This is a genomic window from Paracoccus albus, assembly GCF_027913035.1.
In the GTDB taxonomy this organism is placed as follows: Bacteria; Pseudomonadota; Alphaproteobacteria; order Rhodobacterales; family Rhodobacteraceae; genus Paracoccus; species Paracoccus albus.
Map to the genome: position 1 here is coordinate 2,417,412 of NZ_CP115775.1, position 55,760 is coordinate 2,473,171.

Consider the following 55,760-nt stretch of genomic DNA (forward strand, 5'->3'; position numbering starts at 1 on the left):
CCCTGAGGGCCGGTCAGCAGGCTGTGATGCGCGAAATTCGGCACCTTCCCGCCAAGCGCCTGAATAATCTGGATCTGCGTCGCCGTATTCGTCACATGGTCCGAACCGCGCACGATATCGGTGACACCCATATCGCTGTCGTCCACCGATGATGCGAAGGTATACAGCACCGTCCCATCCGTGCGGATCAGAACCGGATCGCTGACCGAAGCCGCGTCGATGGAAATATCGCCCAGAATGCCGTCATTCCACTCGATCCGCTCATGGTCCAGCTTGAAACGCCAATAGGCCTCGCGCCCTTCGGCCCGCAGCCTGGCCTTGTCATCATCCGACAGCGACAGCCCGGCGCGGTCATAGACCGGGGGCTTGCCCATGTTCAGTTGCTTCTTGCGCTTCAGGTCCAGTTCGGTCGGGGTCTCGAAGACCTCATACAGCTTGCCATCGGCGCGAAGCTGTTCCTTCGCTTCTTCATAGCGGTCCAGCCGTTTCGACTGCTGTTCGATCCGCGACCATTCGATGCCGAGCCATTCCAGATCGCGCTTGATGCCATCCATATATTCCTGCTTTGAGCGTTCCACATCGGTATCGTCAAAGCGCAGGATAAACGTGCCGCCAGCCTTGCGGGCGATCAGATAGTTGAACAGCGCCGCGCGCAGGTTGCCGACATGGATATGCCCCGTGGGCGAGGGCGCAAAACGGGTGGTGGTCATGGCTATCTTCCTCTGGACCCGGATGCTCTTTCATATAAGGCCGATATTGTCCATATCAGGGGCAAAGGGGACATGAGAATGACCGACTGGACAGACGCAACCGCGCCCACCAGAGCAGAGATCGAGGCGATTGCCCGCAACGTGATCGACACCCTGCCCCCGGCCTTTGCCCCTCACGCCAGGGACATCGTTCTGCGGGTCGAGGATTTCGCCGACGATGCCATGATGGACGAACTGGAAATAGATGACCCGCTGGAGCTGACCGGCATCTATGACGGCGTGCCCATCACCGAGAAATCGCCCAGCCACCCCCAGCATTTCCCCGATACGATCTGGCTGTTCCGCCGCGCGATGATCGACGAATGGGCCGAACGCGGCGATGTCGCCTTTGGCGAATTGGTCACGCATGTCACCGTTCATGAACTCGCCCATCATTTCGGTTGGTCGGACGATGACATCGCCAGGATCGACAGGTGGTGGGAATGACACAGGCACCCATTCTGACGGTCACGCTGAACCCGGCTCTGGATCTGTCCACCGGCGCGGATCATGTCGAGCCCGACCGCAAGCTGCGCTGCGATGCGCCCGTTACCGATCCCGGCGGCGGCGGCATCAATGTCAGCCGTGCGATCAAGATCATGGGCGGCGACACCACCGCCTTTGTGGCGCTTGGCGGCACGGTCGGCACGCGTATGGCACAGATGCTGACCGATGCCGGTATCAGCTGGAGAGAGATGCGCAGTCCGGGTGAGACGCGCCAATCGCTTGCCGTCACGGATCGCGGCAGCGGGCTGCAATACCGCTTTGTCATGCCCGGCCCGGAATGGGGCCGGCATGATGTGGAAACATCGCTTCGCCAGATCGCCGAGGCCGCGCAGCCCGGCGGTCTGGTGGTTCTGTCCGGCTCCAACCCGCCAGGCGTTCCCGATGACTATGCCGCGCAGCTTGCCGGTGGGCTTTACGATATTGACGCGGGTCTGATCGTTGACACATCGGGCAAGGCCCTGCGCGCCGTCGCCGATGGCGGTCACAATTTCGCGCTTCTGCGCATGGACCGCGAAGAGGCAGAGGGGCTTGCAGGCCATCCCCTGCCCGAACGCGCGGATACTGCGCGCTTCGCCACCTCACTGGTGCAGGTGGGCGCGGCAAAAGCCGTCATCGTCGCTCGCGGCAGCGACGGCAACATCATCGCGGACGCGACCGGCGCATGGCACGCCGAGGCTGCGAAGGTAGAGATCATCAGCAAGGTCGGCGCGGGCGACAGCTTCCTTGCCGGCTTTACCCTTGGTCACGCCCGCGGCCTGCCCATCCATGACGCGCTTGGCCTTGGCGCTGCGATGGCATCGGCCACCTGCATGACGCCAGCGACGGAACTCTGCCGGCGGGTGGATGTTGACCGCCTGTTCGACGCCCGCATCCTGACAAGGCTATGACCGCCCGGCACCAGCCCCGCTCGACCCGCGCATTCCTCGCCGATACCACGGCGCTGATCCTGTTCTTTACGACCACCGGCATCATCAACGAACGCTTCATCGCCGGGATGAGCTGGCCCGAGGTCGCGCAAGCCCGCCTGCTGGGCGCCGCGCTGATGCTGCCCGTCGCGCGCCCCTATGGCATCTGGCGCGACTGGCTGATGCAGCGCGCCGGACCGGGGCGCATATCTCGACTTTTCTGGGACAGCCTCGCCCTCGTCAGCTTTCAGGTCCCGATCTACGCCACCATCATCTGGATCAGCGGCGCATCAGGTGCAGGCTTCTGGCGCGGCGTTCTGGGTGCCGCCGTCATGATGCTGGCGCTTGGGCGGCCCTATGGCGCATTCCTGAACTGGATACGCGGCCTGTTCGGCCTGCCTCCCGGCGGCGAAAAGCCGATGAGCCTGAACAGCTAACCCGTCGCGCGCCTGTGATCCTCCGTGCCGGAACCCGCGCCCTTAACCAGCGTTCGCCCTGATATTCCAGCGAGCAAAGGCGAGCTATTCATGACATTTGACAAAGACGATCACCACGACGACCACGGCCTTGGTTTCAGCCACGACCTGCCACGCATGATAGGCCGCAGACGCCTGCTGGGCGTCATGGGCGGGCTCGGCGTTGCCGCCGCCGCAAGCCCCGCCTCTGCGCTCGAATGCGTTGCCCTTTCATGGGAAACGCAGGGGCCATTCCCCGCCGATGGCAGCAATTCGCGCGAGGGACAGGTGCTCAACGTGCTGACGCAGGAAGGCGTCATCCGGCAGGACCTGCGCACATCCTTCGGTGACTATTCCGGCACAGCCGACGGCCCCCAGCTTGACCTGGAACTGACGCTGGTCGGTGCCGACGGCTGCACCCCATTGGCCGGTCACGCGATATATCTGTGGCATTGCGACGTGGCGGGGGAATATTCGCTCTACAATGTCACCGATCAGAACTTCCTGCGCGGGGTCGGCGTCTCGGATGAGAGCGGTCTCGTGAAATTCACCACAGTCTTCCCCGGCTGTTACTCCGGTCGCTGGCCGCACCTGCATTTCGAAATCTTCGAAAATGCCGAGGCTGCCGTCGCAGGCGAAGCCTCTGTCCTGACGTCACAAATCGCGCTTCCGCTGGAAGTCTGCCAGCCGCTATACGCCAATGACGCGCGTTTCACCGGCAGCACGGAAAACCTCAGCCGCCTGACGCTGCAAAGCGACAATATCTTCGGCGACAACAGCGAGGCAGAGGTTGCCCAGCAAACCCTGGCGATGTCCGGGGATGCAGATGCGGGCTTTCATGGCACCCTGACCATCCCGGTCGATTTCAACGCCGATCGCAGCGTCAGCATGGGCCCCGGCGGCCCCGGTGGCCCGCCGCCGGAAGGGATGCCGCCGGGCGGTGCGCCGCCGCCGTCGAACTGAAGACAGCCCCCGGCCCGACCATCCGTCAGGCCGGGGCCTGGTGCCCACGGGCTCAGCCCGCTTCCTTCAGCAATGCCTCTGCCGCCAGCTTGCCAAGCGCATTCCCGGCCAAAGGGCTGTCGCCGGTCAGCAGCTTCCGGTCCTGATGAACCTGGCCCGAGATGTCGTCATTCACGATCTCGAATCCCATCCCCTTCAACTGCTCACCAAATTTCCAGGTCAGGTGACCGGGCATATAGCCCATATCGGGTGTCTGCGCGTCCAGCGAGTCCGGGAAGGCACAGATCTTGTAGCCGTCATACAGACCACTGCCTTTCGCTGCCAGAAATGCCGCCGGGCCGTGACACAGCGAAATGACATGCTTGTCGTTGCCTGCAGCCCACTCAAGCACGGCCTTCACATCCTCGCTTTCCGGCAGTCCGATCAGCGCCCCATGTCCGCCCGGAATGAAAACGCCGATATAATCGGAATCCGGCCCAAGCGCGTCCGCGACGACGTCGGACAACTTCAGCGGCTGTTTGAACTGATCGGCATATCTGCGGAAGAAGCCCTTGACCTCTTCATCCTCTGACGGCATCGCCCAGTGCTCGAACTTCACCGGGTTTCCCGACACGGTTGCGATGTCGAAGCCAAAGCCCGCCTTGTCCATGTGATACATCGGCAGCAGGGTTTCCACCGGGTGGTTGCCGGTCGAGAACATCGTGCCATTATCCGTCAGCAGATACCGTTCATCCGCCCCGATCACGAGGATTTTCCAGCGCCCCCCGCCATACGGGTTATCGTAATTGGCACCGTCGAGATCCGATTTGGGTGCGGTAAACTCACCTAACGAATACGCCGATGGGAAGAATGCGTTGTCCTCTGCCGGGTCCGGCTGTGGTTTCTTGCTGGCTTGTTCGGAACTGGCCATAACAGCCTCCTTGATTGGGGATGTTCCGAAAAACTTTGGAAGTCGCGGGACAGTTCCCGCCCGATTGCCACGCGGGCTGGTTTCGTGGCATCCCTTTGCGATCTGAAAACAACAGGCAGGCATCGCCATGCGCGCCCTCATCCAACGCGTTATCGACGCTTCGGTCACCGTCGATGACTGCATCACGGGTCAAATCGGCCCCGGGCTTCTGATCCTCGTCTGCGCCATGCAGGGCGATGAAGAGGCATCGGCCGAAAAACTGGCGGCGAGGATAGGCAAGCTGCGCATCTTCCGCGACGATGCCGGCAAGATGAACCGCTCGCTTCTGGACACCGGGGGGAAGGCACTTGTCGTCAGCCAGTTCACCCTTGCCGCCGACACGCGCTCCGGCAACCGCCCCGGCTTTTCCGCCGCCGCCCCGCCCGATCAGGGTCGGGCGCTTTATGAGCATTTCGCGCATTCGCTCCGCGATCTTGGCATCACCGTCGCGACAGGAGAGTTCGGCGCCGATATGCAGGTCGCCCTGACAAATAGCGGCCCGGTGACGATCTGGATGGATACGGCAGACCGGGGGTAAGGCCGGCCGGAAATTGTATATACAGGTTATATACGGGATATAGACGCGAAGTTTACGCATTATATACGCCCGGTTCCGGGCTTCACCCGGCTTGACTTTCCGCGCCGGCTCCCCCATCTGACTGCCAACCCCGGGCCCGCGTGCTGCCGCGTGTGCAGCCAGTCGCGGTCGGGCATTCGCTGGTTCCCACCTACACGCAGGGGCACCGTCGGGCCGCCGTATCATGGCCCGCACCCCTATGCGGCAGATGCCGCCATGCCGTGCCCGATACGGGTGCGCGGCTTATATAAGTGAACGATATGAATAACGAGAAACGTCGCCCGCGTCGCGGGCAGAAGCCGCGCCCCAATCCGCAGCGCGCTCCGCGCGAGGCGCAGGTGAATGCACGCCGCGCCCCGGCAAGAGATCCAGTCCCTACTGGCCCGTTCGCCGATATGGGCATTGATGCACGCATCAATGCGAACCTCGCCCCGATGGGTCTGAGCCAGCCGACGCCGGTCCAAGCGCAGGCTATACCGCACATCGTCAAAGGCACCGATCTTCTGGGTCTTGCCCAGACAGGAACGGGCAAGACGGCGGCATTCTCGCTGCCGATGCTGACCCGTATCCTTGCACATGGCCGCAGGCCCGACCCCCGTTCGTGCCGCGCCCTTATCCTTGCGCCAACGCGCGAATTGGCAACCCAAATCGCCACCTCTGTTGAAGGGTTTGCCGAAGGCACCCCGATCCGCGCCTTTCGCGTCGTAGGAGGAGCATCGATAAACGTGCAAATTCAAAGGCTTGAACGCGGCGTTGACGTCCTGATCGCGACGCCGGGTCGCCTTATCGACCTGCTGGACCGGCAGGCCGTAGACCTATCCAAAACCGAATATCTGGTCCTGGACGAGGCCGACCAGATGCTGGATATCGGCTTTATCCACGCCCTGCGCCGCATCGCCCGAGCTTTGCCGAAAACCCGGCAAACGCTGCTGTTTTCGGCCACCATGCCGAAGCTGATGGAAGAACTGGCCGACACCTATCTGACCGACGCAGTCCGCGTTCAGGTCAACCCGCCCGGACAGGCCGCTGAGAAGATTGATCAGGGTGTTCATTTCGTCAATCAAGGCGATAAGGCTGCGCTATTGGCCGAATATATGTCCAAACATCCGGGTGAGCTGGCAATCGTCTTTGGCCGCACCAAATACGGCTCGGAAAAGCTGGCTAAGCTGCTGGACAAATGGGGCTTCTCGGTCGCTGCGATCCACGGCAACAAGTCGCAGGGCCAGCGTGAGCGGGCCTTGGCGGCGTTCCGCGAAGGCAAGACGCAGGTGCTGGTTGCAACCGATGTCGCAGCCCGTGGGCTGGATATTCCGCAGGTCGCGCATGTCTATAACTTCGACCTGCCAAACGTGCCGGAAAACTATGTCCACCGCATCGGCCGGACCGCACGCGCAGGTCGCGATGGTCGTGCAGTCGCCTTCTGTGCGCCCGGTGAGATCGGCGAGCTTCGCGATATCGAAAAGACGATGAAGGCGAAGATCCCGGTCATTGGCGGCGAAGCCCCGCCAGAACAGAAACCGGCCCCCCGCAATCGCGGTCGTGGGCGCGGTCAGGGCGCGCCTCGTTCGGGCGGGGAAGCCGCGCCGAAACGCAGACCGGCGCGGCGTCCATCGCGCCGCCCGAAATCTCAGCAGAACGGCTGAACAAGGAACCCCGCGAAGCGCCAGCCTCGCGGGGTTTTTCGCGTCTATAGCCGACTTCCGAACGTCAACTTGCCCAGATCCGCAACCTGGGCAGGGTCGCCGCCGCGACCGACCACGCCAACACCCCGCAAAGCGCAATCGCCGGCACCATCGTGGCGCTCGTATTGTCCATGAAGGGCGCCACAATCGCGATCATCGCGCCGCCCGTCAGCATTTGCAGCGTGCCACCGATTGACGAGGCCAGACCGGCGATATCCGGATGTGGATCCAGCGACATCACCATCGTCGTCGGCATGACCAGGCCGAGGCAGGCATTGGCCATGAACAGCCCGGCAATCACCACAGGCAACGCGTCAAAACCGGCCCAGATTATCATTGTCAGCAGCAACGCCATTGCGGTGAACCCAGTGATGGCGAGCGAGATCACCCGCTCCATCCCATATGACGCGGCCAGACGTCCGGCGAATTGCGATGCCGTGAAAAACCCGATCGCGTTGACCGCGAAGGCAAGCGAAAACCCGGTTTCGGTCAAACCATATTGGCTGGTATAGACAAAGCTGGCCGTCGACAGGAATACAAAGAAGCTGGACATGCCGAAGCCGCCGATCATGGTCAGCCCCATGAACCTGCGGTCGGTCAGCAATCGCTTCGCGCCGCTTAACATCTGTTCGATACGCACCTTACGGCGTCTGGCCGGATCCAGCGTTTCGGGCAGCACAAAAACGATCAGGGACAGGCTGATCACCGCGGCGACGGCGAGCACGGCAAAGATTTCCCGCCAGCCGCCCCATTGCATCACCAGCGAGCCAGTAAGCGGCGCCAGCATGGGTGAGATCGAGATCACAATCATGATCGCGGCCATCATCTTTGCAGCTTCCGGCCCGGTCGCCATGTCGCGGATCACGGCGCGAGGCACCACCATCAGCGTTGCGGCACCAAGGCCCTGCAAGCCACGGGCCGCGATAAGCCAGCCCATGCTGGGTGCGCGCGACGCCAAAACGGTGGCGACGATGAAGATGACAACCCCGATGATCATGGGCCGCTTGCGCCCGATTGCGTCCGCCATCGGGCCGTAAATCATCTGGGCAATGCCAAAGACGATGAAATAGGATGTCAGCGTATTCGCGGCGGCAGCCTCGGACGTGCCAAGATCACGCGCGACCTCTGGCAGGGCGGGCAGATACATGTCAATCGCGAAAGGACCAACGGCGGAAAGAAGGCCCAGCACAAGAGCCATGCGGAACAAAGGATCACGCATCGGATAACCTGAATTTTTGCAATGAGAGAGGTGGCGCAGAATCACGCCAAGGGGAAAACCGCCGCCACCGTGCCTGTTCTTTGCCAGCAAACGGCTCATTTCGCAATCGAAAATCTCGCGCAGAATGACGTTTCGCTCTCTTGATCGACGGAATACTCGGGGCTAATGGGCGGCATGGCAAAGCTTTACTTCCACTATTCGACCATGAACGCGGGCAAAAGCACATTGCTGCTTCAGGCCTCGTATAACTATCGCGAACGCGGGATGGAGACGCTGCTTTTGATTGCTTCGCTCGATGACCGGGCAGGCAATGGCGTGATCGGATCGCGCATCGGGATAGAGGCGGAGGCGACCTGTTTCGGACCCTCCGAAGATCTGTTCGCCCTGGTCCAGTCCGATCGGCGCGTGTTGTCCTGCGTATTCGTGGATGAGGCACAATTCCTGTCAGCCGATCAGGTCTGGCAGCTTGCCCGCGTCGCCGATGACCTTGGCATTCCCGTTATGGCCTACGGTCTGCGCGTCGATTTCAGGGGAGAGCTTTTCCCCGGTTCAGCCGCACTGCTGGCACTGGCAGATGATCTGCGAGAGGTCCGGACGATCTGTCATTGCGGCCGCAAGGCCACGATGGTGATCCGGCGCGGACCGGACGGCAGGGCCCTGACAGATGGCGATCAGGTGCTGGTCGGGGGCAACGAAACCTATGTTTCGCTGTGCCGCCGCCATTGGCGGGAAGCAGTTGGCGCTACTTGAACATGCCGGGACGGCTTGAAATGCCGTGATCCAGCCAGATCCGCATCGTTGCGAGCATGTAGCTCCAGCCCATCACGTTGCCATAGGCGAACTTCAGCCCTTCCGGCGTGGCCGTCCACCCCGTTTCGCTGACCTCCACCCGCGTCCGACCGGGCTCGATTTCGGCAAAGGTGAAGGTCACACGGTTTGTTCCTTCGCCCGATGGGTGCCCCCAGTCGATCACGATTCGCTCTGCCTCCACCGCTTCGGCGACCTGAACATCGAAGGGACCGGGGAAATCGGCAAACTCCCATGTCGCTGTCGTGCCGGTTGTCAGCCTGCCTTTTGCGCCAGCCGTCGTGAAATGCTGCGATAGCTTGGTCGGATCTGCCACCGCCTCATACACACGCGCGGGGGGATGATCGAAAATGCAGAAAATGGTAAAATCCATATCATCAGCAGAAATGGACATCTGACGCTCCTTCATGCTCACAACCTCACGATAGCTTGGTGCCGCGCGTTGCGACAAGCGGCGTCATGCGGTAATCCTGTTGTCAAAACAGGCTTTCGGCCAAACAACAGGCAACATCATGCGTGCAGCAATTACCGCCCTTTTCGCCCTACTGCTTCCCTTGCAGGCGTCAGCGTTCGACACCTCGGCCCGGTCCGCATGGGTCTATGATGTCGGCACCGGGACCGTACTGCTGGAAAAGAATGCCGATCAGCAGGTTCCGCCGGCCTCGATGTCAAAGCTGATGACAATCTACATGCTTTTCGAGGCCGTGCGCGACGGGCGTCTGCAGATGGACACGCGACTGCCGGTTTCGACCAAGGCGCGGCAGATGGAAGGCTCGACCATGTTCCTGAACGAGCGTGATCGTCCCACCGTCGAGGAATTGATCAAGGGCATCATCGTGCTGTCGGGCAACGATGCCTGTGTCGTCGTGGCGGAAGGTCTGGCCGGAACGGAAGAAGCATTTGCCCGTCAGATGAACGATAAGGCAAAGTCGCTTGGCATGACGCAATCGAACTTTGTCAATTCGTCAGGCTGGCCCGCCCCTGACCACCTTATGACGGCCCATGATCTGGGTCTTCTGGCAGAGCGACTGGTCGAGGATTTCCCCGAGCTTTACAAATATTTCGCCATTACCGAATTCCCTTATGACGACCGCGCACCCGCCAATCGCTTCAACCGCAACCCTTTGCTGAAACTTGGCATCGGGGCTGACGGGCTCAAGACCGGCCATACAGAGGAAGCGGGCTACGGCCTTGTCGGATCGGCCGTGCAGGGTGAGCGCCGCGTGATCTTTGTCGTCACCGGCATGGAAACCGAACAGTCCCGCGCCGAGGAGGCAGAGCGGATCGCCGCTTGGGCCTTTCGCGACTTCACCATGAAAGAAGTCGTACCCGGCGGTGAAACGGTCGCCTCCCTGCCGGTCTGGCTCGGCTCGCGCTCGCAGGTCGCGCTGACGACCGAAAACGGGCTGAATGTCCTGATGCCGGTTGGTGCCGAATCCGGTGTGACCGCCGAGGCCGTCTTTACTGGCCCGATTGAGGCGCCGATCAACAAGGGCGACAGGCTGGGAACGCTGGAAATCCAGATTCCGGGCGTGGGTCCGGCCAATGTCCCGCTGGTTGCCGCCGAAGATATTGCAGCGGCGGGCTTCTTCGGTCGCCTGAAGGGCGCGGCGTTTCGCCTTGGCGGTGAAGCCTGGCAAATGGCCCGGCAGTAGCGCAGATGTTCATCAGCTTTGAAGGGATCGACGGCAGCGGCAAGTCCACGCAGGCGCGGCTTTTGGCCGATGCACTGCGGGCCGAGGGGCATGATGTCGTCCTGACGCGCGAACCCGGCGGCTCTGACGGGGCAGAGGCGATCCGGCGCTTGCTTGTCGAAGGCGGAACGGATCGCTGGTCGGCTGAAACCGAAATTCTGTTGTTCAACGCCGCCCGACGCGATCATTTGGAACGCACGATCATGCCGGCCCTGAAAGCCGGTAAAACCGTTGTCTCCGACCGTTTTGCAGATTCGACCCGTGTCTATCAGGGCGCGACGCGGGGTGATCTGACGGAGACGGTTGAGGCATTGCATCAGCTCATGATCGGGATAGAGCCAGACCGGACATTCGTGATCGACATCGAACCGAGAATAGGTCTGGGCCGAGGCGTTGCCCGTGGCGGGGCGGAGGATCGGTTCGAATCAATGGGCCTCGGCTTTCAGGAAACGCTTCGCACAGGCTTTGCAGCGCTTGCCCACGCCGATCCAACCCGTGTCAGGTTGATCGACGGCAGCGGCACGGCTGAAGAGGTCGCCAGCCGCGTTCGTGCCACGCTATGAGCGATGAAACCCCAGAAGCCGACCGCGTACCGGGTGCCGCACATCCCCGCCACGCTGGCGCTGTCATCGGCCATGACGAGGCGGCTGGCACATTTCTTTCGGCTGCGGGGGCGTCGAGGCTGCACCATGCCTGGCTGATCACCGGCCCGCGCGGCATCGGCAAGGCGACACTCGCATGGTCAATCACAAGGTGGCTGCTTGCTGACGGGGAGCCCGGCAGCCTGCAAGTCGCACCCGACAACCCCGTTTCACGCCGCGTTGCCGCCCTGTCGGAGCCGCGCCTGCACCTTGTTCGCCGTGCCTTTGATGAAAAGACCGGTCGGCTGAAAGCAGAGATCACGGTTGATGACATCCGCGGCCTGCTGTCGTTCTTCCACATGAGTGCCGCCGAAGGGGGGCGGCGCGTGGCAATCGTGGATGCCGCGGACGAGATGAACGGTGCCGCCGCCAACGCATTGCTGAAGGTGCTGGAGGAGCCACCAGCCGGTGGTGTCATCCTGCTGATTGCCCATCAGCCGGCGCGATTGCTGCCGACGATCAGATCCCGCTGCCGGGAATTGCGCCTGTCACCACTTTCGCCCGAGGATATGGCGGATGTTCTGTCGCGGCAGGGCATTGATACCGATGCCTCGGCTCTCGCCGCGCTTTCGGGCGGATCTGTGGGTGAAGCGCTGAGGCTTTCCGGGCAGGACGGGTTGAAGGTTTACGCCAAGCTCGTGAATTTGTTTGGCACGCTGCCCCGCTTTGACCGAATCAAGGCGCGAGAGTTTGCTGACGGCGCCGGTGGTCGCGCAACTGCGGATGGCGATCCTTTCGATCTGCGCATCACACTGCTTGACCTGTTTCTGACCCGCCTGGCCCGCGCGGGCCTGTTGGGCGCCCCAATCCCAGAGGCCGCCGCGGGCGAGGCAGAGCTGATGGCACGGCTTTGCCCGGACCCTGATGCGGCGCGCACCTGGGCAGGCGCACAGGCGGAACTGTCTGCGCGCGCACGCGCGGGGCGGGCGGTCAACCTTGACCCTGCCGCGCTTGTGATGGATATGCTGATCCAACTGGCCGGGCTGGCCCCGGCGCACGCGAAAGCCTGACCTATGCCATTTCCCGAAGCAGGCAAGGCAGTCCAGATCGTGGACAGCCATTGCCACCTTGATTTTCCCGATTTCGACGGCGAGCGCGACGCGCTGATCAACCGTGCCCGCGAAGCCGGTGTTGGCCGCATGGTGACGATCTGCACGAAACTGAGGCAGGAACCCGACGTGCGTGCCATTGCCGAAGCGCATGAGGGCGTGTTCTATGCCGCCGGAACCCATCCGATGAGCGTCGCGGAAGAGCCTATGGTCTCGGTCGAAGACCTGGTTGCTTTGGCTGCCCATCCCAAAATGGTCGGCATCGGCGAAACCGGGCTGGATTATCACTACACCGCCGAAAGTGCCGCCGCCCAGCAGGAATCCTTGCGCATCCATATCGAGGCCGCGCGGAAAACCGGCTTGCCGTTGATCATCCATGCCCGCGATGCTGATGATGATATGGCCCGTATCCTGACCGAAGAACATCAAGCAGGCGCTTATAGCTGCGTCATGCACTGTTTTTCATCGGGTGCGGCACTGGCACAGGCCGCGCTTGATCTGGACTTCTATCTTTCCATGTCGGGGATCGCCGCTTTCCCGCGCTCGACAGAGTTGCGTGATATCTTCGGGTCAGCACCGATTGAGCGTATTCTGGTTGAGACGGATTCGCCTTATCTCGCGCCCCCACCTCATCGTGGCAGACGGAATGAACCTGCTTTCGTGACCCGCACCGGCGCAGTGGGCGCAGACCTGTTCGGCCTGAGCTATGAAGAGTTCGCCGCGCAGACTTCGGCCAATTTCGACAGGTTGTTCACCAAGGCGACTGCATGATCCGCGTCACCGTCCTGGGCTGCGGATCATCGGGGGGCGTGCCCCGGATCGGGCAGAACTGGGGCGCCTGTGACCCTTCGAACCCTAAGAACCGCCGCCGCCGGTGCTCGATCCTGATCGAGCGGTTGGGGGAAGGCGGCATGACGCAGGTTCTGGTAGACACCGGCCCGGACATGGTGCCGCAGCTTCTGGCCACGGATGTGACGACACTTGATGCGGTGATCTGGACCCATGCGCATGCCGATCATGTGCACGGTATCGACGACCTGCGCCAGCTTGCCTACAACGCGCGCGCCCGCGTGCAGGGCTTTGCTGATGCGCAGACGACGGCAGAACTGCGCGGTCGCTTCCACTATATTTTCGAAACGCCGCCGGGTTCTCATTATCCGCCGATATGTGACCTGCATCCACTTGACGGACCAATTCGCGTAGATGGCGCGGGCGGTGAGATCGGCGTGACCCCTTTCACCGTGGCGCATGGAGAGATCGTTTCCCTTGGCCTGAAGATTGACACGAAGGGCGGTGGGATCGTCTATCTACCCGATGTTCAGAACATTCCCGAAGCGGCTTGGGATGTCATCGGCACGCCAGAAATATTCATCTGTGATGCTTTGCGCCACGACCCCCATCCCAGCCACGCGCATCTGGCGCTGACGCTGGACTGGCTGGCGCGCTCAGGTGCCGCAAAGGGTGTCCTGACCAACATGCATATCGACCTCGACTATGCCACGCTTGACTCTGAAACGCCGGACAACGTCACGCCCGCATATGACGGCATGGTTCTGGAAGCCGCCATATGAGCGGCTTGTTTGACGTTGTCCTGCCGGTCTTTCTGGTGATCGGCTTCGGCTATCTGGTCACATGGCGTGGCTTGTTCTCGGAATCCGCGGTCGATGGCGTCATGCGATTTGCCCAGAATTTCGCGGTGCCGGTGCTGCTGTTCCACTCTGTCTCAAGGCTGGATCTGTCGGCAGAGTTCAACGTGCCGATGCTGCTGGCTTTCTATATCGGTGCATTCGCCTCTTTCACGCTCGGCGTCATGGGAGCCCGCTGGATGGGTCGTTCGCCAGAAGATGCTGTTGCGATCGGGTTTGTCTGCCTGTTCGGCAATTCGCTTTTGCTCGGCGTGCCCATCACCGAACGCGCCTACGGACCCGGAGCGCTTGCCGGGAACTGGGCCATCATCTCGATCCACTCGCCATTACTTTATACGTTCGGAATCACGGTGATGGAGTTCACCCGCGCCCGCGGCCAGCAGCTTTCCCTCGGGCGGGTCGCTGCGCGCGCTCTGACCGGCGTGCTGCGCACACCGCTGGTCATCGGCATATTGTCAGGTCTTGTGATGAACCTGCTGCTTCAGGCAGGGCTGACACTGCCGCAAGGATTCTGGGACGGGGTTGATATGATGGCGCGGGCCGCCCTGCCCGCGGCCCTGTTTGCACTGGGTGGGATACTGTTCCGCTATCGGCCTGAAGGGGACACGCGCGTCATCATCATGTGCTGCACTGCCTCTCTGCTGGTTCATCCGACGCTGACCTATGGCTTGGGCCGTGCATTCGGACTGGACATCGCCCCGATGCGCTCTGCCGTTATGACCGCTGCCATGGCACCCGGCGTGAACGCGTATCTATTCTCGTCTATTTATGGTGTCGCCAAGCGCGTCGCGGCCTCGACCGTGCTGGTTGGCACGGCCGCTTCGGTTCTGACGATTTCGGTCTGGCTGGCGATTCTGGGTTAACCCGGACTGAGCCCGCGTATCCTCTCTGACCGGCGGCGCAGCAATTCCACCGTGGTCAGCAGCGCGATCGAAAACACCACCAGCAAGGTCGCCACGGCGAGGATAGCGGGGCTGATCTGCTCTCGGATGCCATTCCACATCTGGCGCGGAATTGTCTGCTGCTCTGGTCCTGCGATGAACAGGACAGCCACGACCTCGTCGAAAGACGTCACAAAGGCAAACAGCGCGCCTGAAATGACGCCCGGCAAGATCAGCGGCATTGTGACCCTGAAAAAGGTGGTTCGCGGGTTGGCACCAAGGCTGGCCGCGGCCCGGTTCAGCGATTGGTCGAACCCGACAAGCGTCGCCGTCACGGTGATGATGACAAAGGGAATACCCAGCGTGGCATGGGCAAGGATGACGCCCAGATAGGTATTCGCAAGACAGCCGCTGTTCGACAAGATCGGCCCGAAGACCGCCATTGCCCAGGAATCCTGCGGCACACATGCGGATGAATAGAAGAAGAACAGGCCCGTTGCGGTGATGATTAGCGGCACGATCATCGGCGAAATCAGCGTCGCCATGATCAGCCTGCGAAACGGCATTTCCGGTCGCGACAGCCCAAGTGCCGCAAGGGTCCCCAGAACGGTCGCCAATATGGTCGAGAACACGCCGATAACGACAGAGTTCTTTGCCGCGTTAACCCATTTCGAATTGGCCCACATATCCGAAAACCACGCCGCGCCGCGCGGTGCATCGGGCTGTGACATGCCGAAGGTCATCAGGCTGTCATACCACCGCATCGAAAAGCCTTCAGGCCTCAGCGCCAGCATGTCCTGCGTGAAGGTAAAATACGGCTCTGTGTTGAAGCTGAGCGGGATGATGATCAGGATCGGCGCGATCAGGAAGATGAAGATCAGCGTGCACAGCACCAGATAGCTCCAGTGCCAGATCCGTTCCAGCGGTGTCGCGTATTTCGGAAGCGCCATCGTCTCAGCCCAGTTTCAGATTGTCGATTCCGACCAGCCGGTCGTAAACCCAGTAAAGGATCAGCACCCCGCCCAGCAGAATGGCGGCCAGTGCGGCAGCCATCGACCAGTTCAGCGTCCCGGTCATATGTTCAGCAATCATGTTAGAGATAAGCTGCCCCGACGCCCCGCCAACAAGTGCCGGCGTGATGTAATAGCCAACAGCCAGGATAAAGACGAGCAACGCGCCCGCCCCCAGTCCCGGCAGTGTCTGCGGGAAATAGATCCTGCGGAAAGCTGTCCAGCTGGTGGCGCCAAGACTGCGGGCGGCACGGACATAGCTGGGGTTGATCGTGCGCATCACCGAATAAAGCGGAAGGATCATGAAGGGCAGCAGAATATGCGTCATCGCAATGATGGTGCCGATCTGGTTGTACATCATCTTCAGCCGGCCGCCATTGTCGATGACGCCCAGCCAGATCAGCAGATCATTCACCACGCCCTGCTGTTGCAACAGCACCATCCAGCTTGTCGTCCGCACGAGAAGCGAGGTCCAGAAGGGCAGCAGCACGAGGATCATCAGAAGGTTCGATTTGCGCAGCGGCAGCACCGCCAGAAGATGCGCAACCGGAAAACCCAGCAGGAACGTCATGAACGTCACAAGCACTGACAGCCAAAGCGTGCGCATGAAAAGCATGATATATACACGCCTGTTGTCGTTCACCTGAACGATATCACCCTCTGCATCACGGGTCCGGTCCAGCGAGGCGAGGTAAAAGCTGTCGGTGTAAGCGGTCGAGGAATTGCGCATCGAGGCCCAGAGTTCCGGATCGCCCCACTTGTCTTCAATCTCCAGCAACGCGTCGCGATAGGGCGGCTCTATCCCTCTGCGGACCTTGCGCCCGGTCGACGTGAAAAGCGAGCGCGTGCCGGGCATTTCGTAATTGATCCGTGTGCCCACGATACCAATGCTGCGTGCCTCTGCCGAGGCCTGAAGGTCGGCGGCAAGCGCAGCAAATGCCGCCTCGTCCGGCGTCGTGCCGGGTTCGGTTTCGGCGAACCATTCGCTGACCTGCGGCATATTCGCCGCGAAGCCGTCATTATGGACCGAACGATACAGCATCTGCCCGATGGGCATGGCGAAGGTCACAAGGATAAAGACCAGAAGCGGCGCCACCAGCAGAAAGGCCCGCCACCGCGCCTTGCGCGATGACCGCGACAGGGCGCGTTTCAGCGGCTGGCCGTCTGCTGTCGTCAGCGGGCCTTCAACGCCGCCGGCTTCAGTGACGATGGCCGCGTGGGGATCAAGTGGTGATGCCATTCGGTGCTTCCGGGAATTGGCCCGGCCGCGCGTATCACGCGGCCGGGGTCGTCAGATCAGCCTGCCAGCCAGGCGTTGAAACGCTCGTTCAGTTCCGAATCGTAATCGACCCAGAAATCGAGGTTCGAGCCAAGCGCATTGCCCATATTCGCCTCTGTCGTCGGCAGATGCGGGCCCATCGGCTCTTCCGTGCCTTCGATATTGCCGACCATTGCAGCAGCGGAGACACGGGGCGGACCATAGCTGATGAACTCAGCAGCACGGGCCTGATTGGCGGGTGCGGTCGAGAAAGCGATGAATTCAAGCGCCTGCTCTATATTCGGCGCACCCTTTGGGATCACCCAGCCTTCCATCTCATAGATCTGGCCGTCCCAGACGATCTCGAACGGCTGATCGTCATTCATCGCGGCATCGAAGATCCGGCCATTGAAGGCATAGGCCATGCTGACTTCACCATCGGCCAGAAGCTGCGGCGGCTGTGCGCCGGCCTCCCACCAGACGACGCTGTCCTTGATCGTGTCCAGCTTGGCAAAGGCACGGTCGACGCCTTCCGGGGTAGCCAGCGTGTCATAAACCTCTGCCGCCGGAACGCCGTCGGCCATCAGCGCGAATTCAAGGTTGAACTTCGCGCCGCTGCGCATCGTGCGCGATCCCGGGAAGGCCTCAAGGTCGAAGAAGTCCGCCGGGGTCGACGGCTTGGCATCGGCGAATGCCTCGTCATTATAGACCATGACCATCGAATAAACGTCGGTCGCGACAAAACAATCCGTCACACCGCCTTCGATGTAATCATCCGTTGCCGCCGTGCCGTCTTCGGCGGCGGTCAGGGCCGATGCGTCGATCTCTTCCAGCAGGCCTTCGTCACACAGACGCACGGCATCGGCATATTCAACAGATGCCACGTCGGACGTCACATTGCCTGCCTCGACCATCGCCTTGATCGGCGTGGCGGGGTTGTCGGCATCCGCGATGTTTACGGCGATACCGGTTTCAGCGGTGAAAGGCTTGGCGTATGCTTCGAGATGCGAGTTGCCATAGGCGCCGCCCCAGCTGAGAAGGTTCACTTCCTGTGCCGTGGCCGCGGAAGCCATGCTGGTCAGTGCCGAAGTCAGAATCAGGGTCTTTTTCATTGAAATCTCCTGTTGCGGTTTGTCGGCACATTGGCCGTTATGATTGGGCGCAACGCGCGCCGGGGCCGGTCCCTGTTAAACCGGATCAAGCGCGCGGGCATCCTGCGGATGCCAGCCAACGCGGATTTCTTCGCCGGGCGACAGCCGTGTCTGGCCCAGTGTATTGCGACTTTTCATGACGAAATCATCCTGCCCCGCGATCTTCAGCCGGGTCCGCAGAATGTCGCCCATATAAACGACGTCGATCACCTCTGCCAGCAGGGTATGCGCACCCTGGGGCATAAGTTCGGGTTTGAACTCGATCCGTTCCGGCCGGATGGATACGGTCGTCGGCTGGCCGACCTCGCGGATATTGACCGCCGTTGCGTCAATGACATCGCCATTCCAAAGCTTGACCGTGGCCTTGTCGCCATCAAGGCTGGCAATCGTTCCGCCAAGCGCGTTGTTTTCACCGATGAAGCCGGCGACAAAGCTGTTCTCAGGTCGTTCATACAGATCGTCCGGCACAGCCAACTGCTGGATCCGCCCATCATTGAACACAGCGATGCGGTCGGACATCGTCAGCGCCTCTCCCTGATCATGGGTCACATAGACGACCGTCACGCCCAACCGTTCGTGCAACTCCTTGATCTCGAACTGCATGTGTTCGCGTAGCTGCTTATCAAGCGCGCCAAGCGGTTCATCCATCAGCACCAGCTTGGGATCAAAGACGAGCGCGCGAGCCAATGCGATACGCTGCTGCTGACCGCCGGAAAGCTGGGCCGGCCGACGATTGGCGAATTGCCCCATCTGCACCATGTCCAATGCGCGGCGAATGCGATCATCGCGTTCGGCCTTTGTCATCCCGCGCACTTCCAGCGGGAAGGACAGGTTTTCGCCAACGGTCATATGCGGAAACAGCGCATAGTTCTGAAAGACCATGCCGATGCCGCGTTTATGCGGCGGAACGTCGTTGATATTGCGCCCATCCAGCAGGATTTGGCCGTGGGTCGCGGTTTCAAAGCCGGCCAGCATCATCAGGCAAGTCGTCTTGCCTGATCCCGATGGGCCAAGCATAGTCAGGAACTCTCCCCTGCCGATCGACAGGTTAAGATCCTTCACGACAAGCGTTTGGCCGTCATAGCTTTTCTGCACATGATCGAAGACGACAAAACCGTCATCGCTGGTCGATTTCGTCAAGCGCTGTTCCCCTGTACTGGTTGCGGTTCTGGTTGCCGCCTGCGACAGGTTAAGCGCCCGCGCGGCCAGATTGCAACAGGCTGTATCGGATCACCCCGCGGCGGGACGGTAACTGGCGAAATTGACGCCAGGCCCGACAGTTTGCCCTTTTCATCCGCGCCGGAAGTGTTTATCTGCACGCGATGTCGCGATGCGGTCGTGGCGGAATTGGTAGACGCGCAGCGTTGAGGTCGCTGTTCCTTAACCGGAGTGGAAGTTCGAGTCTTCTCGACCGCACCAGACAAAATAAAAGCCGTTCCTTTGCGGGAACGGCTTTTCTCTTTCCGTCTTATGTTTGGGTCGTGCGGATGCGGGGCAGGCTCGGCACAGCCTATTCGATGAAATCGCGCGTGCCGGGTTGCGGGACGGTGCTGCCGGCATCGCTGGCCTCAAGGCTTTCGGCCAGCCGCATCAGCGAGATCGCCTCGTTGCGATAACCGAACGGATCATCGCCCCTGCCCGATTGAGCCAAAGCGATCGCATCATCCCAGCCCCACTCGCCCAGATAGCTGGCACCGGTCAGCAATTGCCCGAAACCTGCAATGGCGGCTGCAAAGCGCGCATCCTCGTCAGGCTCGCCCTGCTGGGCAAGGATGGGGGTTTCGATAAGCTGCGACTCCGATTCGCCGGGCGATTTGTAGCGCATCCGCAGGAAGCCCAACTCTCCATCCGCATCACCGACCGCCTCGTCTGACTGATAGCGAAGAGAATCGTTCAGCAGCGCCGGGCTGTCGAGCGGCGTGACCTCATAGATCGCCGTTACAGCATGGCCCGCACCAAGCTCTCCGGCATCGACTTTGTCATTGTTGAAATCTTCGCGACGCAAGGCGCGGGTCTCATAGCCGATCAGGCGGTATTCGGCGACCTCGGCAGGGTTCCATTCGACCTGCAGCTTTACGTCACCGGCAATCGGGAAAAGCGCGCCTGAAAGCTGATCGACAAGGACCTTTTGCGCCTCTTGCAAGGTGTCGATATAGGCGGCCTGACCATTCCCGTTCTGCGCAATAGCCTGCATCGTTGCATCATCCAGATTGCCACGACCGAAGCCAAGGACAGACAGATAAGTTCCCGCATCTCGCTTGCGGGCGATATATCCTTCAAGCCCTTCGGGGTCGGAAATGCCGACATTGAAATCACCATCCGTCGCCAGAAGAATGCGAGAGACTTCGCCATCCTCGGCCATGCTGTCGGCTGCGCGATAGGCAAGCTCCAGCCCCTCGGCACCGTTGGTCGAGCCACCGGCGTCCAGCCGGTCGAGCGCCGACAGGATCTTGGCGCTGTCGCTTGCCGCGGTGGGTTCCAGAACCTGACCGGCGGAACCTGCATAGGTCACGATAGCAACCTGATCTTCCGGGCGCAGTTGGCCAAGCATCATACGCAGCGATTGCTTGAGCAATGGCAGCTTGTCGGGGTCCTGCATCGAGCCTGACGTGTCGATCAGGAACACCAGATTCAGCGGCGGACGATCATCCACAGCGGGCATCTGTCCTTGCAGACCGATGCGGACTAGTTGCGTATCCGCGTTCCACGGCGTCTGCATCACCGCGACCGAGGCATTGAACGGCGCGCCGGCCTGAGCATCCGGTGCCGGATAGCTGTAGGGGAAATAATTGATCATTTCCTCGACCCGCACAGCCTCTGCCGGTGGCAGATAGCCGGACATCAGGCTGTCGCGCACCACGGCGTAGGACGCAGTATCGACATCAGCCGAGAAAGTCGAAACCGGTTCTTCCGTGGTCACCTTGACCGGGTTGCTATCGGCATTTGCGAAGGTCTCGGTATTCTGCTCTGGCAGAATGATTGCATTCCCGATTGGGGGCTCGAAGGCCATATCTGCCGAGGCCATGCTTTCAAAAGCAGCATTCGGCGCGACTCCCAGCAAGGATCCGTTTGCAGTAGCTTCGGTTTCCGCACGGCTTCTTGCTGGCGCCGATTGTCGCGATGCGGCTGCGTCGGCCATGTTCGGCGCACCGCCCGATTGAACCGATTGGTCCGCCGTCGCTATCGGTGCGGCCGGTGGTTCAACCTGTGGAACTTCAACAGAGGCCGCTGCCTCTTCGGACACAGGCGGTTGCAACTGCGCGGGTTGTTGCGGCTCCGCCTGCTCTTGCGCCTCTGCAGGTTGTGTCATCGCCTGCTCCGGCGACGATACGGCTTCCTGCGCGGGTGCCTGCACCTCGCCCAGCGGTGCCTGGTAGCCGACATCCTGAAGCGGCAGGATCACGAACATCCCGATACAGATCGCGGCGACGGATGTGGTGGCGGCGAGGGCCTGCTTGCTGGTCAGATTGTAAAACATGTCACGAACTCCTCTCAGAAAACCCGCCTTTTTTTCCGGGCGGTCCTGAGTGGGACGCATCTCGTCGTCTGTTTCCTTGGAGAGTTCGTCAAAATTTTTCATCGCCTGCATCATCGCGGCGCGCTTTGCCGCAGGGTCCGGCTGCGGGGACTGCCCGCGCAAGGCACTGGTCAGGCGGTAAAAATCGTCCTTCGGGTCAGCTGTCATTGCATCTCCTCCTGCGCGACGGCGCGGAGCCTTTTCTTCACCTCTGACATACGCCAGGCGACGGTTCCCTCTGGTATGCCCAGGACTTCGGCCGCTTCGCCCTGCGACAAACCCTCGCCCAGTGTCAGGGCGACGGTATCGCGCAATTCGTCTGACAATCCGGCCATTGCATCGCGCAGCCATGTTTCTGCGTCGGCCGCGTCGCTGATCTCGGCCTGTCGCCCGCGCTCCCAGTCGCCCCAGCCTGCTGCGGCCCTCGCATGCGTCGCCGCACGCCTGCGACGGTCATGGGCGGCGTTCACCGCCACCCTGTATAACCATGTGGTCAGCCGGGCCTCGTTTCGCCAGCCCTTCAGCTTGACGGGCAAGGACGCACAAATGTCCTGCGTCAGATCCTCTGCTTCCGCATGTTGGCCTGTCAGACGCCAGCAAAGTCCGAACAGGCGATCATAATGCCTGTCCAGCAAGGTCGCGAATGCCTCGCGGTCACCGCGACCCGCAGCCGTTGCCAGCGATTCATCTGAAATTTCCATCAGCATCACAATCAGTCTGACGCATCAGCACGCCGTTTCCTTGGATAGCAGCGACGTTTTTTTTCACAAGCTGGGCTGTGAAGGCGGCCCATGACACGACGCGGCACCCTTTCGCTTTTCATTTTCAACGCTTAGTTGATGCGAAGGCGCGGACAATCCGCCCGCCCGAACGACGTCCGGAAGCCGACATGCCACCACCCGACAAAGAACCACTTAGCCCCGACTGGATGATCGGTGATGGCCTGACCCCATACGAATCGGCGGTTGCCGAGATGGAGGCACATGTCGCCTCCATGCACGACGGCAGCGGGAATGAGCGGATCTGGCTGGTCGAGCATCCGCCGCTGTACACGGCCGGTACATCGGCCAAGCAATCCGACCTTCTTTCCGCCAGATTTCCCGTGCACGAAACGGGGCGCGGTGGTCAGTACACCTATCACGGTCCGGGGCAGCGCGTCGTTTACACAATGCTCGACCTGAACAAGCGCGGGCGTGATGTCCGGGCCTTTGTTCAATCGCTTGAAGCTTGGGTCATCGAAACCCTGGCGGAGTTCGGCGTCACCGGCGAGACACGCGAAGGCAGGGTCGGCGTGTGGGTGGCGCGTCCCGATAAGCCGCCGCTTGCCGACGGATCAATGCGCGAAGACAAAATAGCCGCAATCGGAATCAAGCTGCGCCGCTGGATAAGCTTTCACGGCATCTCGATAAATGTAGAGCCGGATCTGGAGCACTATAACGGGATCGTTCCCTGCGGCATTTCCGGGCACGGCGTGACCAGTCTGGTCGATCTTGGCCTGCCCGTCACGATGGCAGACCTTGATGCCGCGCTGCGGCTCACGTTCGACCGGCACTTTAGCATGTAAGAATTTGATTTGACCGAAGTCAGGACGTTTCGCCACATTCCGTGATAGCCGCTTTGTCTGGCATACAAGGCTCGCGTTAGCCAAGAAAGGACGACATAATGAATAAACGTCTCATCGCCGCGCTCGCTTTAACGACTTTGGCCGCGCCGGCAACGGCACTGGCCCAGGATGCTGCAGGTGACGCCGCAAAGGGCGAGAAGGAATTCAACAAGTGCAAGGCGTGTCACATGATCCAGTCGCCCGACGGCGAGGATATCGTCAAAGGCGGAAAGACCGGCCCGAACCTTTATGGGATCGTCGGCAGGGGATTCGCCGCTGTCGAGGATTATAAATATGGCGATGGCATCATGGAACTGGCGGCGGCCAATCCCGACGCTGTCTGGGACATCCATTCGCTTAAGGCCTATGTCACCGATCCCACAGGTTATCTGGATCAATATTCGGGCGACGAAAGCGCGCGTTCCAAGATGACGTTCAAGCTGACCCGCAATCAGGATGATCTTGTCGCCTATCTGCTTTCGGTGTCACCTGACGCGCCAGAGCAACCGGCCGAAAGCGATGGCGCGCCGCAATAAAGGCGCCCTTCCCCGCCGGTAGGGCATTGCGGGGCCGCGACAGGTTGTCGCAGCCCCGCGCCGCTAACCCCGCAACTAATGTGGCGGGGCTTCCTATAGACGGCTAAAAACAGTGCGACTATTGGAAAATTCCCTTTCTTGGCGCATTGCCGCACAGGCGCACTGACGTTATTGTGCGCAACTATCTGCCGGCCTTGCCGGCTGCCTCAGGATTAACCCAGGGAGATCGCGTTATGGCCGATGCAGCCGTTCACGAATCCGGCGAACATCATGACGAGCGCGGATTCTTCACGCGTTGGTTCATGTCGACCAACCACAAGGATATCGGTATCCTTTACCTGATCACGGCTGCAATCGTCGGTCTGATCTCGGTTTCATTCACTGTTTATATGCGGATGGAACTGCAACATCCCGGCGTTCAGTTCATGTGCCAGGAAGGCGCACGCTTCTGGCCGAGCGCCGAGGAATGTACCCCGAACGGGCATCTCTGGAACGTGATGATCACCTATCACGGCGTCCTGATGATGTTCTTCGTCGTGATTCCCGCGCTGTTCGGCGGGTTCGGCAACTACTTCATGCCGCTGCAGATCGGTGCGCCGGACATGGCCTTTCCGCGCCTGAACAACCTGTCCTATTGGATGTATGTCTGCGGCGTCTGCCTTGGTGTTGCATCGCTTCTTGCACCGGGCGGAAACGGGCAGCTTGGCTCTGGCGTCGGTTGGGTGCTTTACCCGCCGCTTTCCACGACTGAGGCCGGATATTCGATGGACCTGGCGATTTTCGCCGTCCACGTCTCGGGCGCATCGTCGATCCTGGGTGCGATCAACATCATCACCACCTTCCTGAACATGCGCGCCCCGGGCATGACGCTGTTCAAGGTGCCGCTTTTCGCGTGGTCGGTTTTCATCACCGGCTGGCTGATCCTGCTGTCGCTGCCGGTTCTGGCCGGCGCCATCACCATGCTGCTGATGGACCGCAATTTCGGAACGAACTTCTTCAACCCGGCTGGCGGCGGTGACCCGATCCTGTACCAGCACATCCTGTGGTTCTTCGGTCACCCCGAGGTCTATATCATCATCCTGCCCGGCTTTGGCATCATCAGCCATGTTATCGCCACCTTCGCGAAAAAGCCCATCTTCGGCTATCTGCCGATGGTTCTGGCGATGGCGGCAATTGGTATTCTGGGCTTCGTCGTCTGGGCGCACCACATGTACACGGTGGGTATGTCGCTGACCCAGCAGAGCTATTTCATGCTCGCCACCATGACGATTGCCGTGCCCACCGGTATCAAGGTTTTCAGCTGGATCGCGACGATGTGGGGCGGCTCGATCGAGTTCAAGACCCCGATGCTCTGGGCATTCGGCTTCCTGTTCCTGTTCACCGTCGGCGGCGTGACTGGCGTGGTTCTGGCACAGGCGCCGCTGGACCGGGTCTATCACGACACCTATTATGTGGTCGCCCATTTCCACTATGTGATGTCGCTGGGTGCGGTCTTCGCTATCTTCGCCGGGATCTATTATTGGATCGGCAAGATGTCCGGCCGCCAATACCCGGAATGGGCCGGCAAGCTGCATTTCTGGATGATGTTCATCGGTGCAAACCTGACCTTTTTCCCGCAGCACTTCCTGGGCCGTCAGGGAATGCCGCGCCGGTATATCGACTATCCCGAGGCATTTGCCTATTGGAACAATCTCTCGTCGCTGGGTGCCTATCTGTCCTTTGCCTCGTTCCTGTTCTTCATCGGCGTCATGTTCTACACCCTGTTCGCAGGTAAGCGCGTGACCGAGAACAACTACTGGAACGAATACGCTGACACGCTGGAATGGACCCTGCCCTCGCCGCCGCCCGAACACACGTTCGAGCAGCTTCCCAAGCGCGAGGACTGGGATCGCAGCCACGCCCATTAAGGCACAACCGAAACAGAAGCGGCCCCGGAGCAATCCGGGGCCTTTTTCATGAGGGCCCGCAATCTTGAGCGTGAGGAACAAAAAGGAATTCAGCGCAGAGGGTCCGACAGCGCACGCCGAAGGATCCTCCATGCTGAACCCGTGTTGCCTGTCTAACCATGCCTTATGAATGGCATCAGAATGGCGGCGAGCGCGTCCTACATGCCTGGCCCTACCGCTCACTGCCGATCAAGGGCTTCGTCTGGTTCATCGGCACGACGGCCGCGCTGTTAACGCTGCCTTTGCTTGCCGTGCTGGGTAACGCGATCCTCTGGGCCTTGCTGCCGTTCCTGCTGGCAGCAATTGCGGGCGTGTGGTGGGCGATCAGCCATACCTATCGCAGCGGCAGCAGTGAAGAATGGCTGACCATTTCGTCGAACAGTATCGCGCTGCTGCGTCGCGATGCCGGACGGGACGACCGCGAATGGTCAGCAAATCCTTATTGGATCCGCGCCATCATCCGGCCGGGGCCAGTTGAACAATATCTTGTCCTTGTCGGCGATCACATCTCGGGTCGCGAGGTCGAACTGGGCGCCTTCCTCACCCCCAAAGAACGCGAATCACTTCAGTCGGAAGTAAACGAGGCGCTTTCCCAGGTCGTTCGCGACTGACACTCAGGCAGCCATTTTCGCGATGGTACGATCCTTCAGCACGACGGAGTGGAAAACTGCCATGCCAACATGCCCAAGAATGAGAACCGCAAGCAGCCAGCCCATCTCTCCGTGCAGGTTGGCCAGGCCGGTCAGGGCCTCGATTTCCTGGCCCTCTGGCCGGCCGCCAGAAAGCTGAATGCCGAAAACGGCGAAGGAACGCTCCCCACCGAAGGCGCGCAGGACAGCGACCGTCGGAATTAACAGCATCAGCAGGTACATAACAAGATGTCCTGCCCGCGCTGCGAGCCCCAGCAGCCCATCGCCGTGAACTGGCCTGCGGCCGCGGTTGATGATCGCCCATACAACGCGCAACCAGACCAGAAGAAAGATTACAAACCCGACGCTTGCATGACTGCCAGCCATGAAAGCGGCCAGTGCCGATTCGCGTCCAAGCGTGTTCTTCGCCACCATCGACAGGATCTGCCATATGATGAGCGCGCCGATGCTCCAATGGAAAAAACGTGAAACCGTTCCGTAGCGTGTGGGGCTGTCCAATAACTGCATTTTCAAATCCTGTATTCCGTCAAATCTCGCGTGCTGCGTGGATAGCAAAACCGACCCAAACGAAATCCAAACGAGCCCCCGCAAAAGCAAAGCGGCGCCCTTTTAAGGACGCCGCTAACAGGATTTGGCGGAATCAAAGAAGCTTCTGCTTCACCATGCCGCCAACCAGTGCGAAATCCATCTGGCCGGCATAGCGGGATTTCAACTCTCCCATGACACGACCGATGTCACGCACAGAACTTGCATTCAGCTCTGCAATGGTATCGTCCACCGCGATCTGGGTTTCTTCCTCGCTCATCCGGCGGGGCAGGAATTCCTCGATAACAGCAATCTCGGCGTTTTCCTTTTCAGCGAGCTCCAGCCGCCCGCCTTCTTCGTAGGATCGGGCGGATTCCTGACGCTGCTTGACCATCTTGGCGAGAATCGCAACCAGATCGGCATCGCTCATCGCCTTACCTTCACCTTCGCAGGTGCGGGCAGCGATCTCTCGATCCTTGATGGCGGCAGAAATCAGCCGCAGCGTCGACAGCCGCAAGCCGTCTTTGGCGCGCATCGCATCCTTGGTTTCGGTCTGTATTTTCGTCTTCAGGTCCATTCCAGCCCCTTTGATCGGCCCGCATTGGCTCAAGCGCACTCAAATAGGTACGCTTGATGAAGGGTTCAAGTCCAGGCTTCGCTTGACCGCGATGCGGCCCTTCTCTAGTTTCCGCGCGATTGCCAGATCACGGAGCCCGCCCATGACCGCGCCCGCCGCGAAACCGACCGCCTGCCTTGCCCTTGCGGATGGTACGATTTTCACTGGTCAGGGTTTTGGCGCAACGGGGGACGTTGTTGCCGAACTGGTCTTCAACACCGCCATGACCGGCTATCAGGAAATCATGACCGATCCCAGCTACGCCAGCCAGATCGTGACCTTCACCTTCCCGCATATCGGCAATACCGGAGTGACGGAACAAGACGACGAATCGAATGATCCCGTCGCGAGTGGTATCGTCGTCAAATGGGACCCGACCGAGCCGTCGAACTGGCGGGCGACGTCCGACCTTCAGGATTGGATGCGCAGGCGCGGCCGGATCGGTATCGGCGGCGTGGACACGCGCCGACTGACCCGTGCGATCCGCCAACAGGGCAGCCCCCATGTCGTGCTGTCCCACGATCCTGACGGCAATTTCGATATCGAGGCCATGATCGCCAAGGCGCGCAACTGGACGGGTCTTGTGGGGCTGGACCTCGCGAAAGAGGTTACCACCCGGCAAAGCTATCACTGGGAAGGCGGGCTGTGGGAATGGCCGGGAGAGTTCGCGCCCGTGTCCGAAACAAAGCCGTTCAAGGTTGTCGCCATCGACTACGGTGCGAAGCGCAACATCTTGCGTTCGTTGGTGTCGGTTGGCGCGGATGTCACCGTTCTGCCCGCCACCGCCACCGCTGAAGAGGTCATGGCACACGAACCCGAAGGCGTATTCTTGTCCAACGGACCCGGCGACCCCGCCGCAACTGGCGAATATGCGGTGCCCATGATCAAGTCATTGCTGGAACAGAAGCTTCCGATCTTCGGCATCTGCCTTGGCCACCAGATGCTCGCACTGGCGCTTGGGGCCAAGACCGTGAAGATGGGTCATGGCCACCATGGCGCGAACCATCCGGTACGTGATATCGACAGCGGCAAGGTCGAGATCACGTCCATGAACCACGGCTTCGCGGTGGACGCCCAATCATTGCCAGAGGGCGTAAGGGAAACGCATATCAGCTTGTTCGACGGATCGAACTGCGGGATCGAAATCACAGGGCAGCCGGTCTTTTCCGTGCAATACCACCCCGAGGCAGCGCCGGGACCGCAGGATTCCGCCTATCTCTTCTCGCGCTTTGCCGATTCGATGCGCGCACGCAGGACTTCCGGGGCGGCTTAACCTAAACTTAAGGCCTGTCAGGCAATGAGGACGGAACCATTCCGGAGCCGCCATGCCTGCCGCAAATGTCCAGTCCCCGCCGACAATTCCGCCGAGTTCATCGGTTGACGATGCGGCTGCGCCAGACGAACAGCCTCCGAGAATGGGTCCGCGCGATCCCCGGCATCTAGGAAAAATACTGCTGGAGGAGGGTGCCGTCAGCCACGCTCACCTGCTGAAGGCCATTGTCATGCGCAGACGACAGAACGTTCCGCTGGGGCAGATCCTGCTTGCGCAAGACTGGGTCACGGAAGCGAACCTCATCCACGCGCTGACGCGGCAATGGCGCACATCATCGGTTGATCCTGCGAAGTTTCCACCTGACGCGCGGCTGATCGACGAATTGGGCGCGGGCTTCTGTCTGAGAAACATGGTGTTGCCGTGGCGAAGGGTCGCCAATGTGACCTTCCTTGCCACCTCACGCCCAGAAAATTTCGAGGCAGTCAGGCAGAATCTTCCCGCTGGGTTCGGGCCGGTGAAAATGCTGCTGGCGACAGAAAGTGGCATTCTAGCCGCAATCATGGCACGCCGCTCGACCAGCCTGATCCGCCGGGCAGAGCAGAGCGTACAGGAATCCGAAAGCTGTCGGGGCGGCGGCAAGGGCTGGTTCGGCGCAGCGCTTGCCGCTGTAACCCTCTGCGGGGTTGCCGCGCCGAAGGCGACATTGGCTGCGTTGACCGTTTGGGTATCGCTCACGCTGCTTGCCTGTCTTGTGCTGAAAATCCTGGCATTCTGTGCGTCACTTGCCGCCACGGTCCAGGAAAGACGTGACCGGCACAGCATTGCGGCCGGCGCAATCACGCCCCCTCAACTAAAGGGGCCGCTACCTGTGATCTCCGTCATGGTTCCCCTTTTCCACGAGGATGGCGTTGCCGAAAAACTGATCGCGCGCCTTTCGCGCCTGGATTATCCACGGGAACTGACGGATATCCTGCTTGTCGCCGAGGAAAACGATGAGGTTACGCAAGCGGCGTTGAAAGGGATCGCGCTGCCGCATTGGATCAGGGTTGTCTCTGTTCCGCCCGGCCCGCTGCAAACCAAGCCGAGAGCACTGAATTACGCCCTCAACTTCTGCAGGGGTGACATTATCGGCATATGGGACGCCGAGGATCGGCCAGATCCCGACCAACTGCACAAGGTTGCGCGCGGCTTCGCCTTCGCCGGCAGCGATGTCGCCTGCCTTCAGGGACGGCTGGATTACTTTAACCCAAGAAGCAACTGGCTGGCCCGCTGTTTCACAATCGAATATGCAAGCTGGTTCCGGACCAATTTGCCGGGCATTGCGAGGCTGGGCCTTGTCGTGCCGCTTGGTGGTACCACGGTTTTCCTGCGCCGCAATGTTCTTGAAGAGATCGGGGCATGGGACGCATGGAACGTGACCGAAGACGCAGACCTAGGGGTCAGGCTGGCGCGTCGCGGCTGGCGGACGGAGCTGCTCGACACCACGACGGATGAAGAGGCAAATTGCCGGGTCATCCCGTGGATCAAGCAACGCTCTCGCTGGCTGAAGGGCTATGGCGCGACGTGGAGCGTGCATATGCGCAATCCGATGGCACTTTGGCGGGATCTCGGCCCGATGCGTTTTCTGGCGTTTCAGGTTCAGTTTCTTGGCACGCTGACCCAGTATCTTCTGGCCCCGGTGCTATGGAGTTTCTGGCTGCTTGCGCTTCATCTGCCGCATCCGATTACGAGAGGTTCGGATATTTCGATTGGTGGAAACACTCTGACCGCGCTTATCGCATTATTTGTTCTGTCAGAGATGGCCAGCCTCGCGATGAACCTCTGGTCAATTCGCGCGAAAAAGCATCGTCACCTGTGGTTTTGGACACTTACCCTGCCGCTCTACTTCCCGCTTGGATGTCTGGCGGCCTGGAAAGCGATATACGAAACCATCGCCCGGCCATTCTATTGGGACAAGACAGTGCACGGCATCTTCGAGGAAGCTGAAGAAGGTGATGCTTCCCTGGCCAATGCTGACAATGATGCCCGGCTACCTGTGATTGGGCAGATCGGAACTGCGAATGGGTCACAACGGGCAATGCAGCGCGTTGCAAAGGCTGGCTGAATTTATGGCGGATCGTTGCCAGCACACAGAACGCTGGCTCCTGCGCATCGTGACATGTCGAAGGTCAGGCACCGGATAAAGTCGGCTCAGCCGCCCGCTCTGAAGCGGCTTATGTTTTGCCTGCACCTTCGCCGATTGCGCGATCTATGATCTGGCCGGCAGTCTCGACCACAGTATCGAGACGCTTCTTCAATCCAGTAAGATTTTCGCAATCCGTTTCCCGCAGCAGGAACTCCTGCCCACCTGGGCCCAGATTGTCCATATTCAGCGCATTTTCGGTAAGCAGCCTGCCGGCGACCTGCAACCGCCACAAAAACCGCTGGGACGACAGCAGGGTTTCCACATCTTCTTTCGCCAGCAAACCAGTTCTGCCACCGGCGCGAAGTTGCGCCTCTGGCCCGCGCGCCGGATCGGCACCGCGCAAAGCAAAGCTCTGCCCCAGCAACTCGATATCCTGAAGCCTGCCACGCCCGATCTTTGCTTCCCATTCGCCATCCGGGGCCTTGGCTGCAAAGATGCGTTTGCGCATATCCGCCAGATCAGGCAGCACACGATCATCCGCGCCACGTTCGGCCAGGACCTCTACCCGAAGCGCCTCGACCTCATCGCCAAGCTGGGCGCCATCATCCCCGCAAACGGCGACAACACGGGCACGCGTCAGGGCCAAATGCTCCCACGTCCACGCCTCGGACATCTGATAATTGCGGAAAGACTGAACCGAAGTCGCGACCGGCCCCTGCCGACCAGAGGGACGCAGGCGCATATCGACTTCATACAGCCTGCCTGACGCGGTCTGGGCCGAAAGTGCCGTAATGAGCGACTGCGTCAGTCGCGCATACCACGCGCGCGGCGCAAGTGGTTTTCGACCATCAGATTCCTCAACACCGTCGGCATCGTAGATCACGATCAGATCAAGATCCGATAGCGCGTTCAGGCGCTGCGCACCAAGCGAGCCCATCCCCAAAACCACCGCACCCCTTCCGGGCGGAGAACCGTGTTTTTCCGAAAGCTGTCCCACGACAAGCGGAAGCAGCGCCGCAATCGCCGTATTCGCAATATCCGCATATTCTTTGCCGACCTGCGCTGCGTCCGAAAGCCCGCGCAAGTGGTGAACACCGATACGGAACTGCCAGTCATGCGCCCACCGCCTCGCTTCGTCGAGCGCACGCTCATAGCCGCCATCTCTGGCATTCATGCGCTGCTTCAGGCGCTGCTCCAACTCTTCCTTCAGCACGTCGGGTTTCGGCCACGGTGCGAAGAAAGACCCCGCGAGGACAGCATCCAGAACCTCGGGGTAACGCCCAAGATAGGCTGCCAGACCCGGTGCCGTGACGCAGATATCGACGATCAGATCGACAAGCTGCGGGTTCGCCTCAAACAACGAAAACAGCTGCACTCCGGCGGGAAGTTTCTGAAGGAAGCCATCAAAGCGAGAAAGCGCATCTTCCGGGTGCGCGGCACGCGACATCTTCCCCAGCAGGTCAGGCTTTATTCGGCGGAAAATCTGCTGCGCCCGTTCGGAACGCAGGGCTGCATAGCCATCCCATCGTTCAATGATGGTTTTTGCGTTATCAGAAAGTTCGGGCAAAGCGGCGCCGTCAGAAGGCGCGAAAAAAGCGTCCGTCAGCGTTTCGACACGCTCTAGCCGATCGAGCAGGGTCTGGCACCAGGCATCGACGTCGTCGGAACCGGACATATTTGCGATATTTTCCAACCCGTCGCGATCTTTCGGCAATTCGTGGGTTTGCGCGTCATTCACCATCTGGATGCGATGCTCGATATCGCGGTGCTGACGGTAGTGGTCCGTCAGCTCCTGCGCGATGTCGCCCGGAATCCAGTCTTTTTCCGCAAGCGCCGCCAATGCATCGACTGTACCCCGTTTGCGCAATTCGGGATCGCGACCGCCCGCGATAAGCTGCCGGGTCTGGGTGAAGAATTCGATCTCGCGAATGCCACCCTGCCCAAGCTTCATGTTGTGGCCGGGGATGGACAGCTTGCCGCCCAGCCCTTTGTGGTCGCGAATGCGCAGGCGCATGTCATGGGCGTCCTGAATGGCGGCGAAATCCAGATGCTTGCGCCAGACGAATGGGCGCAGATCGGCCAGAAAGCGATCCCCGGCCGCCAAATCGCCTGCGCAGGGCCGGGCTTTGATATAGGCCGCGCGTTCCCAAGTCCTGCCTTCAGCCTCGTAATAGGCCAATGCAGCATTTGCGGAGAGACACACCGGGGTGACCGCCGCGTCGGGACGCAGGCGCAGATCGGTGCGAAAGACATATCCATGTTCAGTGTTATCCGACAGCGTCGCGGCCATCTTTCGCGTCACCCGGATCAGCGATGCGCGCGCCTCGTTCCTGTCATCCTTTTCATAGGCCGCATCGTCATACAGTATGATCAGGTCGATGTCAGAGCTGTAATTCAGCTCTCCCGCGCCCATCTTGCCCATCGCCATCGCAAACATACCGGCGGCATCAGCATCCGTGGCGGGCAGTTTGCCGCGATCAACCTCTCGGCGCAGATGGGCGCGCAATGCAAGGTCAGTGGCGCGATCGGCGAACTCCGTCAAAGTGCCAGTGATCTTTTCCAGCGGCCAGACGCCGCCAAGGTCGGCGATTGCGGTAATCAGGGCGATCCGGCGCTTTGCCTGTCGCAGCGCGGGGCCGAGATCCTCCGCATCAAGCTCTGACGCGTCGGTCAGAACCTGAGAGACAATGCCATCACCTGTCGATTGCAGCGTATCAGCCAGCCAATCAGCCTCTTTCGACATCAGCGAAAAAAGGTAGGGGCTGCATCCGGCGGTTGCTGACAAAAGCTGCGTCAACTGTCCGTTGAAGCCGGAGAAAAGTGATTTCGCTTCATCAGCGCGCGCATGGTCATGCGCAATGGGAAGGCGGGTGATATGATCGGCGAAGCTCATAAACCGAGTTATGGCCGTGGGCGCAGAAACGTCAATTGCATCGCGATGCCGCTATCATCATATCAATACTTGGCCTCGGCATGCTCTGTTGCTACCGTCGCCGACAACAGTTGGGATCATACCTGCGAATGACAGCCGGACTGAACGATTGGCTCCGCAAAACTGAAGCGCGCGGAAATGCCGGACGGGGTGGACAATGCGCCACACGCTGACCCATGCGCCGCAGTTCTATGTCACGGCACCGCAACCCTGCCCGTATCTGCATGGCCGCGCCGAACGGAAGCTGTTCACTGCGCTTCATGCCGGAAACGCGCAAGAGCTGAACAATGCGCTTTCAAGGCAGGGCTTCCGTCGCTCACAAAATGTGCTGTACCGACCAAGCTGCGAAAGTTGCGTGGCCTGCATGTCTGCCCGTATCCGCGTTGCCGATTTTATTCCCAGCCGAACGCAGCGCCGCATCGCCAGGCGCAACAATGACCTCAAGCGGCTGCCGACAAGCGCATGGGCCACCGAAGAGCAGTTTGAGCTGTTCCGCCGCTATCTCGATCAACGCCATGCCGATGGCGGTATGGCCGATATGGATATCTTCGAATTCGCGGCGATGATCGAGGAAACGTCGGTCATGACGCGTGTCATTGAATATCGCGGGACAATCCCTGCCCCGAACGATGCTGGTGACCGGGACCGGACGGCGGATGATCTGGCTGCGGTTTGTCTGACTGACGTACTGGATGACGGTCTGTCACTCGTCTACAGCTTCTTTGATCCCAGACTGTCCGCGCGCAGCCTTGGCACATATATCATACTGGACCACATCGCCCTCGCACGGGAAAGCGGCCTGCCCTATGTCTATCTGGGATACTGGGTGCCCGGCAGCCGCAAGATGGACTACAAAAGCCGTTTCGCTGCACTCGAAATCTATAAGGGCGGGGTGTGGCAGGATATGGGGAATCCTTCTGATCACTCGGACGAAGCGCACCCCCTCGCCGTGGATCCTATCGTCGAACAGGTGGCCCGCATTGACCTTCCCTGAACACGAAATAATATTACCCGATAAGGTCATTTTGCGTCATTTTTCTTCACTTTGACCATTGACCCTTCGGCTCACCGACCATAATTTGCGGCGGCGCGGCATCATCGCCGCGTGTTTTCGCTGCGCCGGCAATGGCGCGATTGAAAGATGAGGTAGGTCCCATGTCCCGAAAAATGACGGGTGCGAGAATGGTTGTCGAAGCGCTGCGCGATCAGGGCGTCGACACGGTATTCGGCTATCCGGGCGGGGCTGTGCTACCGATTTATGACGAACTGTTTCAGCAAAACGACATTCAGCATATTCTCGTCCGCCACGAGCAGGGCGCCGTTCATATGGCAGAGGGCTATGCCCGTTCGACTGGCAAGCCAGGTGTGGTCATCGTGACCTCTGGTCCCGGTGCGACGAATGCCGTTACCGGAATGACGGATGCGCTTCTCGATTCCATTCCGCTTGTAGTGCTGTCCGGGCAGGTTCCGACGTTTCTGGTCGGTACCGATGGTTTTCAGGAGGCCGATACCGTCGGCATCACCCGCCCATGCTCGAAGCATAACTGGCTGGTGAAGGATACCGGCAAGCTGTCACAGACCATCCATCACGCCTTCAACGTCGCCACTTCGGGCCGACCCGGTCCGGTGCTGATCGATATCCCTAAAGACGTTCAGTTTGCCGAAGCTGAATATATCGGACCGAAGCAAGTCGATACGAGCAACTATCAACCGCGCAAAAAAGGCGATCTGGACGCGATCACCCGGCTGGTCGAACTGATAGAACGGGCAGAGCGTCCGATCTTCTATACCGGCGGCGGCGTCATCAATTCCGGCCCCGGTGCCAGCCAGCTTCTGCGTGAACTGGTCGATGCCACGGGCTTCCCGATCACCTCTACCCTGATGGGGTTGGGCGCCTATCCCGCGTCGGGCCAGAACTGGCTGGGAATGCTGGGAATGCACGGGATGTATGAGGCGAATCTGGCCATGCATGGCTGCGACCTTATGATCGCTGTCGGGGCGCGGTTTGACGACCGCATCACCGGGCGAGTCGCTGATTTCAGCCCCGATTCAGTCAAGGCGCAGATCGATATCGACCCCTCCTCGATCAACAAGGTCGTCCATGTCGAACTTCCCATTCAGGGCGATGTCGGCCATGTGCTGGAAGATGTGCTGAAGATCTGGAAGTCTCGCGGCCGCAAGACAAATGCCGAGCCTGTCCGCAAATGGTGGTCACAGATCGAACAATGGCGCGAGGTGAAATGCCTCTCTTACACGAACTCTGATTCAATCATCAAACCCCAATTCGCGCTTGAGCGGCTTGAGGCACTGACGAAGGACCGCGACCGCTATATCGCGACAGAGGTCGGACAGCACCAAATGTGGGCGGCGCAGTACCTTCACTTCAATGACCCGAATCGCTGGATGACCTCTGGCGGTCTTGGCACGATGGGATATGGCCTGCCGGCATCCGTTGGTGTGCAGGTCGCCCACCCCGAAGCGTTGGTGATCAATGTCGCCGGTGATGCGAGCTGGCTGATGAACATGCAGGAAATGGGCACCGCGGTTCAGTTTCGTGCGCCGGTCAAGCAGTTCATCCTGAACAACGAGCGCCTTGGCATGGTGCGCCAGTGGCAGCAATTGCTGCATGGAGAGCGATATTCGCAATCATGGTCCGACAGTCTGCCCGACTTCGTGAAACTGGCCGAGGCTTTTGGCTGCAAGGGTCGTCAGGTCAGCGACCCGGCCGAACTGGACGATGCGATTCAGGAAATGATCGAGTATGACGGACCGTTCATTCTGGATGTGCTGGTCGAGAAACATGAAAACTGCTTCCCGATGATCCCTTCGGGCAAACCGCATAATGAAATGCTCTTGTCCCCTGAGACTGAAGCGTTCAGCGGCGGCGCGGCACTGGTTTAAGAGGGGAAGATCATGGTTCTTGATATCAAACAGGGCTCCTCCAGCCATTCAGCCTATGATCTGCGCGATCCAAACGCGCAGATCGAGGAGCGGCATACCCTTGCGGTCCTTGTGGAAAACGAACCCGGTGTTCTGGCCCGCGTGATCGGTCTGTTTTCTGGCCGCGGCTATAACATTGACAGCCTGACTGTGGCCGAGACGGATCACGAAGGGCATCTGTCGCGCATCACGATTGTGACCCGCGGGACACCCTCGGTCATCGTGCAGATCAAGGCACAGCTTGGCCGGATCGTCCCGGTTCATGAAGTTCACGACCTGACAGCCGAAGGACCGAGTGTCGAGCGTGAACTGGGTCTGTTCAAGGTTTCGGGGACGGGTGATCACCGCGTCGAGGCCCTTCGTATAGCCGAGATATTTCGCGCGAATGTCGTCGATTCGACGCTTCAAAGCTTTGTCTTTGAGATCACCGGGACGCCGGAAAAACTGGACGCGTTTGCCGAATTGATGCGCCCCTTGGGCCTCAGCGATCAGGCGCGTACCGGCGTCGCGGCCCTTGCACGGGGCACCTGACGTTCCTGCTACGGCCTGCGCAAGCCCGCGCTTTACAAGGTCGGGCCGCGCAAGGATCAGGAGTTCACGACTGACGACAGATAATGCATCCCTTCATCATCGTCATGTTCTGTTGCGTGCAACTTGGGCGAATCGTTGCGTGAGACAATTTCCAGATGAGAGCTGGGCCGGTTGGTCTTCCCCAGCAAGGCGTCCGGCAGTTGAGGGCAAACCTTTTGTTCAAGAACACGGGCCGAATGAGCCTGCCGAAGATTTCCGATGGTTTCGCATTCCAGACGCAGCAGATCACCGGGCACCGGCCAGTCCGCCTCCTCCAGAAGGTTGTCGCGACCACGCAGATAAGCCAGTGGCCCCTGATCCTCACACCAGATCACGGCTTTCCGACTTGATTCGCTGCTCCAGATAACGACGCCAATCATGCATATCTCCTGAATGTGCATTCGCTTCAACGACGCACTCAAATCACTCACGAACCGTCTCTGGCAAGTCCGCTCGAACGCCCACCATAGTTGCAAACAGCAACTATTTCCGGCCCGTCACCTAACCTAAGTTAGCCAGTTTAACCAGCTTCACGTGGACAAGAATGCAATCTTTTCACGTATGGTCAACACCATTCAGGAAATTTTTTTCTTAATAATCAGTACAATGCCGATTCCAACCCAAAAATTTCGTTAACGGAGTGTTAACGTTTCTTAATATTTTGGGCGGGGAAAAAAGTTTTCATCTTGTCCGACCTGCACGCACATCTGCGACCGCTCTTTGCACTTGCCCCATGCGCGCTGACGTCGACGGATGAGAACCAAGGATTCGGTCGCCCGGATCAGGCATTCTGCGGAAGAACTCTGCGCCATTAACCGGGTCATACCCCGCATTCAGCGTAACGATGGCGCCCATATAGTCGGCCTGCAGTTCCCAATCGCGCGAATAGACGCGCGATCCCACGGAAGCACCAACACGCTGAATAGAACTAATCGTCGACGAATCAGCACCGGCCGCCGCCGCCAACCCACCCAGAATAACTGCCCCCGCCGTCGCAGAGCTCGCCTTGCGATCAAGGTGGTTCAGGATGTGGTGGCTGGCTTCATGTCCCACGACAAAGGCCAGTTCGTCAGCATTTCGCGCCGCCGCGATCAGCGAGACGGTGAAACCGATGATCGGTCGACCGGAACTGTCCAGCGTCTGGAAGGCGTTAGGCTCCAGCTCAAGCCGGTCATCGACTACAAACTGATAGTCGCAATTGATATTAGCTGTCCTCCGGGCTACGCATTCACGTTCTACCGCAGGCTCCATCCGCCGGATGACGCTGATAAAGTTCCGTGCCGCCTCACGCGGCGATCTTGGCGTCGTTCGGGAAGGAGCGCTAACGGTCGTCACCTGTGTCTGCTGCCGCGGCGTAGGGACATTCGGCGTTTCACTGACCTGAACCGGAGCACAGGCGGAAAGGGCGGCCACCCCAAGAATGGAAAGGAACGCAAGACGAAAGAACTTCAGGCACATCATAAATTTTCCGCTTAGGTTTCGCTGGCAAGAATAGAGAAGCACCCCTTGCGAGGCAAATCAGTTCCGTTCACTTTCGAACTGAAACTTCAAACAATCCAAGCAAAGGCAGGCACAATGTTCACAATCGAACACGATTTCGACGCGACAGTCATCACGCTGATTGACGAGCCTGACACCGCGCCGCTGCAAGGCGATGTTGTTATCACGACTTTCGATGATCGCGTCGTTCTGCGGCAGGACGAACCCGATGGCGACCGATACAGTGAGATCACGCTGAGTATGCGTCAGCTCGACGAACTGCGCGCGGCACTGAACCTGCCAGAGGGTGGCTACAGGCTGGAGAAGCGCTGATTTTCACCCGACTGTTCGCGGCGAATACCGGCCCGTGACACATCAACTCTGGCCGCCACGGGCAGAATGGTGCTGGCGGCACTTGGCTTGCCGGGGATGTTTGACTAGGTGAGCGGGTGAAGGAGAATATGATGACAGAAGCACACACCGCTGCGATTCAGTTCCTGCGAGAGCGCCGTTCTCATCCGCCAGCGACCCTGACCCTGCCAGGCCCGTCTGATGCCGAGTTGGCAGACTTGCTGGAGATGGCCGCGCGTGTGCCCGATCACGGCAAGCTTGAACCCTGGCGCTTTATCGTCCTGCGCGGCGCCGCTCTTGACCGGATCGCGCCGCAGGTCACCGCGGCATCGCTTGCCGCTGGCAATATGCCTGAGAAGGCTGAAAAGCACGGTCAGTCCTTCCGCGTCCCAGTCGTCGTTGCGGTGGTATTTGCGCCTGTCGAAAGCGACAAGATACCTGAATGGGAACAGTATCTTTCAGCAGGTGCGGTCTGCCTCGGTCTCGTCAACGCGGCACTCGCAAGCGGCTTCGGCGCAAGCTGGCTGACGGGCGTCGCAACCGCCGACGCGTTCGCCAGAAAAAATCTGGGCCTGGGCGACACAGAAAAGGTCGTCGGATTCATCCACATGGGCAGCCGGGGCGCCACGACACCGCCAGAGCGCCCGCGTCCGGACATCGCTGCCAAGACGACCTTCCTCGAATGATCTGGATGCGCGCACTGGCGCTTGGCTGGGGCGACCTTTTCAGGCCTAGCGTGTTCGGCCTCGTCCTGCGCGGCATCGGGCTAACGATCCTGCTGTTCCTTGCGCTCCACACAGTGCTTTTCTGGGGCTTCCGCGAGTTTATCTCGGGCGAGGCGTGGTTGCCGTTCATCGGAGACGTGCCGCTGGGTTCGCTCTTAGGCTGGGGAAGCCTGATCTTGTTGCCGTTCGTCGGCATCTTCCTGATGGCGCCGGTCGCCGCAGCCTTTTCGGGCTTCTACGCCGACCGCGTCGCTGGCGAGGTCGAGGCGACACATTATCCCCGCCGTCAGGGCGCTTCGCCGGATTTCTGGGACAGTTTGCTGGAATCTGCGGCAATCATGGGGGCGGTTTTGCTGGTCACCATTGCTACATTACTGGCGACGCCGATACTCGGCCCGCTGGCACCCGTGGTCTTCTATGGCGCGAATGGCTGGCTGCTGGGCCGAGAGTTTTTTCAGATGGCCGCAAACCGCCATATGGAATCAGACGCCGCGTCAGCGCTGCGTCGTCAGAACGCGGCAACTGTCACCATGCTTGGGATCGCCATCGCCTTTGCCCTGACGGTGCCGATCCTGAACATCGCCATTCCGGTGCTGGCCGCCGCCGCTTTCACACATCTGTTTCAGATCATCAGCGAATAAGCTGATCCCAGCCCATCACGTCTTCGCGCGTGACTATGCCGCTGAGAATGACATAGGCACACACCGCCCAGAGAATCGCGGAAATCGCCGTCGACCAAAGCATCTTTCGCCCCAGTCTCGGCTTATGCGGAGCACCGCGCGGCGTACCCGGAACGACCTCTCCTGCCTCATCCTGGCTGACCTCACCAATCGGAAGCAGCACGAACAGGGTCAGAAACCACAATACCGCGTACAGAACGATGCCGCCGGTCAGATTCATGTCGCATCTCCTGCTTGGCTTGGTATGGCGATCACGGTCTGTGAAGATGCCTGCGCGGTTCTCTATTACCTGTCGGATGGGATTCCAAGGCAATCCACGACATTAACCAAGCCTTAGCGATTGCTGCCTTAGCCTGCATCTATCCGTTGATTCCAGAAAGGGATGGAAGAATGCAAAGCGAGATGAACAGCTTCGTCGCAGAACCGGCCATCTGGCAAGCACAACTGCCCAACCGCCCCCTGTCGGGGCTGACGGTTCTCCTGGTTGAAGATTCGCGCTACGCGTCAGAGGCGATCCGGCTTCTGTGCTTGCGCTCCGGCGCGCGGATTCGCCGCGCTGACCGGGTTCAGACCGCAATGCGCCATTTGCAGACATATCGACCGAATATCGTATTGGTAGATATGGGCCTGCCAGACGGCGACGGTGCCAGCCTGATTCGCCGAATAAAGGCGGCGGGCGATCAGACGCCACTTGTCCTCGGTATCTCCGGCGATCCGGAGCTTGAAGATGCGGCGATCTCTGCTGGTGCGGCTGGCTTTGTTTCCAAACCCATCGACAGCCTCGCTGCATTTCAGGAAACGCTTCTTGCGGCACTGCCGGATCGTGGCACGCGTTCGGGGCCACGGCTGTTGCCGAATGAGGTGGTGACGCCCGACCCCCGTGCGTTGCGAGAAGACCTTACGCATGTTGCCGATGTGCTGACCGATGCACGCGACGGCGCGTCCATAGACTATATCGCGCGCTTCCTGACTGGCGTTGCACGGTCGGCACATGATACGCCGCTGGCCCAAGCGGCCGCCGCACTCGCCCGCGATCACGAGGCAGGCCGCGGGGTGGCCACCGACCTGACGCGAATCAGTGGTATGGTTCATGAGCGTCTGATTGCTGCGAGCCGTCTGTAGTGCGTTGTAATCGCAATCTGGTGGTGGGATGGCTCGCCCCCGCCGGACCTTCGGCGCAGAGCAAGAGTTAACATCCGCCTACGGACCGGCCTTTGTCCCAGCACTCGGGCTCAATGCAAGCTGCAACTGCCGGACAATCGGTTCAGTCAGCTTCGAAAGACTGGTTCTCTGCCTGCCGTTTTCGTCGAAGTTTCCGGGTGCAAGCCAGTCAGAATAGGCTGGCGCAAGCCGTTCCCAGTCGCCATCAGTCATCGCGAACCATGCCGTGTCACGGTTGCGGCCCTTGATGATCATGTGGTTGCGAAATGTGCCCTCGAACAGGAACCCATATCGCCGCGCCGCACGTCGCGAGGCCGTGTTCAGCGCGTTGCACTTCCATTCAACCCGGCGATACCCGGCACCGAATGCCCAGCTGATCATCAGCATCAGCGCTTCGGAAGCCGCGCGGCTGCGTTGCGCCGCGGATCCGATCATGACATTGCCGATTTCCAATACGCCGTTGGCTGCATCCATCCGCATGAAAGAGGCATAGCCGAATCCCTGCCCTGTGGCGCTGTCGACAAAGGCATAGAACACCGCATCGGATGCGACCGCCTGCGCCATCCAGTCCCGCATATCATCAACGCTGCGAAACGGCCCATTGCTCATGTAGTCCCAAAGGGATTGATCCGCCTGCGTCGCGGCAAATATCTCTTCTGCATGACGGTCAGGATTCAGCCGTTCCAGACGAAGATATCGCCCACCGATGACCTCGGGCCCCGGCGCAGGCGGGGCCTGCCAATTGCTGAGTTCGTCACCCAAGGGCCGTTCGGTATCATACGCTGACATGGCGGAAGAGTATCCGCCATGCCGCAACCCGCAAGCGCATTCTCACCCGCGCCGGGGCGACGGCTCATTCGACCCTAACACTCCGCTCATGGCGATCAACGGATGTGAGCGCCGCATGGGTGTGTCCTATTCTTTCGGCAGCACGCGCAGGCGCAGTTCACGAAGCTGTTCGTTGGTGGGATCACTTGGCGCGTTCATCATCAGATCTTCCGCCCGCTGGTTCATCGGGAACATGATGACCTCGCGGATATTCTGCTCATCCGCCAGCAGCATCACGATCCGGTCGATGCCAGCCGCGCAGCCCCCGTGGGGCGGTGCGCCATAGCGGAAGGCCTTGACCATGCCGCCAAAGCGGTTCTCGACCTCGGACGCCGGATAGCCCGCCAGCTCAAACGCCTTGAACATGATCTCCGGCTTGTGGTTCCGGATCGCGCCCGAGATCAGTTCATAGCCGTTGCAGGCCAGATCGTATTGATAGCCCTTCACCTCAAGCGGGTCGCCATTCAGCGCCTCCATCCCGCCTTGCGGCATGGAAAACGGATTGTGGCTGAAGTCGATCTTGCCCTCGTCGTCCTTCTCATACATCGGGAAATCGACGATCCAGGCGAATTTGAACTGGTTTTCGTCGGTCAGACCCAGTTCGCGCCCGATCTCGTTCCGCGCCCGGCCCGCAACCGCCTCGAACTGCTCGGGCTTGCCACCAAGGAAGAAGGCCGCATCGCCCTCACCCAGACCAAGCTGCTGGCGGATCGCCTCGGTCCGTTCCGGGCCGATATTCTTGGCGATGGGGCCGGCCGCTTCCATGCCGTTCTCACCCTTGCGCCAGAAGATATACCCCATCCCCGGCAACCCTTCCTTCTGGGCAAAGGCGTTCATCCGGTCGGCAAACTTGCGGCTGCCGCCCGTGGGGGCGGGAATGGCGCGCACCTCGGTCCCGTCCTGCTCCAGCAGCTTGGCGAAGATAGCGAAGCCGGAACCGCGGAAATGGTCGGACACCACCTGCATCTCGATCGGGTTGCGCAGGTCGGGCTTGTCGCTGCCATATTTCAGCATCGCCTCGGCATAGGGGATGCGCGGCCAGTCCGCGTCAACCCGGCGCCCGCCGCCAAATTCCTCGAACAGGCCCTGAATCACGGGCTGGATGGCCGCAAAGACGTCCTCTTGCTCGACAAAGCTCATTTCCACGTCAAGCTGATAGAAATCGGTGGGGCTGCGGTCGGCGCGCGGGTCTTCGTCGCGGAAACAGGGTGCGATCTGGAAATAGCGGTCGAAACCCGCCACCATGATCAGCTGCTTGAACTGCTGCGGGGCCTGCGGCAGCGCGTAGAACTTGCCGGGATGCAGGCGCGAAGGAACCAGGAAATCGCGCGCGCCTTCGGGGCTGCTGGCGGTGATGATCGGGGTCTGGAATTCGGTGAAACCGGTATCCCACATACGGTTGCGCAAAGACCGGATCACCTTGGAGCGCAGCATGATATTGTTGTGCAGGCTTTCCCGACGCAGATCGAGGAAGCGGTAGGTCAGGCGCGTTTCTTCCGGATAATCCTGATCGCCGAAGACCGGCAGGGGCAGTTCGTCGGCAGGGCCAAGCACTTCCAGTTCGGTCGCGTAAACCTCAATATCGCCGGTGGGCAGCTTGGGGTTGCGCAGCGCCTCATCCCGCATCTTTACGCGGCCATCGATGCGGATCACGGTTTCCGCCCGCAGTTTCTCCATCGCGGCAAAGGCCGGGCTGTCGCTGTCGGCCAGCACCTGTGTCATGCCGTAATGATCGCGCAGATCGACGAACAGGACCCCCCCGTGATCGCGGACGCGGTGGACCCAGCCCGACAGGCGGACGGTTTCCCCGGCATTGGCGGCAGTCAGTTCGGCGCAGGTATGGCTGCGATAAGCATGCATGGCGGACCTCTTTCGTTCAGCCCCCGCATGAACAGCGGGAACAGGGCGAAGTCAAGGCGCAGCCTGCGTGGAATGCCCTGTCCGCCGGCCTAGAATGGCCTTGTGACCGCGCCAGAGTAGAAATACTCCCCCATCCCGACGGCGAAAAGGATGTTTCCGGCAATGGCGTGCAACGCCCAGGCATAGGGGAAGCCGCGGCGCAGATAGCCGACGGCAAAGGCCAGCCCGCCGGCAAAGGTGAACAGCGCTACGATCCAGCTCCAATACATCAGATGGGCGAGGCTGAAGATCGCGGCGTTGATCAGCACCGCCTGACCGGGCCCTGAAAACAACCTGCCAAAGCGGTGAAAGAACAGGACGCGGAAAATCAGTTCCTGCGGAAGTGCCGAAAGCAAAGGGTAGAACAGCCAGATTACCAGTATGAAACGTGTATTACCGCGCAGAAACCGGAACAGGGCGTCCGGCGCGGTCAGGTAAAGCGTGACGACCGATGCAGCGAATGTGATCGCGGAGAAGGCAAAGAAAATGCGCCAGTCAAACCGCCCCCAGCCCAAAAGCAGGGCGCGCCAGTTGAAGCCACCCGTATACCAAAGCAGCCCCAGCCCCGCCAAAGAGAACAGCGCCAGCGATTCGAAAAGGTAGCTGGGCGGCATGAAAATAGCGATGGCGACCGGGATCACCACGAAAAGCGTGACGAATTCGGCAATCAAGCGGGTCCGGCCATGCTGACCGGGCCCTGCCCAGACAAAACGCTCGCGCCTCAGCGCACCAGACGTCTGTTCAACCATGCGCGCCATTCTCCTGCGCTGCCAGCGAAGGCGTTGATATCAACATTGCCCCTGATTCCGGGGACGCTGCCCGTGCCGGTATATTGCCAGAAGGTCCAGCGTTGGCCGGGATAGACCTGACGCGGATGACCCGCGACAGAGCGCAGCCAGAACTCTGCATTCAGACGGCCAATCCCGGTGTCACGGTAGAAATCGACCGTGGTGTAGACGATGGGCCGCTGGCCATAATGGCGCTCAAGAATCGACAGGAAGATAGATGCCTCTCGCAGGATTTCCGCCGATCCGGGGCGGCGCGGGCAGGTGCGCGAATTCGTCCACTCAATGTCCAGGACCGGGGGCAGAGAGCCGCGCTCTCGTGGGACATTGCGGATATACCACGCGGCCTGCTGGGCCCCTGTGCGGCAGAAATAGTAGTAGTGATAGGCCCCGCGCGGAATGCGGGCGGCACCAGCTTCACGCCAGTAACGCTGGAATTCGGGATCGGCGTGGTCCCCGCCTTCGGTCGCTTTTAGAAAGGCGAAGCTGACGCCAGAGCGGCGCACGGTATCCCAGTCGATACGGCCCTGCCAACGCGAAATGTCGATGCCATGAACCGGCAGATTGTATGGATGCCCGCCCACCCATTGATGCGGCGCGTTATCGCCCAGTCGCGGAACGGCACCCCCGACCCAGCCGCCGCCTCCGCCGCCAGTGTTTACGACGGCCCGCTGACCGCCGCCGCAGGCTGCCAGAAGCATCAGGGTCAATGCGGAAATGATGGTGACGATGCGCTTCATATTGCCCCTCGATAAATCGGTTTTCCAACTTATCGCAGTGCGTCGGCGCAAAGTCACGACCACCTTTACCTCACGAAATCGTCAGAGGGGATGGAGACATCTGGCAGATCCTGTCGCCGAACTACTGCGTCGTCGTGGGTTCTTCGGCCGCTGCCTCTGTCTCGGTGGTGTTGGCCGTCGGTTCTTCTGTGATCGCTTCAGGGTCAGTGCCACCGAACACAAGGAATGCGATGATCACCAGCACAACCGCGACAATGATCGCAATCAGTGCCGGAAAGTGGCGTCGCGCCTGCTTTTCCACGGGCTGTTCGGGGGGATGTGCCATCTTGCCTCCTGATCAAAGCTACTATGGCACAACCCCTGCCAGCAGAACCGGTTCCTTGATCAGGCGGGGTCAGGCACAACCTTGCCGGGGTTCATGATGTTCTTCGGATCAAGCGCCGCCTTAAGCGCACCCATTACTGCCCATGCGGGTCCGTGTTGCTCCTGCATCAATCCGCGTTTGCCGATTCCGATTCCATGCTCACCCGAAACGGTGCCGCCGACCGCGATAGCGCGGCGGGCCATAGCATTTGCGACCTCTTTCGCGCGCGCGAGCTCTTCGGGATTGTCAGGTTCGATCAACAGAAGGGTATGGAAATTGCCGTCCCCAACGTGGCCGACAATATCGCCGAGGATCCCTGCATCTTCCATGTCCCGTGCGGCCGCCGCGACAGCGCCCGGCAATTCCGACATCGGCACACAGATATCCGTGACCACGCCGGTAGCGCCCGGTCGCAGCTTCAAGGTCGCCCAATACGAGGCATGACGCGCCGCCCACAGCTTGCTGCGATCCTCTGGCGAAGTTGCCCATTGAAAGCCCTGCCCGCTGAACTCCTCAGCGATCTCTCCGAAAGCCTTTGCATTGGCGCTGACGGCATCCGGAGAGCCGTTGAATTCGATCATCAGATGCGGTTGCTCCGGGTAGTCGGTGCCGGAATGCAGGTTCACGGCGCGCATGGCTATGGGGTCCAAGAACTCGATCCGCGCCATCGGTATGCCCGACTGCATGGTCATGCTGACACAGCCAACCGCATCCTCCAGCGTCGGAAATGCGCAGACCGCAGCCGCCACATCTTCGGGCTGGCCATGCAGGCGAAGGGTCAGTTCGGTGATGATCCCCAGCGTTCCTTCAGAGCCGACCATCAGCGCCGTCAGATCGTATCCCGCACTGGACTTCGCGGCCTTTGTCCCGGTCCGGATGATGGTGCCGTCCGCCAGCACGACCTCTAGCGCAAGCACGGCGTCGCGCATCGTGCCATAGCGCACCGCCATCGTTCCCGATGCCCGTGTCGCGGCCATCCCGCCAAGGCTGGCATTCGCGCCCGGATCGATGGGAAAGAACAGCCCCGTTGCGCGAAGCTCGGTGTTCAGCGCTTCTCGCGTGACACCGGGTTGAACGACGGCCAGCATATCCTCTGGCGCGATGTCCAGAACCTTGTCCATCCGCATCAGGTCAAGGACCAACCCTCCCGCAACGGCAAGCGCGTGGCCTTCCAGCGACGTTCCGGTGCCCCAGCCGATCACCGGACAGCCATGCCGGTTGCAGATCGCAAGGATGCGGCTGACCTCTTCCGTCGTTTCGGGCCATGCGACCGCGTCGGGTGGCGGGGCACGGTGCCATGTCTCTGATTGACCATGCGCGTCGCGGTCGGCCTTTTTCTGTGACAGCCGATCCCCAATCACATCGCGAATTTCGTCAAAGGCCTGCTGATGGTTGACCATGGGTTCCCCCTTTTGCTTCATGACAACATGGCCCAAGCAGAACCGCCGCGAAAGCCCAAGAAGCAGACAACGACCGGCCATTGGCTGGCCGGCGGCATCTGGCCGTCACGTCTGCACCTTGCGCGCGCGCTTCGCATTATCCGAAAGCGAGGGCCAAGCCAGATTCAGTTCTGGGTTCTGGCGCTGCTGATCGGTATCGGCGCAGGTCTGGCGGCTCTGTTCTTCCGTTATGGTGTTACGGCGCTGATGCGGGCTTTCTACGGCATCGACGATCAGGCACTGACGAATGAAGCTGCCCGGATGCCGTGGTGGTGGCTGGTGCTGGTGCCGACGATTGGCGGGTTGATCGTCGGGCTGATCCTTGATCGTTTCACCGTGGCCGGGCGCGCCGCCACCGTGGCCGATGTGATCGAGGATGCGGCACTGGAAGGCGGGCGCGTCAAGATGGGCGAAGGTGTGGCCTCTGCCACGGCATCGCTTATCACGCTTGGCATGGGTGGGTCGTCGGGCCGTGAAGGGCCGGTGGTGCATCTGGCAGGCGTCCTGTCCACCTGGTTCGCCACCCGTATCAATGCCAGCCCTATCGCGGGGCGAGAGCTTCTGGGCTGCGCGGTGGCAGGTGCCGTCGCCGCCAGCTTCAACGCCCCGATTGCCGGTGCCCTTTTCGCGCATGAGGTGATCCTTCGCCACTTTGCCGCCCATGCCTTCGCGCCTATCGCGATTTCCGCCGTGGCGGGGGCGGTCATCAACCGGCAGGCCTTTGGCGGCGCGACAGAGTTCGCCCTGCCCGGAGAGCCGGGCCTCAGCTTCTACGTCGAACTACCCGCCTTCATGATCCTTGGCATCGTCTCTGCCCTTGTCGCAGCCGCGCTTGTCTGGGCCGTGCTGCGTGCCGATCAAACGGGCAATGCCGTGATGGATCGGACGGGCTGGCCACGCTGGGCGAGGCCGATGGTGGCAGGCGCGCTGCTAGGACTGCTTGCCATTCCCTTTCCGCATATTATCGGCGTCGGATATCAGACAACCTTCGCCGCGCTTCGCGGTGCATTTGGCCTGCAAGAGGTCATCATATTCGCGGTGGCCAAGGTGATCGCCGTTTCCCTGACCCTTGGCGGCAGGATGGGTGGCGGGATATTTTCGCCGGCGCTTGTTCTGGGGGCGCTGACCGGGCTGGCCTTTGGCATGATCGCCACCGCCGCTGTTCCAAGCATGTCGGGCAGCACGACGATCTATGCGATGGCGGGCATGGGCGCGGTCGCCGCCGCAGTGCTTGGGGCGCCGATCTCCACAGCGCTGATCGTGTTCGAGATGACCGGCGATTTTCAGACCGGGATCGCGGTCATGGCCGCCGTGTCAATGTCATCGGCACTGGCGTCGCGTCTGCTGCACAGGTCTTTCTTCCTGACACAGCTGGAACTGCGCGGCGTTCATATTGCCGAAGGGCCGCAGGTCTGGTTGCCGCAGAAAATGCGGATCAACTCTCTGATCCGCTCACTTGACGCGGAAAATGCACCCGCCCCGGATCTGGTGCGAAATCTTGCACTGTCAGGTAGGGCGCTTGTCGATGGCGAGACGCTGGACCGCGCCTTGTCAGAGTTTCGGCGGACCGGCGCGGCATTCCTGCCGATCATCCGCCCGGTCGTGCCGCGCGAGCCCGATGCAATTGGCCCGCCTCCACCGCCGGAGATCATCGGCGCGCTTTATCACGTCGATGCACTTCAGGCGCTGAACCGTGCGCTTGCGGATGCGGCAGCAGAGGAACACGGCTAGGGCGCGACCAGCTGCCCCTGCTCCAGCCTGACAACCCGGTCCATCCGCGCGGCCAGCTCAAGGTTATGCGTCGCAATCAGTGCCGACAGCCCGGTTTCGCGCACAAGCGACATCAGCACGCCGAACACGCGATCCGACGTATCAGGGTCGAGATTGCCCGTCGGCTCATCAGCCAGCAGAAGTGCCGGCTCATTCGCCAATGCGCGGCAAAAGGCGACCCGTTGCTGTTCCCCGCCCGAAAGCTCTGCCGGTCTGTGATCGGCACGGTCTTTCAGCCCGACGCGGTCCAACAACAGTTCCGCACGTTCCTTCGCCTGCTTTTCCGGTATCGCATTCGCCAATTGTGGCAGCACGATATTCTCAGCCGCGCTGAACTCCGGCAAAAGATGGTGGAACTGGTAGATAAAGCCAAGATCACGACGGCGGGCGGTCGTGCGCACCATGTCCCGCTCTCCGGTCAGGTCGGCACCGTTGAGCATGACGGAGCCCGCATCTGGCGTATCCAGCAGCCCGGCAATATGCAAAAGCGTCGATTTGCCCGCGCCAGAGGGCGCGACAAGGGCAACAACCTCACCTTGCCCGACCGTCAGGTTCAGCCCACGCAACACGTCGATCTGGCCGGGTGTGCCCCGGTTATAGGTCTTTTCGATTCCGTCGAGGCGCAGCACATCACTCATAACGAAGGGCCTCCACCGGGTTCATGCGGGCTGCCCTTGCAGCCGGGAAAATGGTGACAAGAAAGCTGAGCACCAGCGACAGCGTGACCGCCTTGCCGATATCAGCGAGGCGCAGCTTGGCGGGCAGCTCATAGATACCGCGCACAGACGGGTCCCATGCGCCACCGCCAGAGAACCAGTTCACCGCCGTCATGATATGATCGACATTCAGCGATACGATGACGCCAAGAACCACGCCCGCAATCGTCCCGATGATCCCGGTGAATGCGCCACACAGGAAAAAGACGCGCAGCACCGCGCGCTCTGTCAGCCCGATCGTGCGCAGGATGCCGATGTCGCGGCCCTTGTTTTTCACCAGCATGATCAGGCCAGAGGTGATGTTCATCGTGGCAATCAGGACCAGGACGGACAGGATGATGAACATCACGTCATCCTCCATATCCAGTGCTTTCAGGAAGCTGGCAGAGCTGTCCTTCCACGTCCACACCTGCGCGCCTTCGCCCGCCGCCTGCATCAGCGGTAGGGTCCAGTCGCTGATCCGGTCAGGATCATCAACGAAGATCTCGATCTCATCAGCGACACCTTCGCGGTTGAAATAGGATTGCGCTTCGGTCAGCGGCATGAAAACGCGGGTGCGGTCGATGTCATAGCGTCCCGCAGTGAAGATATAGACAACCTCATAGGCATTGACGCGGGGGCTGGTGCCGAATGCAGTCTGTGCGCCCTCGGGTGCGATGAGGCGGATGCGGTCGCCGGTGGTGACGCCGAGTTCGCGGGCGATGCCGGAACCGATGGCGATGCCGCGCTCGAAATCGTCGATATTGCCAAGGGCGGTTGATGGGTCGGCGATGCGGGTCATCGCTTTCAGATCGTCCAGCTTGATGCCGAAAACCTCTGCCACATTGGCGGCACCGTTCGAGGTCGCCATGACCTGTCCCTTGACGACCGGGGCCGTGCTGACGACGCCCGGAACATCGGCCAGACGCTGCGCCATTTCGTCGTAATCGCTGATCCGGCCGGGCTGAAGATAGACCTCTTCCGTCAGCTCATTGGTGAAGGTGGTGGGCGACATATAGACAGAGGTATGGGCATTGGCACCAAGCATTGTGTCCACGAATTCGGCGCGGAAGCCGGTGCGGACGGCGAGGGTGACGATCAGCGCGGCCACGCCTAGCGCGATGCCGACAAGGCTGATCCATGTCATCACCGAAACCCCACCTTCGGCGCGGCGGGCGCGGAGATAGCGCCAAGCGATCAGGAATTCGTAGCGCGAGAAGGGCTTTGGGTTGGTGGCAGGGCTTGGCATATGCGGTCCTTTGGTTGGGCGGGAACCTGATCGGAAAGCAGGCAGAGCGCAAGCCGACAATGCCGTGATCGGGGCGTATGTTTTGCGTATGGAATGCGTATATATGCCGTTTATAATCCGTATATGCAGGCAAGGGGCGCTGCCCCTCGGCGCGTGCCGCGCCTCACCCCGAGGTATTTGAACACCAAAGACGGGCACGTCTTGTCCGGGACGGACCGATGCGGCAAGAAGGCGGGCATGGCAAAACCCGTTACCATCTTCACCTGTCAGGAATGCGGCGCGACCCATAAGAAATGGGCCGGACGCTGTGACGCCTGCGGGGCCTGGAACTCGATCGTCGAAGAAGCACCTTTGTCCCAGGGGCCAAGGCGCGGGCTTGGTGCTGTGAAGGGCAAGACCGTGCCTTTGAGCGCATTGTCCACCGAAGAGCCGCCCCCGCCGCGTGCCGAAAGCGGGATGGCGGAGTTTGACCGGGTGCTGGGCGGCGGTCTGGTGCCGGGATCGGCCGTTCTGGTGGGCGGCGATCCGGGTATCGGGAAATCGACCTTGCTGTTACAGGCCGCGGCTGCGTTTGCGACGCGGGGGCAGAGCGCGATCTATATCTCTGGCGAGGAAGCCTCGGCTCAGGTTCGGATGCGGGCGCAGCGGTTGGGGCTGGCAGAGGCGCCTGTCAGGCTGGGCTCAGAGACCGCGCTGCGCGATATTCTGACCACGCTGGATGCCGAGCGGCCCGATCTTGCGGTGATCGATTCCATCCAGACGCTGTGGTCGGACACGGTGGAGGCAGCACCTGGCAGCGTATCGCAGGTTCGGGCCTCTGCCCATGAGTTGGTGACATTTGCCAAGAAGCGCGGCGTGGCGGTGGTGATCGTCGGTCATGTCACCAAGGAGGGACAGATTGCCGGCCCTCGCGTGGTTGAGCATATGGTCGATACGGTTCTGTACTTCGAAGGAGAGCGCGGGCATCAGTTCCGCATTCTGCGCGCCGTGAAAAACCGCTTTGGTCCCGCAGATGAGATCGGTGTCTTTGAAATGACCGGCGGTGGGCTGGCAGAGGTCGCCAACCCCTCTGCCTTGTTTTTGTCGGAACGCGGGCAGCCCAGCCCCGGATCGGCGGTTTTCGCCGGTATCGAGGGCACGCGCCCGGTGCTGACGGAGATACAGGCCCTGGTCGCGCCTTCGACGCTGGCCAGCCCGCGCCGCACGGTCGTTGGCCTGGACAGCGGGCGCGTCAGCACCATCCTTGCCGTGCTGGAGGCGCGTTGCGGGATTCCCTTTGCAGGGCTGGACGTTTTTCTGAATGTCGCGGGCGGAATGCGCGTACAGGAGCCCGCCGCAGACCTTGCGATTGCAGCGGCTTTGCTGAGCGCGCGCGAGGACAGCGCCCTGCCCGCCGACTGTGTCACTTTTGGCGAAATCAGCCTTTCGGGCGCATTGCGCCCGGTCGCTCAGGCGGAAAACAGGTTGAAAGAAGCACAAAAACTTGGTTTTTCACATGCGATCATACCTGCCTCTTCGAAAATCGAGGGGTCGCGGGACATGCGGCTGGACCGGATCGCGGATCTGACAAGCTTTGTCGGAGAGGTTTTCGGTGCCGGCTAAAAAGGGACAGTGCGGCCATAACTGCCGCGAAAAGGTGGATAAATGGACGGCTTTACCATTATCGACGCCGTAGTTGCGGCTGTCATCATCCTGTCGGCGATCCTCGCCTATGCGCGGGGGTTCGTGCGCGAATCACTTGCGATTCTGGGATGGATCGGGGCCGCAGTGCTGGCCTTTATCTTCGCGGGCACGCTGCGGCCGATGATTGCGCAGATCCCGTTTCTGGATCAATTCCTTGGTGAAAGCTGCGAATTGGCGACCATCGCAGCCTTCGCCGTTGCCTTCGCACTGGCGCTTGTGCTGTTTTCGATCATCACCCCTCTGTTTTCGTCGGTGGTCCAGCGTTCGGCGCTTGGCGGTGTCGATCAGGGGATGGGTTTTCTGTTCGGGGTCGCGCGCGGCATCCTGCTGGTTGCGATAGCTTTCATCGTTTACGATCGGATCATGGCCTCTTCTCCGGTGCCGATGGTTGATAATTCGCGCACCGCGAAGGTGCTGGATCGTATGGTCGGCAGGCTGGATTCGGAAATTCCGCAAGATGCACCGGGCTGGATCACCAACCGCTATAACCAGTTGGTTTCTGGCTGCGTGGGCGATGGTATCACCCCCGACGAGGCCACGACGCCGCCTGAAGGTAACGCGCCCGCAGAAACAGAAGCCACACCGGCGACCGAAGCCGCGGCACCTGCCAGCAACTGAAGCTGTGCGCTGCTGCACGCCCGTTCAGGGTGCCGCATTGTCATTTTCCTGTCACGCCCCCTGTCCGGGGGCGTGACTTTTTCGCCCGCAGTCCCTATCTAGGGCAGAGCCCTACCAGCCAGACGAGCCTCTACATGCAGCCATTTCTTGCGCATCCTTTCGACGATGATCGCCTGCATGAGGAGTGCGGCGTTTTCGGCGTGATCGGCGTGACGGAGGCCGCGAATTTCGTGGCGCTCGGCCTGCATGCGCTGCAGCATCGCGGGCAGGAGGCAGGCGGGATCATCAGCCATGATGGCGAACGTGGCTTCAACAGTGCGCATCGGTTCGGCTATGTCCGCGACAATTTCACCAAGCAATCGCTTATGGAAACCTTGCCCGGCCCGCTGGCCATCGGGCATGTGCGCTATTCCACGGCAGGCGCGAAGGCCGCCCACATCCGCGATGTGCAGCCGTTTTTCGGTGAATTCAGCATGGGCGGCTGTGCCGTCGCCCATAACGGCAATATCACCAATGCCGATTCGCTGCGGCGTGAGCTGATCGAGCGGGGCTCGATCTTTCAGTCGAGCAGCGATTCGGAATGTATCATCCATCTGATGGCCCGATCTATCCAGCGGAACATCCCCGAGCGGATGAAGGACGCGCTGCGCCGCGTGGAAGGCGCGTTCAGCGTCATCGCGATGACCCGGACGAAGCTGATCGGCGTGCGCGATGCGCTTGGCGTGCGTCCGCTGGTGATCGGCAAGCTGGGCGATGATGGTTATGCGCTGTCATCGGAGACCTGCGGGCTGGATATTATCGGGGCCGAATTCGTGCGCGAGGTGGAGCCGGGCGAGATGGTCGTGATCTCGAAGGGGAAGATCGAAAGCTCGCGCCCGTTTCAGCAGACATCCAGCCGGTTCTGCATCTTTGAGCATGTCTATTTCAGCCGGCCCGATTCGATTATCGGCGGCCGGTCTGTCTATGAGACGCGCCGCCAGATCGGGGTGGAACTGGCGCGGGAGGCCCCGGTAGAGGCTGATCTGGTCTGCCCCGTGCCCGATTCGGGGACACCAGCGGCGATCGGATATGCGCAGGAATCGGGGATTCCCTATGGGATGGGGATCATCCGCAACCAGTATATGGGGCGCACCTTTATCGAGCCGACAGAGCAGATCCGGAATATGGGTGTGCGCCTGAAGCTGAACGTCAATCGTTCGCTGATCGCGGGTAAGCGGGTGGTGCTGGTCGACGATTCGGTGGTGCGGGGCACCACCAGCCGCAAGATCAAGGACATGATCATCGACGCGGGCGCCAAGGAAGTGCATTTCCGCATCGCCTCGCCACCGACGGCGTGGCCGTGTTTCTATGGCGTCGATACGCCAGAGCGGGAAAAGCTGCTGGCCGCGCAGATGACGCCAGAGGAAATGCGCGAATGGATCGGTGTGGACAGCCTGTCCTTCGTGACGCTGGACGGGTTGTATCGCGCCGCTGGCGAGGCGAAGGGCCGCAACAAGTCCTGCCCGCAATATTGCGATGCCTGCTTTTCGGGCGACTATCCTGTCGCGCCGTTTGACCAGCTGGAACGTGGTTTCAAGATGAAAGACGGCTCTGAAACGGCAGAGATGCAGGCGGCGGAGTAACCGGCCGGGGCTGTCGTCAGGCCTGCCGGGATGTCTGTTCGTCGGCCTTGTCAGCCAGCGATTCGGCGCGCGCCGCCAATTCTGCCATAGCGTCCAGAACATCCGCCGTGCTTGTGCCAGAGGCCGCTGAGCGGGTTCGGGCAAGCTCTCTTTCAGCCGTCAGGGCGCGGTCTTCCATCGCAGAGAGACGGTCTGCCAGCATCAGACCAGCCAGCAAAAGAAGGCGCGGTTCGGGCATACGGCCCGCCTGTTCGACAATCTTTCCGGCCTCTTCATCCAGCAGACCCGCCGCGCGG

General features: G+C 60.6%; 55 protein-coding genes and 1 tRNA gene (2 of these 56 cut by a window edge). 31 read left to right on the forward strand and 25 right to left on the reverse strand.

The window, feature by feature from the left end:
- Positions 1-710: the 5' portion of a glutamate--tRNA ligase gene (gene gltX / locus PAF20_RS12105; protein WP_271070885.1), read on the reverse strand. Its footprint begins 613 nt before the window's first position; the window shows 710 of its 1,323 coding nt (coding positions 1-710); the start codon lies at positions 708-710; the stop codon falls past the left edge of the window.
- A gap of 78 nt (positions 711-788) precedes the next feature.
- On the opposite strand from gltX, the gene PAF20_RS12110 reads away from it, so the two are divergent.
- The 4 genes from PAF20_RS12110 (at position 789) to PAF20_RS12125 (ending at position 3,579) form a co-directional block, all read left to right on the forward strand.
- Complete coding sequence (locus tag PAF20_RS12110; RefSeq protein WP_271070886.1) at positions 789-1,196, forward strand: metallopeptidase family protein; 408 nt, start codon at positions 789-791, stop codon at positions 1,194-1,196.
- Positions 1,193-2,143 (forward strand): 1-phosphofructokinase family hexose kinase, encoded by a 951-nt coding sequence (locus PAF20_RS12115; RefSeq protein WP_271070887.1) that lies wholly within the window; start codon positions 1,193-1,195, stop codon positions 2,141-2,143. Before PAF20_RS12110 ends, PAF20_RS12115 begins: the two co-directional genes overlap by 4 nt.
- Complete coding sequence (gene alaE / locus PAF20_RS12120; RefSeq protein WP_271070888.1) at positions 2,140-2,598, forward strand: L-alanine exporter AlaE; 459 nt, start codon at positions 2,140-2,142, stop codon at positions 2,596-2,598. Before PAF20_RS12115 ends, alaE begins: the two co-directional genes overlap by 4 nt.
- A 90-nt stretch (positions 2,599-2,688) precedes the next feature.
- Complete coding sequence (locus PAF20_RS12125; protein ID WP_271070889.1) at positions 2,689-3,579, forward strand: dioxygenase family protein; 891 nt, start codon at positions 2,689-2,691, stop codon at positions 3,577-3,579.
- Positions 3,580-3,631: 52 nt separating this feature from the next.
- On the opposite strand, the gene hchA is transcribed toward PAF20_RS12125, so the two are convergent.
- The gene (gene hchA, locus PAF20_RS12130; RefSeq protein WP_271070890.1) at positions 3,632-4,489 is read right to left on the reverse strand and encodes a glyoxalase III HchA; all 858 of its coding nucleotides are present in this window, start codon (positions 4,487-4,489) and stop codon (positions 3,632-3,634) included.
- Between the two features lie 127 nt (positions 4,490-4,616).
- Between hchA and dtd the strand changes: the two genes are divergently transcribed.
- Both dtd and PAF20_RS12140 read left to right on the forward strand, forming a co-directional pair.
- Positions 4,617-5,066 (forward strand): D-aminoacyl-tRNA deacylase, encoded by a 450-nt coding sequence (gene dtd, locus PAF20_RS12135; RefSeq protein WP_271070891.1) that lies wholly within the window; start codon positions 4,617-4,619, stop codon positions 5,064-5,066.
- Positions 5,067-5,365: 299 nt separating this feature from the next.
- Positions 5,366-6,748, forward strand: coding sequence for a DEAD/DEAH box helicase (locus tag PAF20_RS12140; RefSeq protein WP_434802920.1), 1,383 nt, complete (start codon positions 5,366-5,368; stop codon positions 6,746-6,748).
- Positions 6,749-6,812: 64 nt separating this feature from the next.
- On the opposite strand, the gene PAF20_RS12145 is transcribed toward PAF20_RS12140, so the two are convergent.
- Complete coding sequence (locus PAF20_RS12145; protein ID WP_271070892.1) at positions 6,813-8,006, reverse strand: multidrug effflux MFS transporter; 1,194 nt, start codon at positions 8,004-8,006, stop codon at positions 6,813-6,815.
- Between the two features lie 174 nt (positions 8,007-8,180).
- On the opposite strand from PAF20_RS12145, the gene PAF20_RS12150 reads away from it, so the two are divergent.
- A complete protein-coding gene (locus tag PAF20_RS12150) occupies positions 8,181-8,756 on the forward strand; it encodes a thymidine kinase (RefSeq protein WP_271070893.1) in 576 nt (191 codons plus the stop codon).
- Here PAF20_RS12150 and PAF20_RS12155 read toward each other — a convergent pair.
- Positions 8,749-9,207, reverse strand: coding sequence for an SRPBCC domain-containing protein (locus PAF20_RS12155; RefSeq protein ID WP_271070894.1), 459 nt, complete (start codon positions 9,205-9,207; stop codon positions 8,749-8,751). The genes PAF20_RS12150 and PAF20_RS12155 overlap by 8 nt on opposite strands.
- Positions 9,208-9,325: 118 nt before the next feature.
- On the opposite strand from PAF20_RS12155, the gene PAF20_RS12160 reads away from it, so the two are divergent.
- The 6 genes from PAF20_RS12160 to PAF20_RS12185 are packed head-to-tail and all read left to right on the forward strand — an operon-like array spanning position 9,326 to position 14,706.
- Positions 9,326-10,468, forward strand: coding sequence for a D-alanyl-D-alanine carboxypeptidase family protein (locus PAF20_RS12160; RefSeq protein WP_271070895.1), 1,143 nt, complete (start codon positions 9,326-9,328; stop codon positions 10,466-10,468).
- 5 nt (positions 10,469-10,473) lie between these two features.
- Entirely contained in the window at positions 10,474-11,070 is a 597-nt protein-coding gene (tmk, locus tag PAF20_RS12165) for a dTMP kinase (protein WP_271070896.1), read from the forward strand.
- Positions 11,067-12,158 carry a DNA polymerase III subunit delta' gene (locus PAF20_RS12170; protein WP_271070897.1) on the forward strand — a complete coding sequence of 364 codons (1,092 nt, stop codon included), beginning with the start codon at positions 11,067-11,069 and terminating at the stop codon, positions 12,156-12,158. The genes tmk and PAF20_RS12170 overlap by 4 nt, the downstream gene beginning before the upstream one ends.
- Positions 12,159-12,161: 3 nt before the next feature.
- Positions 12,162-12,968 (forward strand): TatD family hydrolase, encoded by an 807-nt coding sequence (locus PAF20_RS12175; RefSeq protein WP_271070898.1) that lies wholly within the window; start codon positions 12,162-12,164, stop codon positions 12,966-12,968.
- On the forward strand, positions 12,965-13,768 hold the full coding sequence (locus PAF20_RS12180; RefSeq protein WP_271070899.1) for an MBL fold metallo-hydrolase: 804 nt from the start codon (positions 12,965-12,967) through the stop codon (positions 13,766-13,768). The genes PAF20_RS12175 and PAF20_RS12180 overlap by 4 nt, the downstream gene beginning before the upstream one ends.
- Positions 13,765-14,706, forward strand: coding sequence for an AEC family transporter (locus PAF20_RS12185; protein WP_271070900.1), 942 nt, complete (start codon positions 13,765-13,767; stop codon positions 14,704-14,706). The genes PAF20_RS12180 and PAF20_RS12185 overlap by 4 nt, the downstream gene beginning before the upstream one ends.
- Here PAF20_RS12185 and PAF20_RS12190 read toward each other — a convergent pair.
- The 4 genes from PAF20_RS12190 to PAF20_RS12205 form a co-directional block, all read right to left on the reverse strand.
- Complete coding sequence (locus PAF20_RS12190; RefSeq protein WP_271070901.1) at positions 14,703-15,674, reverse strand: ABC transporter permease; 972 nt, start codon at positions 15,672-15,674, stop codon at positions 14,703-14,705. The genes PAF20_RS12185 and PAF20_RS12190 overlap by 4 nt on opposite strands.
- Before the next feature lie 4 nt (positions 15,675-15,678).
- Positions 15,679-16,974: an ABC transporter permease gene (locus PAF20_RS12195; RefSeq protein ID WP_271070902.1), complete on the reverse strand. Its 1,296-nt coding sequence runs from the start codon at positions 16,972-16,974 to the stop codon at positions 15,679-15,681.
- A 56-nt stretch (positions 16,975-17,030) separates the two neighbouring features.
- Positions 17,031-18,104 carry an ABC transporter substrate-binding protein gene (locus PAF20_RS12200; RefSeq protein ID WP_271070903.1) on the reverse strand — a complete coding sequence of 358 codons (1,074 nt, stop codon included), beginning with the start codon at positions 18,102-18,104 and terminating at the stop codon, positions 17,031-17,033.
- Positions 18,105-18,179: 75 nt separating this feature from the next.
- Positions 18,180-19,283: an ABC transporter ATP-binding protein gene (locus tag PAF20_RS12205; protein ID WP_271070904.1), complete on the reverse strand. Its 1,104-nt coding sequence runs from the start codon at positions 19,281-19,283 to the stop codon at positions 18,180-18,182.
- A gap of 192 nt (positions 19,284-19,475) precedes the next feature.
- On the opposite strand from PAF20_RS12205, the gene PAF20_RS12210 reads away from it, so the two are divergent.
- A tRNA-Leu gene (locus PAF20_RS12210) sits at positions 19,476-19,562 on the forward strand.
- Between the two features lie 91 nt (positions 19,563-19,653).
- Here the strand turns inward: PAF20_RS12210 and PAF20_RS12215 are convergent.
- A complete protein-coding gene (locus tag PAF20_RS12215) occupies positions 19,654-21,828 on the reverse strand; it encodes a vWA domain-containing protein (RefSeq protein ID WP_271070905.1) in 2,175 nt (724 codons plus the stop codon).
- A complete protein-coding gene (locus tag PAF20_RS12220; RefSeq protein WP_271070906.1) occupies positions 21,825-22,361 on the reverse strand; it encodes an RNA polymerase sigma factor in 537 nt (178 codons plus the stop codon). Before PAF20_RS12220 ends, PAF20_RS12215 begins: the two co-directional genes overlap by 4 nt.
- Before the next feature lie 227 nt (positions 22,362-22,588).
- On the opposite strand from PAF20_RS12220, the gene lipB reads away from it, so the two are divergent.
- From lipB to PAF20_RS12240, 4 genes are all read left to right on the forward strand, one after another.
- The gene (lipB, locus tag PAF20_RS12225) at positions 22,589-23,224 is read left to right on the forward strand and encodes a lipoyl(octanoyl) transferase LipB (protein WP_434802958.1); all 636 of its coding nucleotides are present in this window, start codon (positions 22,589-22,591) and stop codon (positions 23,222-23,224) included.
- Positions 23,225-23,322: 98 nt separating this feature from the next.
- Entirely contained in the window at positions 23,323-23,799 is a 477-nt protein-coding gene (locus tag PAF20_RS12230) for a c-type cytochrome (protein WP_271070908.1), read from the forward strand.
- Positions 23,800-24,032: 233 nt separating this feature from the next.
- The gene (gene ctaD / locus PAF20_RS12235; protein ID WP_271070909.1) at positions 24,033-25,706 is read left to right on the forward strand and encodes a cytochrome c oxidase subunit I; all 1,674 of its coding nucleotides are present in this window, start codon (positions 24,033-24,035) and stop codon (positions 25,704-25,706) included.
- 158 nt (positions 25,707-25,864) lie between these two features.
- Entirely contained in the window at positions 25,865-26,356 is a 492-nt protein-coding gene (locus tag PAF20_RS12240; protein WP_271070910.1) for a DUF2244 domain-containing protein, read from the forward strand.
- A gap of 3 nt (positions 26,357-26,359) precedes the next feature.
- On the opposite strand, the gene PAF20_RS12245 is transcribed toward PAF20_RS12240, so the two are convergent.
- Positions 26,360-26,902: a cytochrome b gene (locus tag PAF20_RS12245; RefSeq protein WP_434802921.1), complete on the reverse strand. Its 543-nt coding sequence runs from the start codon at positions 26,900-26,902 to the stop codon at positions 26,360-26,362.
- Positions 26,903-27,035: 133 nt separating this feature from the next.
- Positions 27,036-27,497 (reverse strand): GatB/YqeY domain-containing protein, encoded by a 462-nt coding sequence (locus PAF20_RS12250; protein ID WP_271070912.1) that lies wholly within the window; start codon positions 27,495-27,497, stop codon positions 27,036-27,038.
- Positions 27,498-27,639: 142 nt separating this feature from the next.
- On the opposite strand from PAF20_RS12250, the gene carA reads away from it, so the two are divergent.
- The gene (carA, locus tag PAF20_RS12255) at positions 27,640-28,809 is read left to right on the forward strand and encodes a glutamine-hydrolyzing carbamoyl-phosphate synthase small subunit (protein ID WP_271070913.1); all 1,170 of its coding nucleotides are present in this window, start codon (positions 27,640-27,642) and stop codon (positions 28,807-28,809) included.
- A 52-nt stretch (positions 28,810-28,861) separates the two neighbouring features.
- Positions 28,862-30,913, forward strand: a complete 2,052-nt coding sequence (locus PAF20_RS12260; RefSeq protein ID WP_271070914.1) for a glycosyltransferase — start codon at positions 28,862-28,864, stop codon at positions 30,911-30,913.
- A 109-nt stretch (positions 30,914-31,022) separates the two neighbouring features.
- On the opposite strand, the gene glnE is transcribed toward PAF20_RS12260, so the two are convergent.
- Positions 31,023-33,827 (reverse strand): bifunctional [glutamate--ammonia ligase]-adenylyl-L-tyrosine phosphorylase/[glutamate--ammonia-ligase] adenylyltransferase, encoded by a 2,805-nt coding sequence (gene glnE / locus PAF20_RS12265; protein ID WP_271070915.1) that lies wholly within the window; start codon positions 33,825-33,827, stop codon positions 31,023-31,025.
- A 196-nt stretch (positions 33,828-34,023) separates the two neighbouring features.
- On the opposite strand from glnE, the gene PAF20_RS12270 reads away from it, so the two are divergent.
- The 3 genes from PAF20_RS12270 (at position 34,024) to ilvN (ending at position 37,337) form a co-directional block, all read left to right on the forward strand.
- Positions 34,024-34,860, forward strand: coding sequence for an arginyltransferase (locus tag PAF20_RS12270; RefSeq protein WP_271070916.1), 837 nt, complete (start codon positions 34,024-34,026; stop codon positions 34,858-34,860).
- Positions 34,861-35,021: 161 nt separating this feature from the next.
- A complete protein-coding gene (locus PAF20_RS12275; protein WP_271070917.1) occupies positions 35,022-36,767 on the forward strand; it encodes an acetolactate synthase 3 large subunit in 1,746 nt (581 codons plus the stop codon).
- Between the two features lie 9 nt (positions 36,768-36,776).
- Positions 36,777-37,337 carry an acetolactate synthase small subunit gene (gene ilvN, locus PAF20_RS12280; RefSeq protein ID WP_271073325.1) on the forward strand — a complete coding sequence of 187 codons (561 nt, stop codon included), beginning with the start codon at positions 36,777-36,779 and terminating at the stop codon, positions 37,335-37,337.
- A gap of 56 nt (positions 37,338-37,393) precedes the next feature.
- Here ilvN and PAF20_RS12285 read toward each other — a convergent pair whose 3' ends face one another.
- Positions 37,394-37,756 carry a hypothetical protein gene (locus PAF20_RS12285; RefSeq protein WP_271070918.1) on the reverse strand — a complete coding sequence of 121 codons (363 nt, stop codon included), beginning with the start codon at positions 37,754-37,756 and terminating at the stop codon, positions 37,394-37,396.
- A gap of 301 nt (positions 37,757-38,057) precedes the next feature.
- A complete protein-coding gene (locus tag PAF20_RS12290; protein WP_271070919.1) occupies positions 38,058-38,837 on the reverse strand; it encodes a M48 family metalloprotease in 780 nt (259 codons plus the stop codon).
- 114 nt (positions 38,838-38,951) lie between these two features.
- Between PAF20_RS12290 and PAF20_RS12295 the strand changes: the two genes are divergently transcribed.
- The 3 genes from PAF20_RS12295 (at position 38,952) to PAF20_RS12305 (ending at position 40,572) form a co-directional block, all read left to right on the forward strand.
- Positions 38,952-39,188, forward strand: a complete 237-nt coding sequence (locus PAF20_RS12295) for a DUF8831 family protein (RefSeq protein WP_271070920.1) — start codon at positions 38,952-38,954, stop codon at positions 39,186-39,188.
- A gap of 131 nt (positions 39,189-39,319) precedes the next feature.
- Entirely contained in the window at positions 39,320-39,892 is a 573-nt protein-coding gene (locus PAF20_RS12300) for a nitroreductase family protein (protein WP_271070921.1), read from the forward strand.
- Positions 39,889-40,572 (forward strand): EI24 domain-containing protein, encoded by a 684-nt coding sequence (locus PAF20_RS12305; protein ID WP_271070922.1) that lies wholly within the window; start codon positions 39,889-39,891, stop codon positions 40,570-40,572. Before PAF20_RS12300 ends, PAF20_RS12305 begins: the two co-directional genes overlap by 4 nt.
- On the opposite strand, the gene PAF20_RS12310 is transcribed toward PAF20_RS12305, so the two are convergent.
- Positions 40,562-40,831 carry a DUF1467 family protein gene (locus tag PAF20_RS12310; protein ID WP_271070923.1) on the reverse strand — a complete coding sequence of 90 codons (270 nt, stop codon included), beginning with the start codon at positions 40,829-40,831 and terminating at the stop codon, positions 40,562-40,564. The genes PAF20_RS12305 and PAF20_RS12310 overlap by 11 nt on opposite strands.
- Positions 40,832-41,001: 170 nt before the next feature.
- Here PAF20_RS12310 and PAF20_RS12315 point away from each other — a divergent pair, with 170 nt between their 5' ends.
- Positions 41,002-41,733 (forward strand): response regulator, encoded by a 732-nt coding sequence (locus PAF20_RS12315; RefSeq protein ID WP_271070924.1) that lies wholly within the window; start codon positions 41,002-41,004, stop codon positions 41,731-41,733.
- A gap of 78 nt (positions 41,734-41,811) precedes the next feature.
- Here PAF20_RS12315 and PAF20_RS12320 read toward each other — a convergent pair whose 3' ends face one another.
- From PAF20_RS12320 to PAF20_RS12345, 6 genes are all read right to left on the reverse strand, one after another.
- A complete protein-coding gene (locus PAF20_RS12320; protein ID WP_271070925.1) occupies positions 41,812-42,561 on the reverse strand; it encodes a GNAT family N-acetyltransferase in 750 nt (249 codons plus the stop codon).
- A gap of 126 nt (positions 42,562-42,687) precedes the next feature.
- The gene (aspS, locus tag PAF20_RS12325; protein ID WP_271070926.1) at positions 42,688-44,460 is read right to left on the reverse strand and encodes an aspartate--tRNA ligase; all 1,773 of its coding nucleotides are present in this window, start codon (positions 44,458-44,460) and stop codon (positions 42,688-42,690) included.
- Positions 44,461-44,549: 89 nt separating this feature from the next.
- The gene (locus PAF20_RS12330) at positions 44,550-45,248 is read right to left on the reverse strand and encodes a CPBP family intramembrane glutamic endopeptidase (protein WP_271070927.1); all 699 of its coding nucleotides are present in this window, start codon (positions 45,246-45,248) and stop codon (positions 44,550-44,552) included.
- A complete protein-coding gene (locus tag PAF20_RS12335; RefSeq protein WP_271070928.1) occupies positions 45,221-46,024 on the reverse strand; it encodes a glycoside hydrolase family 25 protein in 804 nt (267 codons plus the stop codon). The genes PAF20_RS12330 and PAF20_RS12335 overlap by 28 nt, the downstream gene beginning before the upstream one ends.
- A gap of 121 nt (positions 46,025-46,145) precedes the next feature.
- Positions 46,146-46,349, reverse strand: coding sequence for a hypothetical protein (locus PAF20_RS12340; protein WP_271070929.1), 204 nt, complete (start codon positions 46,347-46,349; stop codon positions 46,146-46,148).
- Positions 46,350-46,408: 59 nt separating this feature from the next.
- The gene (locus PAF20_RS12345) at positions 46,409-47,788 is read right to left on the reverse strand and encodes an FAD-binding oxidoreductase (protein WP_271070930.1); all 1,380 of its coding nucleotides are present in this window, start codon (positions 47,786-47,788) and stop codon (positions 46,409-46,411) included.
- A 27-nt stretch (positions 47,789-47,815) separates the two neighbouring features.
- On the opposite strand from PAF20_RS12345, the gene PAF20_RS12350 reads away from it, so the two are divergent.
- Positions 47,816-49,558, forward strand: coding sequence for a chloride channel protein (locus PAF20_RS12350; RefSeq protein ID WP_271070931.1), 1,743 nt, complete (start codon positions 47,816-47,818; stop codon positions 49,556-49,558).
- Here PAF20_RS12350 and PAF20_RS12355 read toward each other — a convergent pair.
- Entirely contained in the window at positions 49,555-50,235 is a 681-nt protein-coding gene (locus PAF20_RS12355; RefSeq protein WP_271070932.1) for an ABC transporter ATP-binding protein, read from the reverse strand. The genes PAF20_RS12350 and PAF20_RS12355 overlap by 4 nt on opposite strands.
- The gene (locus PAF20_RS12360; RefSeq protein ID WP_271070933.1) at positions 50,228-51,541 is read right to left on the reverse strand and encodes a lipoprotein-releasing ABC transporter permease subunit; all 1,314 of its coding nucleotides are present in this window, start codon (positions 51,539-51,541) and stop codon (positions 50,228-50,230) included. Before PAF20_RS12360 ends, PAF20_RS12355 begins: the two co-directional genes overlap by 8 nt.
- 237 nt (positions 51,542-51,778) lie before the next feature.
- Here PAF20_RS12360 and radA point away from each other — a divergent pair, with 237 nt between their 5' ends.
- The 3 genes from radA to purF all read left to right on the forward strand — a co-directional run bounded on the left by radA (position 51,779) and on the right by purF (position 55,464).
- Positions 51,779-53,143 carry a DNA repair protein RadA gene (radA, locus tag PAF20_RS12365; RefSeq protein WP_271070934.1) on the forward strand — a complete coding sequence of 455 codons (1,365 nt, stop codon included), beginning with the start codon at positions 51,779-51,781 and terminating at the stop codon, positions 53,141-53,143.
- Between the two features lie 42 nt (positions 53,144-53,185).
- Positions 53,186-53,842 carry a CvpA family protein gene (locus tag PAF20_RS12370; protein WP_271070935.1) on the forward strand — a complete coding sequence of 219 codons (657 nt, stop codon included), beginning with the start codon at positions 53,186-53,188 and terminating at the stop codon, positions 53,840-53,842.
- A gap of 134 nt (positions 53,843-53,976) precedes the next feature.
- Entirely contained in the window at positions 53,977-55,464 is a 1,488-nt protein-coding gene (gene purF, locus PAF20_RS12375; protein WP_271070936.1) for an amidophosphoribosyltransferase, read from the forward strand.
- 16 nt (positions 55,465-55,480) lie between these two features.
- Here the strand turns inward: purF and zapA are convergent, their stop codons facing one another.
- Positions 55,481-55,760 carry the 3' portion of a cell division protein ZapA gene (gene zapA, locus PAF20_RS12380; protein ID WP_271070937.1) on the reverse strand. Its footprint extends 74 nt past the window's final position, so the window shows 280 of its 354 coding nt (coding positions 75-354); its start codon lies beyond the right edge, outside the window — the gene reads right to left on this strand; the stop codon is at positions 55,481-55,483.

Bases quoted from the DNA above. Each gene is read 5' to 3' on its own strand.
- PAF20_RS12110 (WP_271070886.1), top strand. From the start codon at position 789: ATGACCGACTGGACAGACGCAACCGCGCCCACCAGAGCAGAGATCGAG.
- PAF20_RS12115 (WP_271070887.1), top strand. From the start codon at position 1,193: ATGACACAGGCACCCATTCTGACGGTCACGCTGAACCCGGCTCTGGAT.
- alaE (WP_271070888.1), top strand. From the start codon at position 2,140: ATGACCGCCCGGCACCAGCCCCGCTCGACCCGCGCATTCCTCGCCGAT.
- PAF20_RS12125 (WP_271070889.1), top strand. From the start codon at position 2,689: ATGACATTTGACAAAGACGATCACCACGACGACCACGGCCTTGGTTTC.
- hchA (WP_271070890.1), bottom strand. From the start codon at position 4,489: ATGGCCAGTTCCGAACAAGCCAGCAAGAAACCACAGCCGGACCCGGCA.
- dtd (WP_271070891.1), top strand. From the start codon at position 4,617: ATGCGCGCCCTCATCCAACGCGTTATCGACGCTTCGGTCACCGTCGAT.
- PAF20_RS12140 (WP_434802920.1), top strand. From the start codon at position 5,366: ATGAATAACGAGAAACGTCGCCCGCGTCGCGGGCAGAAGCCGCGCCCC.
- PAF20_RS12145 (WP_271070892.1), bottom strand. From the start codon at position 8,006: ATGCGTGATCCTTTGTTCCGCATGGCTCTTGTGCTGGGCCTTCTTTCC.
- PAF20_RS12150 (WP_271070893.1), top strand. From the start codon at position 8,181: ATGGCAAAGCTTTACTTCCACTATTCGACCATGAACGCGGGCAAAAGC.
- PAF20_RS12155 (WP_271070894.1), bottom strand. From the start codon at position 9,207: ATGTCCATTTCTGCTGATGATATGGATTTTACCATTTTCTGCATTTTC.
- PAF20_RS12160 (WP_271070895.1), top strand. From the start codon at position 9,326: ATGCGTGCAGCAATTACCGCCCTTTTCGCCCTACTGCTTCCCTTGCAG.
- tmk (WP_271070896.1), top strand. From the start codon at position 10,474: ATGTTCATCAGCTTTGAAGGGATCGACGGCAGCGGCAAGTCCACGCAG.
- PAF20_RS12170 (WP_271070897.1), top strand. From the start codon at position 11,067: ATGAGCGATGAAACCCCAGAAGCCGACCGCGTACCGGGTGCCGCACAT.
- PAF20_RS12175 (WP_271070898.1), top strand. From the start codon at position 12,162: ATGCCATTTCCCGAAGCAGGCAAGGCAGTCCAGATCGTGGACAGCCAT.
- PAF20_RS12180 (WP_271070899.1), top strand. From the start codon at position 12,965: ATGATCCGCGTCACCGTCCTGGGCTGCGGATCATCGGGGGGCGTGCCC.
- PAF20_RS12185 (WP_271070900.1), top strand. From the start codon at position 13,765: ATGAGCGGCTTGTTTGACGTTGTCCTGCCGGTCTTTCTGGTGATCGGC.
- PAF20_RS12190 (WP_271070901.1), bottom strand. From the start codon at position 15,674: ATGGCGCTTCCGAAATACGCGACACCGCTGGAACGGATCTGGCACTGG.
- PAF20_RS12195 (WP_271070902.1), bottom strand. From the start codon at position 16,974: ATGGCATCACCACTTGATCCCCACGCGGCCATCGTCACTGAAGCCGGC.
- PAF20_RS12200 (WP_271070903.1), bottom strand. From the start codon at position 18,104: ATGAAAAAGACCCTGATTCTGACTTCGGCACTGACCAGCATGGCTTCC.
- PAF20_RS12215 (WP_271070905.1), bottom strand. From the start codon at position 21,828: ATGACAGCTGACCCGAAGGACGATTTTTACCGCCTGACCAGTGCCTTG.
- PAF20_RS12220 (WP_271070906.1), bottom strand. From the start codon at position 22,361: ATGGAAATTTCAGATGAATCGCTGGCAACGGCTGCGGGTCGCGGTGAC.
- lipB (WP_434802958.1), top strand. From the start codon at position 22,589: ATGATCGGTGATGGCCTGACCCCATACGAATCGGCGGTTGCCGAGATG.
- PAF20_RS12230 (WP_271070908.1), top strand. From the start codon at position 23,323: ATGAATAAACGTCTCATCGCCGCGCTCGCTTTAACGACTTTGGCCGCG.
- ctaD (WP_271070909.1), top strand. From the start codon at position 24,033: ATGGCCGATGCAGCCGTTCACGAATCCGGCGAACATCATGACGAGCGC.
- PAF20_RS12240 (WP_271070910.1), top strand. From the start codon at position 25,865: ATGCCTTATGAATGGCATCAGAATGGCGGCGAGCGCGTCCTACATGCC.
- PAF20_RS12245 (WP_434802921.1), bottom strand. From the start codon at position 26,902: ATGCAGTTATTGGACAGCCCCACACGCTACGGAACGGTTTCACGTTTT.
- PAF20_RS12250 (WP_271070912.1), bottom strand. From the start codon at position 27,497: ATGGACCTGAAGACGAAAATACAGACCGAAACCAAGGATGCGATGCGC.
- carA (WP_271070913.1), top strand. From the start codon at position 27,640: ATGACCGCGCCCGCCGCGAAACCGACCGCCTGCCTTGCCCTTGCGGAT.
- PAF20_RS12260 (WP_271070914.1), top strand. From the start codon at position 28,862: ATGCCTGCCGCAAATGTCCAGTCCCCGCCGACAATTCCGCCGAGTTCA.
- glnE (WP_271070915.1), bottom strand. From the start codon at position 33,827: ATGAGCTTCGCCGATCATATCACCCGCCTTCCCATTGCGCATGACCAT.
- PAF20_RS12270 (WP_271070916.1), top strand. From the start codon at position 34,024: ATGCGCCACACGCTGACCCATGCGCCGCAGTTCTATGTCACGGCACCG.
- PAF20_RS12275 (WP_271070917.1), top strand. From the start codon at position 35,022: ATGTCCCGAAAAATGACGGGTGCGAGAATGGTTGTCGAAGCGCTGCGC.
- PAF20_RS12285 (WP_271070918.1), bottom strand. From the start codon at position 37,756: ATGATTGGCGTCGTTATCTGGAGCAGCGAATCAAGTCGGAAAGCCGTG.
- PAF20_RS12290 (WP_271070919.1), bottom strand. From the start codon at position 38,837: ATGATGTGCCTGAAGTTCTTTCGTCTTGCGTTCCTTTCCATTCTTGGG.
- PAF20_RS12295 (WP_271070920.1), top strand. From the start codon at position 38,952: ATGTTCACAATCGAACACGATTTCGACGCGACAGTCATCACGCTGATT.
- PAF20_RS12300 (WP_271070921.1), top strand. From the start codon at position 39,320: ATGACAGAAGCACACACCGCTGCGATTCAGTTCCTGCGAGAGCGCCGT.
- PAF20_RS12305 (WP_271070922.1), top strand. From the start codon at position 39,889: ATGATCTGGATGCGCGCACTGGCGCTTGGCTGGGGCGACCTTTTCAGG.
- PAF20_RS12310 (WP_271070923.1), bottom strand. From the start codon at position 40,831: ATGAATCTGACCGGCGGCATCGTTCTGTACGCGGTATTGTGGTTTCTG.
- PAF20_RS12315 (WP_271070924.1), top strand. From the start codon at position 41,002: ATGCAAAGCGAGATGAACAGCTTCGTCGCAGAACCGGCCATCTGGCAA.
- PAF20_RS12320 (WP_271070925.1), bottom strand. From the start codon at position 42,561: ATGTCAGCGTATGATACCGAACGGCCCTTGGGTGACGAACTCAGCAAT.
- aspS (WP_271070926.1), bottom strand. From the start codon at position 44,460: ATGCATGCTTATCGCAGCCATACCTGCGCCGAACTGACTGCCGCCAAT.
- PAF20_RS12330 (WP_271070927.1), bottom strand. From the start codon at position 45,248: ATGGTTGAACAGACGTCTGGTGCGCTGAGGCGCGAGCGTTTTGTCTGG.
- PAF20_RS12335 (WP_271070928.1), bottom strand. From the start codon at position 46,024: ATGAAGCGCATCGTCACCATCATTTCCGCATTGACCCTGATGCTTCTG.
- PAF20_RS12340 (WP_271070929.1), bottom strand. From the start codon at position 46,349: ATGGCACATCCCCCCGAACAGCCCGTGGAAAAGCAGGCGCGACGCCAC.
- PAF20_RS12345 (WP_271070930.1), bottom strand. From the start codon at position 47,788: ATGGTCAACCATCAGCAGGCCTTTGACGAAATTCGCGATGTGATTGGG.
- PAF20_RS12350 (WP_271070931.1), top strand. From the start codon at position 47,816: ATGGCCCAAGCAGAACCGCCGCGAAAGCCCAAGAAGCAGACAACGACC.
- PAF20_RS12355 (WP_271070932.1), bottom strand. From the start codon at position 50,235: ATGAGTGATGTGCTGCGCCTCGACGGAATCGAAAAGACCTATAACCGG.
- PAF20_RS12360 (WP_271070933.1), bottom strand. From the start codon at position 51,541: ATGCCAAGCCCTGCCACCAACCCAAAGCCCTTCTCGCGCTACGAATTC.
- radA (WP_271070934.1), top strand. From the start codon at position 51,779: ATGGCAAAACCCGTTACCATCTTCACCTGTCAGGAATGCGGCGCGACC.
- PAF20_RS12370 (WP_271070935.1), top strand. From the start codon at position 53,186: ATGGACGGCTTTACCATTATCGACGCCGTAGTTGCGGCTGTCATCATC.
- purF (WP_271070936.1), top strand. From the start codon at position 53,977: ATGCAGCCATTTCTTGCGCATCCTTTCGACGATGATCGCCTGCATGAG.